This is a genomic window from Flavobacterium fluviatile (genome assembly GCF_010645065.1).
Classification (GTDB): domain Bacteria; phylum Bacteroidota; class Bacteroidia; order Flavobacteriales; family Flavobacteriaceae; genus Flavobacterium; species Flavobacterium fluviatile.
Window position 1 is genome coordinate 1 of the sequence record NZ_JAADZW010000010.1, and the last position, 57671, is coordinate 57671.

A 57671-nucleotide genomic window follows, 5' to 3' on the forward strand; every position below is an offset into this window, starting at 1 on the left:
CTCTTGTTCAATTTTGGTGTTTACCAAATCAAAATGTTCTACGATTAATTCAGGAAGGATAAGTTTTAAGAGTTCTATGTAATTTTCCAAAGAGTATTAATTTGATGGCTAAGTTAGGAAATCTTCAATTCCTCCCCAAGTTTTGTTCTTGACCCATTCTATGGTCTGTGCCAAAGCCGCGTTAGGGATGGAAGCGGCATCCTTTTGCGGCTGGCTTCTTCTCTTTTTACCCAAAACTTTCTTCCGCAAAAGATACAGCGGACAGCCCGGCCCTGAGGGAAACGCCATAAAAATAATTATGATACTATTGATGGTCTTATTAAACTTTTTCGCAAAAGATAGAGCCGACAGACCGAAACAGAGGAAGCGAAAAATATGTAATATGAGAAATTCCAAATCAAACAAATAATTAAAAAAAGAGATTTGAATGATTTAGATTAATTCAAAAAAAAGCGGATCATGTTTTAGATCCGCAGTTGTGATTGTATTTATACTTTTAAATTCTTAAGCGAAAATCTTCTTTTTTTAGTTGAATGCTTTTTCAAAATTTGAATCGGCATTCTTGGCTTTTTTGATAGGTAAAATGGAATCACATTTGTCTTTTTCAATTACCGGATTCCAGTCGCCTTCAAGAATACTTGTAGTTGTAGTGTTGGCTGCAAATATCTTTTCTTTAGCGTATTCTGCTGCTTCGGTTTTGTGTAACTGACGTGACCATGCAATACGTTTATCGGTATCAGAACCTGGTCCAAAACAATCATATTCTGCATAGAAAGAAGTTTTCCAGTTGTCATAGGCTTTATGTTCCGGATCTTTTGACCAAATTGACCAGCCTTCGGGAATAATGATTGATTCAAAGTATGAATTAATAAAAACCGTATTAGCCCCAGCTCCCCACGGTCTTCCAAGAGAAACTTTTGAAAGGGCTGTTTTAGGGTATTTCATTATAACACAATCTTTGAATACAAAACCATATTTGCTTTTTCCAGCTTCATGATTTCCGGCAGTAATAAAGGAGTCTTTTCGGCATTGTATAACACAATTTTCAAACAAAGCTATCCCTGCGCCAAAAATGAAGTCTGTCGTTCCATCAATAATACAATCTTTGATATAGGTTCTCTTATTTGCTTTAAGGTAAAAAGTATCCTGAAAACCGCTCATTTTGCAATTATGAAATATAGTTCTGTCACCATTCACCATTAAAGCTACTGCCTGACCCCCTTTTTTATACTCTTGTAATTCACTATTGATAGTATTCTCAAAAGTGATGTTCTCGGCAAAAAAATCATTTGCTTCTATCAGAACACTAAAAGATTTGCTTGTTCCTCCTGCAATTTCAGCATAATCATCATAAGTAAGAATTGTATTTTTATAAGATTTGCCTATTAAGGATACGTTTTTCTTTCCTGCTGCTAATTTTAATTTTTCTTTATACGTACCAGGTTTTATAAAAATGATAGTACGTTTAGAACTATTATCAGGTACAGCATTAAAAGCGTCCTGAACTTTGGTGTAGTTACCGCTTCCATCAGCAGCTACTACAATATCATAGGCAATTTTGTTTTTTTGAGCATGTAAAGACGTGGTGAAACAAAAAAGTAAGAAATAAAAGGTAAGTAAAGTTTTTTTCATGTTAGATTTGAATGATAAGTGTTAAAATAAAATTTCCAAGGTTCAAAATTTTGAACCTTGGAAATCTATAAAAATAATTGAATATTAACTAAGAAATGCTGTTTTTTACTTTATGCCCGAATGCTCCGAAATAAAGAATAATCACGAAGCATACTAACGGAATTATATAGCCAGCCTGAATATCATCATGTTTCATATCAATCAGGGTTCCCATTGCATAAGGAAGGATTGCTCCACCAACAATAGACATTACCAGCCATGAAGAACCCGTCTCTGTATTAGATTTTAAACCAACTAATCCTAAAGAGAAAATAGTTGGAAACATAATAGACATAAAGAATCCAATTCCGCCTAAAGCATAAATAACTACAATTCCTGATCCGTAAATGGCTACTAAGCAAAGTAAAATATTTGCAACACAATAGATAGAAAGCAAAACATAATCTTTGACAAATTTCAAAAAGAAAGTTCCGCTAAATCGTCCTGCCATAAACAAGAAACCATAAATGCCAAGATAGTATGCTGCCGTTTTTTCATCTAATCCCGCTTCCTTTTGTGCTATTCGAACAAAAAAACTAGTTACACAGACCTGTGCTCCTACATAAAAAAACTGCGCTACAACTGCCCAAGTTAAGTGGGAGAATTTCAAAACAGAGAAAAATCCAGGTTTAATTTCGTTTTCAGTTTGTTTAGATTTCATTGATGGCAAATGCATAAAGTAAAACATAATTGCTACTAAAACCAAGATGCTTCCTAAAACTATATAAGGTAATTTCACTGCCGAAGCCTCTTCTAATAAGTAAGCAGCTTTTGTCGCTTCTGGCATTGCAGCCATTTCTTCTGGAGTATGGTTGATTCCTGAAAGTATAAAAATACCTCCCAAAACAGGACCTAACATAGCAGCTAAACCATTAAAGGATGCCGCCAAATTTAATCTAAATGATGAAGACTCTGGAGGGCCTAAAATAGCAGCATAAGGATTAGCACTGGTTTCTAAAATCGTTAATCCACAACCAATAACAAATAAAGCAAAAAGAAAAAGTTCATAAGTTCTGGTATTTGCTGCTGGTACAAAAAGAAATGCTCCTGTAGCAAAAACTAATAAACCGGTAATGATACTATTTTTATATCCTATTTTTTTTATAATCATACCCGCAGGAATTGCCATTATAAAATAGGCGAAAAAGATGGCAGTGTCGATTAATGTTGATTGGCTGTTATTAAGCTGACAAGCTTTTTTTAAGTGTGGGATCAAAATGCCATCAAGCCCATGCGCCATTCCCCAAAGGAAAAATAAGCTGGTAATTAAAATGAAAGGTAAAAGATACTGATTTCCTTTTCCGCTTTCTGTTGGAACTTCGTGTTGGTCGCCCGTTTGGTTGGTTACTTGCATAGCTAGATTTTTATTTTTAGGATTATTTCTTTTTTACTAGTAATAGGTGGTCACATACCAAAACCACTTCTCCTCGCTGGTTGATGATTTCTACGTGCTCTGTCACTGTTCCCATATCCGGTTTTTTGGCTTCTCCTTTTTCTGAAATGGTAATTTCCGAATGAATCGTGTCACCAATGTGAACCGGTTTTACAAAACGCATTCTGTCATATCCTTTTGAAAAAGCTTCCGGATTTATTTCAGATGCCGTCAGACCGATGCCAATGCTAAAAACCATTGTTCCGTGGGCAATTCGTTGTCCAAATGGCTGTGTCTTGCACCATTCTTCATCCATGTGATGCGGGAAAAAATCACCCGTGTGTCCGGCATGAACTACAAAATCAGTTTCTGTTATAGTTCTGCCTAATGTAACTCTTTTATCATTAAGTTGGTAATCTTCGAAAAATGTGGATTTGAAATACATGTTTTTTTAGTTTTTTAGTCCTTAGTGATTAGTCCTTAGTGATTAGCTAATTACTATGGACTAGCGACTAATTACTTTATTTATATAATTTTTTTGGGCGTTTTAACACGCTTTCCGCTGTATCTTTTTTGGCAGAAAAAGCCAAAAAAGGATGCCGCTTCAATCGTTAACGCGGGCAATCGTTGTTATAAGTCATTGAAGTGGAATTCCTCCTTTTTGATTACTGACGTAACAGGCTTCAACAACTTTCATCGTGTCAAGTACATCCTGAACACTTGCTAATAATTTGTCGTCAGAACCTTCTTTAAAACGCATTAAGTTAGACATGGTTCCAATGAAAGCTTCCGGAAACCAGGAACCTTCCAGCTTGATTTCTTCCCATTCGTAGTTACCGTCTTTTTCTAAAGCAACTTCAAATTCGTCCGGCATACCGTCAGGATAATTCATCAATAAGCCCATTTTGGCTTTGATTGCTCCTTTTGTTCCTTCCCATTTGATGTAGCTTTCTTCATGTTTTGGACCAAAATGATGATCGTGATTGGTGTTAATAACCACTCGCATTGAATCGCCATAATCTAAAATAATTGAAGAACGGCAGGATGATAGTTTTTTCAAAGGATGATTAGTTGTTTTAGCATAAACTCCTGTTGGATTTCCCAAAAATGAACGAATGCAGTCAATATAATGCACGCTGTGAAAAAGTATTTCTAATCTTGGGTGTTCCTTAATCAGAGGGAACAATTCCCAAGGTGTGTTTACTGTTACTTTAAATTCTAAATCATACAAATCACCTATGATTCCCTGATTGATCATATAGCGTGCTGCACTAACAAAAGAGGCAAATCGCAACTGAAAATTAATGGCAGCAACCAATCTCTTTCTTTCGCAAACTGCTACGATTTCTGTGGCTTGTGCCAAATCATTCCCCATAGGCTTTTGAATCAGTACCGCAGCGCCATCTGGAAGTTGTTCCAATATTTCAATATACTGATCAGGTAAAACAGTGATGTCATAAACGGCATTCGATGGCGCATTTTTTACTGCCTCGGCTACATTTTCAAAAACATTTGGAATACCAAATTGTTCTGCCATATCCTGTGCCTTTGAGAGTGTTCTGTTGGTAATACCAAAAACACTCATACCTGCCATTTTATAAGCCGGAAGATGGGCATCTTTTACAATACCGCTCGCGCCAATAATGATAATCGGCTGCGTTGTTTCTGGTAATAAGGGTTTATATGGAATATTCATAATTATATAATTTGCAGAATAGCATTCTGTGTTTCTTCTAATAATTCTTGAGATGGAATATCACTTTCTAAGGCTTTTAAAACCATTTTGTCAATCAGTTCGGCCACTTTTGGCCAAACCGGAGTTTGTGGTAAGGTTAAAGCGTTCTCATGCAATGTTTCCAGTTTATGATAAAACGGAATGGTTTTATTGATTTCAACATCATTCCAGGTTGATTTTCTGCATCCGATTCCGCCTTCATTAGTTAGCAATTTATCGCTTTCAGGGTTTGTGGCAAATCGTAGAAAATCGTAAGCTAGTTTTTGGTGTTTACTTCCTGTGCCAATGGTATATAGCCAATACACATTCAATGAAGCCGTTTTATGGTTTTCATCATGTGGTAATTCCGTAATATCTACTTTTCCTTTTATTTTCGATTCTTCAATTACTTCACACATTGAGGCAAATCCAAACCAGTTGATTGACATTGCCGCTTCACCTTTGGCGAAAGCCATACCGGCTTCAACAGAACCAAAATCTTTGGATTGCGGATGAAGGGCTTTTTTATTGCTGGCTATATTTCTGTAAAAATCCAAAGCTTCAATCGCTGCCTTTTGGTTAATATCAATTTGATTTTGGGAGTTCAATAAAGAACCGCCTCTTGTCCACAACTGCAGGCAGAAATCAAAAACCATGTTGTGTCCGTCAGGATAATGGGCAAAAACAGATCCGTATAAATTTTGATCAGGTCGATTGAAAAATTCAGCAATCTGAGTGAATTGTTCCCAGGTTTTTGGAGAATGCAATTCGTAATCAAATTGTTTTTTGAAATTTTCTTTTTCAATTGGGTCTTCAAATAAATCTTTCCTGAAAATCAAACATTCCGGCCCATCATGGAAAGGAAGTCCATAAGTTCCGTTGTTAATTTGCTGTAAATGCAATAAAGACTTATGCCAGCCTTCAGGATAATTTTGAGGAGGATTCTCGGCAATTAATGACGTCAAATCAAGAACCGCTTTTTCATTCGCAGCATCAAAAATCCAGTCGGTATTGATGTGTGCAATATCCCAGCTTCCGTTTATTAAACCTTTATTGGTAATGGTTTCTTCATAAAGATCGTGCAGTTCCAGCGGAATCATTTCTGCTTCAATGGTAATGTTGTTTTTCAGGCAGAACAAATCCCACAGCTTTTGCAATGTACTTTCAAAAGGATCAAATTTCCGGACAGCGATTCTTAATTTTTCCATTAGGCTATAAATTCTTTAATGATTCGCTCGTTGTCCTGTCCTAATTTAGGAGAACCTTTACCTGATGTAAAAATTTCTCCGTCAATTCTAATAGGACATCGGGTTGTTTTATAATTGTAGCTGTCAGTCATTTCAACACGCTGTGTAAAATTTAAAACCTGAAATCCTTCTTCAGCAAAAAGCTGTTTATAGTTTAGGACTTTGGCACACCAGATATCCGCCGGTTCCAAAATATCCAGCCAATATTGGGTTTCCTGAGTTTGTAAATGTTCTGCTAAAATGTTTTTGATGTCATCCCTTAATTCGAATTTATTTTCAGGAAACTGAAGCAATTCATCACATTTTAAAAGGGACGCCAAAACCGGAATTGATCCCATTGCTAAAGCCAGATAGCCATTTTTGGTTTTGTAAATTCCGTAAGGCGCACCCAGATAAGCGTGGGCATTATTGGATTTTGTTCGCACAGGCAGTTCACCGCCGTCGTTGAAATAAGTGGTAATCGTTTCAAACTGAAAATCAAAAGCAGATTCCAGCATACTTACCTGAACTTTTGCTCCAATATTGTGAGTTGCTTTTCTATATAAAGCTGCTAAAATTCCTTGTGCCAAATGTGCTCCGGCCAGCATATCTACTATTGATAATCCCATTGGTACCGGACCATCTTCCTGATTTCCGCTCAGCCATGTTAAGGCTGTCATAGATTGTAATAATAAATCCTGTCCCGGTAAATTTTTTAATTCGGATTTTGTACCGTAGCCCGAAATTTCTGCATAGATGATATTGGGATTGATTTCTTTGACCTGATCATAACTCAATCCAACGCGTTCCATTACTCCGGGTCTGAAATTATGCATAACGACATCGGCTTTTGCCAGTAATTTTTTTAATTTTTCCAGTTCATTTGCTTGTTTAAAATCGATTGCAAATGATTCTTTGTTTCTGTTGATGGTATGAAATACGGATGATTCTCCATTCATAATCAAATCAGATGTATATAAGGTTCTGCAGATATCGCCTGTTCCCGGTTTCTCAATTTTTATCACACGCGCACCCAGATCTGCCAATCGCAAACTCCCTGAAGGGCCTGAAAGAAACTGGCTAAAATCTACTATTAAATAATCTTCTAAGGGTTTCATTCTGCTAGTTTAAAAATTGTTCGTGTATTGTTACATTATCTTCGCCAACTTTAGGCGCTGCTTTAGTACTGGTTAGAATTCTACCATCCAGCTGAATCGGGCTTCTTGTAGTAACCAAAGTTTCCCCTGCCGAATTTTGTACCGTTTGTTTCAACTCCAGTTCATTAACAAAAGGCTGGCTGTCCAATTCCTGGTAATTAAGTACTTTGCCACACCAGATTCCTTCTTTTTGAAGTAATTCAATCCAATAATCTGCTGTTTGAGTATTGAGTTTTTCAGTTAATATTGCTCTGATTTCATCCCTTTGAGAAAACCATTTGCGTTTATCGCTGTATTTTTGGAAATCGATTTCTAAAACACTTCCAATAAAAAGCAAATCTCCCATTGCTAAGGAAATGTAACCATCCTGAGTTTGATACACTCCATAGGGTGCGCTTAGAAAAGCATGGGCACTTCCTTTAACATCACTTCTTTTTGGCTGTTGTCCGCCATCATTTAAATAAGAAGTAATAGCTTCGAACTGCACATCCAATACCGATTCCAGTAAACTTACTTCAACTAAAACTCCTTTTCCGGTTTTGGCCCTTTTTAATAATGCTGCCAAGATTCCCTGAACGAAATGATTCCCACACATTAGATCGGCTACAGCCAGACCAAACGGAACAGGTCCCTGACTTTTTCTGCCACTAAGCCAGCTTAATCCGGAAAGAGACTGGAGCAACAAATCCTGGCCTGGTTTGTTTGCCCAGGGGCCTTTGTCTCCGTAACCTGTGATGGTTCCGTAAATTATTTTTGGATTGATATTCAAAACATCATCGAATGTCAAACCAATTTTATCCATTACGCCAGGTCTGAAATTATGAGTCATAATATCTGCCTTGGCGATTAGTTTTTTGACTAAAATTAAATCTTCAGGATTTTTAAGATCGGCCGCAAATGATTCTTTATTTCTGTTGATGGTATGAAAAAGCAGACTGCTGTCGTCAACAAAAAGGTCTTTGATGCTTAATTGCCGGCAGGCTTCACCTTTTACAGGACGCTCGATTTTAATTACTCTCGCTCCTAAATCGGCCAGTTTCAATCCGGCAGAAGGGCCTGCCAAAAACTGACAAAACTCCAATACAACTAATCCTTCTAATGGTCTCATGCAGTTATAAGTTTAAAGACTTGATGTAAAGTGCATTCATTGCAGATAAAGCAGCTTCTTCATCGCCTCCATTCATTAAATAATCACGTACGACATCGCCTGCATGATCCTGAAAATACATGTGTCCTGAATATCTTGGTCTTAAAAAGGCTCTTTCTAAAGCAGGCAATGTGTTTTTGAAATAATCATGAGTAATTCCGTTGATTCGGTCATTCTTCCATGCTTGTAAATGCCCAGGCTGTCCGCCGTTATCTGAAAAAATATTTTGTTGTACCTGAGAAGATCCTGTGAATTCAGCATATTTTATCGCTTCCGGAATATACTGGCTGAAAGAAGAAACAGCTAAACCGGTTCCGCCCAGAGAACTAATCATCGGTTTGTCATTCAATTTTACCAAATCATAAAAATGAAGCAAGTTTTTGCTGTAACCACTTCTTGAATAATTGGAATAACCGTAAGCAAAAGGGCAGTAGGCAATTTCATCCGAATTGACCATCGCTTCATATACCTGAATCGGATTTCGGTTAAAATTTGCAGGATCCATTAACTGAGCCAGTTCGCGATGCATCTGTAAAGCTTTTTTTCCTGTTTCTTCAGAAATTACTTTTTCCTGTGACTGGAAAGGCGCTTTACCTAAACTGCAACAAAAAGAATAAAAAGTCATTAGTGAATCTACCGGAATTCCTGCAAAGGCAATTAATCCTTTTTTTGCTAAAGCCAATAAATCATCATATGTCTGCGGAACTTTTAATCCCTGTTTTTCTAAAATATCTAACCTTGCTGCTGCTACCGGAGTGGCTGCATCTATTGGCAAAGCCCATAGTTTGTCGTGAAATACGTAACTCCCGTAAGATTTACCAACGGTGTTGATTTCCTGATCTTTTATATATTCGGCAGAAAGATAATCTGATAAAGGCAGAATTGTTTTGGTATCTGCGCCAAATCCTGTCCATGGATGGTCAATAACCAACAGATCAAATCTTTTTGCCAAGTCTTCAATCGAAGCATCTGCAAATTCCTGTAAACTTCTTTTTTCCCAACTGATTTCTATTTCCGGATTCAACTCTGTAAAACGCTGAGCTGTGGCAACCATTGGGAGTAAACCTCTGGTGTGATTCCACGTAATCCCTTTTAGTTTTTTCATTTTTTAATAATCTGATTTAATAAATGTGATTTTCACATTTACAAATATAGAAATTAGATTCAAATGCTATGATTATATATTTAATTTTTGGCAAATTGGGTAAGTGTTTTTTATATTTTATACAAATTACGCATAAAATGTGATATTGCTTTTGATTATATCTGTTTTTAAGCATTGATAATTAAAATAAATGCCTGGTATTAATATTAAGTTTTATATTTGTAAATGTAAAAATCACATTTATTTTTACGCTTATTTACATAAAATACAATTTTTTAAAGTAGCGATTATGCTTAAAACTTCTTTTCTTTCTAAAATTATTGTGTTGCTGATTTTGGTAACAACAATTTCAAATGCTCAAAACACAATTCCAACTAAGCTGAAATGGTCAGAAAGAATGGCTTTAACATTGATGCAGCGCCATTCGCAATCGTACATGCTTGATGATGCTAAAGTGGCTCATATTAGTTATGTTCATGGTTTGGTTACTTATGCTTTTCAGCAATTAGGCAAACAAAAAAATGATGAAAAATATACGGCTTATGCCAAACAATATGCTGATGAATTGATTGATGCCGATGGAAATATTAAAACGTATAAATTTGAATCCTTTAATATCGATAATATTCCAACGGGCCGAATTTTGTTTGATATCTATGAAAAGACTAAAGACAAACGATATATAATTGCTATGCAGACTTTGCGTAAACAATTAGAAGAGCAGCCTCGTACACCAAGCGGTGGTTTTTGGCACAAAAAAATATATCCTAACCAAATGTGGCTGGATGGTTTGTATATGGGTGAACCATTTTATGCAGAATATACGGTTACGTTTGAAAACGGAGCTAAGTTAGATGATGTTGCTCATGAATTTGAATTGATTCAGCAAAAAGCAACAGATGCAAAAACAGGATTGTTATACCATGCCTGGGATGAGAGTAAAGAAATGCCATGGGCAAACAAAGAAACCGGAGTTTCTCCTAATTTTTGGTCGCGGTCAATGGGCTGGTATGTGATGGGATTGGTAGATGTCCTGGATTATTTTCCTAAAGACCACCCAAAAAGAAAAGAACTGATTTTGTATTTAAACAATATTTCGAACGCCTTAGTGAAATTTCAGGATCCATCAGGTTTATGGTATCAGGTTACTGATATGGGAACCCGAGACGGGAATTACCTTGAAACTTCGGGTACGGCAATGTTCGCTTATGCTTTTGCAAAGGGAGCAAAAAAAGGTTATTTGCCTAAAAAATTCAAAAAAATTGCTGAAAAGGCCTTTGACGGTATTACTTCAAAATTTACCAAAGTGTATCCAAACGGCGAAATTGAAATTACGAATGCCTGCGCTGTAGCAGGTTTGGGAGGGAAGCCTTATCGTGATGGCTCTTTCGAATATTATATTAATGAAAGAAGAAAGGATAATGACCCTAAAGTAACCGGACCTTTTATACTGGCGGCTTTAGAATTAAATAAATAATGCTATAATTAAAAAATATGTTTTCATTACAAAATAAAAAAGCCGTCATAACCGGCGGAGGAAGCGGAATAGGAAGAGCTATTGCAACTCTGTTCGCAAAACAGGGAGCAGAAGTTCACATCATTGACTTAAGTATTGAAAGTGCTCGGGAGGCTGTAGCTGATATTCAGCAATTGGGCGGAAAAGTATTTTCATATGCGTGTAATGTAGTAGATCAACAAGAGGTTGTTGCTACGTTTGAAAAGATTGGAAATATCCATATTTTGATCAATAATGCCGGTATTGCTCATGTGGGCAAAGTAGATACAACTTTGGAAATCGATTTCCAAAGGGTAATGGATGTAAACGTAAAAGGAGTTTACAATTGTTTATATGCTGCAATTCCACAATTTAGATTATCTAAAGGAGGTGTTATTCTGAACATGGCTTCTATAGCATCATGGGTAGGAATTCAGGATCGTTTTGCTTATTCGACTGCTAAAGGAGCTGTAATGGCAATGACTTTATCGGTAGCGAGAGATTATATAGATGAAGGAATTCGATGCAATTCAATTTCACCGGCAAGAGTTCATACTCCATTTGTTGACGGATTTATAAATAAAAATTATCCGGGTAAAGAAACCGAAATTTTCGAAAAACTATCTAAGTCACAACCAATAGGCCGTATGGGACAACCCGAAGAAATTGCTGCACTGGCTCTCTACTTATGCAGTGATGAAGCAGGGTTTATTACCGGAAGTGATTATCCTATTGACGGAGGATTTATAAAATTAAATAATTAAAAAAGAGATACTAAGGTTCTGAGATACTAAGCTGCTAAGATTTTAGCCTTAGAACCTTAGAACCTCAAAATCTTAGAACCTTAAAAAATAAAAGAAAATGAAATTAATACGTTTTGGAGCAGCCGGACAAGAAAAACCGGGAGTTATAATTGGAGAAAAAAGATATGACGTTTCTTCTATTGTAACGGATTTTAATGAAGCTTTTTTCGAAGACAATGGTTTAGAGAAATTAAAAAAAGCTTTAGAAAGTAATCCTGTTTTACCAGAAGTTAGTGCAGATGTACGTTTGGGGTCTCCGGTGGCAAGACCTTCAAAAATAATCTGTATTGGATTGAATTATGTGGATCATTGTCATGAAACAGGTGCTCCGATTCCAACAGAGCCAATTATCTTTTTCAAGTCAACTACATCATTATGCGGACCAAATGATGACTTGGTTATTCCAAAAAACAGTGAAAAAACGGATTGGGAAATCGAGCTGGCATTTGTAGTGGGCAAAAAAGCAAGTTATGTGGAAGAAGCAGAAGCTTTGGATTATGTTGCCGGATACGCTTTATTGAATGATTACAGCGAAAGAGCTTTTCAAATCGAAATGGGCGGACAATGGGCAAAAGGTAAAGGCTGTGATACTTTCGCGCCTCTTGGGCCATTTTTGGCTACTCAGGATGAAATCGCTGATGTGAATAATTTACCAATGTGGTTAACTGTTAATGGGAAGAAATTCCAAAACAGTAATACTTCAAATTTGGTTTTCAAAATTCCATTTTTGGTGCATTACCTAAGTCAGTTTATGACTTTGCTTCCTGGCGATATCATTAGTACAGGAACGCCTCCGGGAGTAGGATTGGGAATCAAGCCGGATCCAATCTATATCAAACCGGGCGATGTTATTGAATTAGGAATGGACGGTTTAGGTTCAAGTAAACAAGTAGCTAAAGCTTATTCTAAATAAAATGAAATATATTGTTTGTGAAAAACCGCAGGAGTTTCTAATTAAAGAAAAATCAATGCCGGAACCAAAAGAAGGAGAAGTACTTTTGAAAATTAGAAGAATAGGTGTCTGCGGAACCGATATTCACGCTTTTGGAGGAACACAGCCTTATTTTGAATACCCAAGAATTCTTGGGCATGAACTGGCTGCCGAATATATAAAAGGAAATGCAAAAGGTTTCCAGCCGGGCGATAAAGTAACTTTTATACCTTATTTCAGCTGCGGCAACTGTGTAGCGTGTAGAAATGGTCTGACTAACTGTTGTGCCAATATTAAAGTTTTCGGAGTACATATTGACGGAGGAATGGCCGAGTATGTTACAATTCCGGAACAATATTTATTGCAGGGACAAGGTTTGGATTATGATGAACTGGCGCTGGTTGAACCTTTGGCAATTGCAGCGCACGGAGTAAGAAGAGCCGCTGTAAAAGCAACCGATACCGTTTTGGTAATGGGTGCAGGACCTATTGGATTAGGATTGATTCAGTTTGCTAAAATTGCCGGAGCCAAAGTGATTGTGATGGATATCAACGAATATCGTCTTAACTTTTGTAAAGAAGCACTTCAGGCAGATGAAGTTATTAATCCGCTGCATGATGATGTGGCAGCAAAATTGGCGGAACTGACCAATGGCGATATGGCGAACGTAGTAATCGATGCTACCGGAAACCAAAAAGTGATGAACAGTGCTTTTAATTACATTTCGCATGGCGGAAGATTTGTTTTGGTTGGACTTCAAAAAGGCGAATTGAGTTTCAGTCATCCTGATTTCCATAAAAGGGAATCTACTTTGATGAGCAGCCGAAACGCTACCATCGAAGATTTTGAATATGTGATGAAATGCCTGAAAGAAGGTAAAATCGATCCGAAAAAATATATCACACACAGAGCTGATTTTTCGGATATGATCGGCGAATTTGGAAAATGGATTGATCCAAAAAACAATACTATTAAAGCAATTATAGAATTAAATTAATTCTGAAAAACAGAATATTATGGACTTACATTTAAAAGGTAAAATTGTAGTCGTATCAGGCTCAGCCGGAAAAGAAGGAAGTATTGGGGAAACAATCATCAACAGATTGGCTGATGAAGGGGCAATTCCGGTTTTAGTTGACAGAAACAGCAGGGGTTTTGGCTATGCTGAAGCTTTGCAGAAAAAAGGAATCGATTCCTTGTTTGTTCAGACAGATGCTACAAATCCGGATGAAATGCAGAATGCTGTAAATAAAATTGCTGAAAAATACGGCAGAATAGATGTTGTGATCAATAACGTAGGTGTAAATGATGGTGCCGGATTGGATGCTACTTACGAGGAATTTATGGATTCTTTGAAACTGAATGTAGTAAGTTACTTTTTATTGGTGAAATTTGCTCTTCCGTACTTAAAAGAATCAAAAGGAAATATTTTGAATATTGGTTCAAAAGTAGCTTTGACAGGGCAAGGCGGAACCTCAGGTTATGCTGCTGCAAAAGGCGGTGTTCTTGGACTTACGAGAGAATGGGCGGTTGATTTGATTCAGTACGGAATTCGTTCGAATGCTATAATTATTGCCGAATGTTATACACCAGCCTACGAAGACTGGATTAAAACAGTACCGGATGGCGAAGCAGTTTTGAAAAAGATAAATAAGAGTATTCCGTTTGAGTCCAGAATGACTAAAACAGAAGAAATTGCAGATACGACGCTTTTTATTATTTCAGATCGTTCTTCGCATACTACAGGACAGTTTGTTTTTGTAGAAGGGGGTTATGTGCATTTGGATCGTGCTTTAATTAATGATGTAAATTAAGGGTATGAGCCGAATTGATTCTCATCAGCATTTTTGGATATTTGATCCGGTTAGGGATAGCTGGATTGATGATTCCATGCAAAATATTCAAAGGGATTTTTTACCCGAAGATTTGTATCTATTGCTTTCCCAAAATCAATTTTCGGGATGCGTAGCGGTTCAGGCAAGTCAGTCTGAAGCAGAAACCGATTTTTTATTGGATCTTGCTTCAATAAATGATTTTATAAAAGGAGTCGTAGGCTGGGTTGATTTGAGAAGTGAAAACATTTCAGACCGATTAAGTCATTTTTCTCAATTTGAAAAGCTAAAAGGTTTCAGACATGTGGTTCAGGGAGAACCGGATGATTTCATGTTTGGTGAAGCATTCCGTAACGGAATCAAAGCTTTAAAAGAATTTGACTTCACTTACGATATTCTGATTTTTCATCGTCAGCTGCCTGCTGCAATCGATTTGGTAAAAACGTTTCCTGAGCAAAATTTTGTGATTGATCATATTGCAAAACCTGATATTAAATCGAGCGACATTGCATCATGGAAAAAAGGAATTGAGGAAATTTCAAAATTCGAAAACGTATGGTGTAAAATATCCGGAATGGTGACAGAAGCCGATTGGAACAATTGGAAACCATCCGATTTAAAACCGTATCTGGATGTGATTTTTGAAAACTTTTCTGCAGATAAATTGATGTTTGGCTCTGACTGGCCGGTTTGTAATGTGGCTTCAGATTATAGTAATTTAGTCAAAACTTTAGAAGATTATCTGGCTGCTTTCTCAGTTGAAGATCAGAATAAATTTTGGTTTAAAAATGTCAAATCATTCTATAAACTGAATGATTAGAAAGAATAAATATTTGAATATATAAAAAAAGCGTGAATTTGAGATTTCACGCTTTTTTTATGATTTTATTTTTTTAAAACATCAGTTTCAGGAGTCCATTTTTTCTGCCATTCCGGATATTTTTTCAATACTTTTTCAGGGTTATACGTGTACCAGGCATAACCGCTTCTGCGTTCGCGGCTAACTTCTGCCAATGAATAAAGGTACACACTGTCCCTGTCGCAAAACAAAGGTCTTCCTGTTCCTAATTCGTAATAGCGAGTCCAGATTGGGGGTGCAGTGGGATCGTTTACAACACGACGGTCATCTTTCACTTTCTTGAATTTTGAATCAAATTCCGGAGCCTCGAAAGTCTCTACTCTGGTATTGTATATTTTAGAATCCTCAAACCATTTAACAGCGCCTTGTACCGCTCTGATAACCTGTTCGCTTGGATTTTCTATTTTCATCAAAAATAAAACCACGTCAACACTTTCGGCATTGCTCACACTAGGCGGTTCAAATTTTCTTGCCCATGCAGGTAACAAGGTGACTTCGTCATGTTGCTGACACCAGGCACTTAGTTTTCCGTGGTCAGAAATTTGTGTTTTTAAAATACAGTCAATTCCTTTTTCATAAGCAACACTTACTTTATTTCTCGTTTCAGCATCTACAAAAGCAAAATTAGAATCATTTTTGACTATTTTGTCAAGCAAATTCATAATTCCCATATAAGTACCATCGTTGAAAGTTATATGGCGGCTGTATCCTTTTTCTAAAGGAAAATATTGTGGCCAGCCTCCATTAGGATACTGTGCTTCTAAAATAAAATCGATTCCTTTCAGGCAGGCCGTTTTGTATTTTTCGATTTTAGTTAGTGTATAAACCTGCGCCAGATAATAGACATGAGTATATGTGGTACCGTTGTCAAAAGTGGTATGCAAAACCGATCTGGAACCTACGACGTCTTTTATCTGTTCCGGTGTTAAAATAGCACGCATGTCGTAATTTTTTGGCCACCCTCCGTTATCACGCTGAAAATAGATAATGTTGTCTGCTATTTTAGTGAATTCGGATTCATCATATTTCGGCTGATTTGGTATTGGATTTACGATATTGTTTTTATCGGCAATACCATACCAGTGATTCATGCTGTCGCTAAATGGTTTTGTGCTGATTACCACGGTCTTTTTGTCTTTTTCAGATTGAGCAGCTGAATAAAGAAACGAAAAAGAGGTAAGCAGGATTCCAAATAATAAACTCTTACTTTTGGACAGACCTTGTAGTGTTTTCATAGTTGTTTTTGATGTACTTCAGTTGTGTTTAGTTTTAAATTTAGACACAACTGAAGCCTAAAGGTTTAATCAGCTATAGTTTTACGGCTGATTTTGGAACGGTTTCTCCAATAACTGTTTTTTTGGCAAAATCAGAGTTTGCAGAAGGAACAAATTCTACATTCTCAGTAGCTTCTCCATTAATCGTAATGGCTTTAGATGAAGTAGAGTTGAATTCAATATCCTTAAACGACATGTTTTTGCCGTTGTAGATGTCAATTACATTTGGTTTGTCGATATCCAGTTTTGCATTGTGAATTTTGATTCCGTTCGCATCAACAATAGTAAATCCTTTTTCTGCTTTTGCAATCAGATTAGAGATTTCTATATTTTCAAGGTTCATTTCAGGCAATCCTTGTAAAAATACAGCTTGTTGTGCTCCTTTGATCGTTACATTTTTTATCGAAATGTTTTTGAACTGAGGTGTTTTTTCATCAACAGGCATTTTTTGATTCACAATTTTATCACCGCCTTCTTCCAAAGTTTCAGCAATGGATTTTCCACCATAATAAAGATTGAATGAAATCGCCTGAGACGGAATGTCAGTCATGAAAATATCAGAAATAAAAATATTTTCTACAACACCACCGCGTCCACGGTTACTTTTAAAACGCAAACCAACATCAGTACCCATAAAAGTACAATTAGAAACGTGCATGTTTTTTACACCACCTGACATTTCACTTCCTACAGTTACACCTCCGTGTCCGTGATAAACGATGTTATTTTTTACAATGATATTTTCACACGGAACACCACGGTCACGACCGTCTTTATCTTTTCCGGATTTAATACATATGGCATCGTCTCCCACATCAAAACTTGAATTTTCAACAATAACATTTTTACAGGATTCTACATCAAGACCGTCTCCGTTTTGTGAAAACCAGGGGTTACGAACCGTTATATTACGAACAATCAAATCTTCAATCATTAACGGATGAATATTCCATGCCGGTGAATTTTGAAATACAGGTCCGTCAAACAATACTCTTTTACTGTTTTGAATGCTAACCAGTACCGGACGAAGGAAATCATGGATGGCTTCAAATTCTTCCTTGGTTTTCAAATCAAGACGTACATTCTGATCTGCTCCTACAGAAGCTTTCATGAATGTTTCAGATGGATACCAGCTCGTTTTGCTTTCGTTAAGAACCCCTCCGGAGTTTACAAATTTCTTCCATTGGCTTTCTGTAAGTTTTGCTTTTTTAACTTGTCTCCACACCTCGCCAGAACCATCCCAGACACCATTTCCGGTAAAGGCAACATCTTCAAGATTTTTTCCGTAAAGTGGGGAAATACAACGCCACGTGTTCAAACCTTCAAAACTCGTTTCGATGATTGGATATAAACTTTTATCTGGAGAAAATTTTATTAAAGCTCCAGTTTGTGCATGCAATTCGATTTTGCTTTTTAGAATGATTGGGCCAGTTAACCATATTCCCGGCGGGATAATTAGTTTTCCACCCCCTTTTTTTGAAAGTGCAGTAATAGCATCTTCGAAGGCTTTTGTATTTAAAACATATCCTCCGTTTACAGCTCCAAAATCTTTAAGATTTACTGTGTTTTTTGGAATTTTTGGTTCATTGACCTTAGCCATTTTGAACTCAATGTTGTCGTAGGTACCATTGGATTTTGACTTTTGGGCTACCGCATTTACTGAAAAGCTGATGGTCAGAATAGCCATTAGTGTACGGAAAAATTGTGTTGGATTAGTCTTCATTCTTATTGAATTAGTTAAAGTTTAAACTTAATTATCAAAATAGTATGATATTTTTATCTTGATAATACTTTTTTTACAAATTAAAATAAGTTTTGTAAAAAAACGAAAATACAATAATGTAATCGATTGCACAAATTTATAAAAAATATTTACAATATATTTAATGAAACTCGTTGGGTGAAATAGAATAAAAATAGCTTCATTTAAGGATTAAATCTAATTTGATCTGCGAAAATCCTTTAAAATCTGCGTGAAAATACTTTTTGCGTATTAATTTTTTCACGCAGTTTTAAACAGATTAAAGCAGATTTTAGACAGATTTATATCTAAGCTGATGCGATAGAGTTGGAAAAAAATAATTTCACCCCAACGGGTTAATGAAGTAAAAAATGATTACGATTGCAGTTAAAATGATTACAGCTTTTTACGATACTATTGAGTCCACTGATACCAACATATTTCAGGATGATACAGGTAGGTACAGGACACCGGTATTTTTATATTCTTTTATATTGTACCCATTATTTGGTAAAAGTGTAAAAAATACATTTATTTGCAAGTCTGTTGTTAAGAATTAAACTTACAGTTTTACCTAAAAAAAAATAAAATGCGTTTAAATATTTTTACCAAAGTTCTCATCATCTTTTTGATAACAATCTGCACATTCTCCCTGAATGCAGCCGAAATCTGGGTTTCTCCACAAGGGAAAGACACTAATTCAGGAGCAAAGTCAAGTCCGCTGGCTACTGTTCAGATGGCAGTAAGGAAAGCAAGGGAACTGCGTCGTCTGAAAGATCCGTCCATCAAGGACGGAATCCGCATTATTGTAATGAACGGAACTTATTATTTAAACGAACCTTTATTCGTAAGACCAGAAGACTCCGGAACAGCAGACAGCCCGACGACTATTGAGGCTGATGTAAACGCTAAACCAATCTTAAGCGGGGGAATCGAAATCAAAAACTGGAAAAAATCTACACTTGCCATAAACGGCTTAAAAGCAGGAACAATCTGGGAAGCTGTTGCACCACAGCAGGCAGGTGAAATTCTAAATTATCGTCAGTTATGGGTGAATGGCAAAAAAGCGGTGAGAGCCAAAAGTACTGCAGGAAATAAAATGGACAGAATTCTTTCATGGGATAAAGATTCTGAAACCTGCTGGATTCCTTTCAAAGATAAGTCGGTAAAGTTTGAGCCGGGAATGGAGATGTACATCGTCCAGTGGTGGGCCATTGCGAATCTCCGAATCAAAAATATCGAAATCAAAAAAGACAGCGCGAGACTTTCTTTCGAACAGCCGGAAAGCCGAATCCAAAGCGAACACCCGTGGCCGGCTCCGTGGATTTCTAAAAACAACGGAAATTCTGCATTCTATTTAAACAATGGAATTTCAATGCTGAACGAACCTGGCGAATGGTTTTTGGACAGAAAAAAAGGTAAAATTTATTACATTCCAAGAAAAGGTGAAGAACTGAATTCGGTTAAAGTTACTGCGCCGGTTTTGGAAAATTTAGTAAAAATTGAAGGAACTTTAGATACTCCGGTACATCATTTTAATTTCAAAGGAATTTCGTTTCAGTTCAGCAACTGGCTTCGTCCGTCACAGCAGGGACACGTTCCGTTGCAGGCGGGAATGTATTTATTAGATGCCTACAAATTAAAAACTCCGGGAACTCCAAATCAGGCGAGTTTAGAAAATCAGGGCTGGGTAGGAAGACCGAGAGCAGCCGTTGAGGTAAATTACGCCAATAATACACTTTTTGAAAGTTGTTCTTTTGAGCATTTGTCATCGACAGGTTTGGATCTGCATAAAGGAACGAATCATAATATTGTTAAAGGAAACCTTTTCAAAGACATTGGCGGTAACGGAATCAATCTGGGTGTTTTCTCAGAAGAATCATTCGAAGCGCACCTGCCTTATACGGTAAAAGACGATCGTGTAGTTTGCTCAGACGAATTGATTACAGATAATTTAATTACCAACGTAGCTAACGAAGATTGGGGATGTCTGGGAATTGCTGCCGGTTTCATTAAAAACCTGACTATTGAACACAACGAAATTTCGGATGTGGCGTATAGCGGTATTTCAATGGGCTGGGGCTGGACTCATACTGAAAACGTGATGAAAAACAATAAAATTATCGCAAATAAAATTCATCATTATGCGAAACATTTACATGATGTAGCCGGAATTTACACACTTTCATCACAGCCTGAAAGCCGAATAGAAGAGAATTATATTGATAAGGTTTACAACAGTCCGTATGCACACGATCCGTTTTTATGGCTGTACCTGTATACCGATGAAGGAAGTCAGGGTTTTACCATTAAAAACAACTGGATTCCGATTCAGAAAATCTTAAAAAATAATAATGGTCCTGCTGGGAATATCTGGCAGGATAATTATGCATTCGTTGATTCAAAAATCAAAGAAAACGCAGGAATTCGTGCGCCATACAGCAGTTTCCTGGCTAAAGAAGTCGTGGTTGATGAAACCTGGGGCTTGCAGGAAATGCCAAAACCGGTTGCGATTGAAGTAATCGGAAAAGATCTGGATATCGAAAAGATCAAATCGACTATAAAAGGGTTCCGAATTGTAGGGGAAGAATTGTACCAATGGCAAAATCATCTGGTGATTTACGGATTGATGAACCAGCCGGAAAGAACGAAAAGAAAACTGGCACTGGCTTTTCCTAAACTGGAAATCAAAATTTATGAAAATCCTGTGTATGACTTCCAGAATTTTGAAAGATGCAAAGGTGTAAAGCCGGTTTCTGAGTGGGAAAATATTGTATTGACTGCAAATTTGGTTGAAGACGAAAAACTGCAGAAAGAATATGTGGATTACCACACAACCCAATTCGAAAAATGGCCGGAAATCGCCAAAGGTTTCTGCAACGCCGATTTTCAGCAGTTGCAGGTTTTCAAAAACGGAAGACAATTAATATTGGTCATCAGTATTCCAAAAGGAGAAAGCCTGGATAAACTGAATCCGAAAACGACAGAAAACAATCCGCGTGTCAACGACTGGAACAACTTAATGAAAAAATACCAGAAAGGAATCGAAGGAACAAAACCGGGAGAAGTTTGGATTTTCCTGAATAAAGTAGAAACGAAATAAAGAGATAGCCGCGACTCGAGCGATAGCGAACACGCGAAGCAATTCACGAATTATTTTTTTTCAAATCTCACTTTTTAATTTTTTCGAATAATTCGAATTAATATTCGCAAAGATTAAAGAATAATTCGTGAATTCGTGGCGAAAAAAAACTAACAATCTAAAATAACCACATTCATGTTAAAAATAGCGATCTTAGGACTTGGAGAAGGACGTAGCACGATGTCGGCCGCTTTGGAAAGTTCAAAATTAGAACTTGTAAAAGTGTGCGACAGAAACGAAGAAATCTGCAAACAAAGAGCAAAAGAATTCGATTTTCATTCGTATACCACAAACTATGATGATTTATTAAACGATGATGCCATTGATATCATCGCAATCTATACCCCAGACCATTTGCACGCTCAACACGTAAAGCAGGCTTTGCTGGCAGGAAAGCACGTTGTGTGTACAAAACCTTTTATCGATGATCTTTCGGATGCGAAGGAATTATTGGAGTTAAGCAAATCAGCCGGCAAAAAAGTTTTTATCGGACAAAGTTCAAGATTTTTCGAACCGGCCAAAAGACAAAGAGCAGATTATGAAGCAGGATTAATAGGAGATTTGATTACGATTGAAGCCCAGTATCATGCTGATCACAGATGGTTTTTGAAAAAAGAATGGTCTTTGCTGCAATCTTTCAAATGGCTGTACGGCGGTTTAAGTCATCCGGTAGATTTTATCCGTTGGTATCTGCCAAACATCGAAGAAGTAATGGGCTACGGAATGATCAGCAGTAACGGACAATCTGCTGGTTTAAAAAATGAAGATACCATGCATTTTATTTTTAAAGCAACTGATGGCAGAATCGCCCGAGTTAGTGGAGTTTATACTTCGCCAACTCAGCCGGCACAGCGAGATAGCGGAATGAGTACCATTTTAAGAGCGACTGAAGGAGCCAGCCAGGCTGATTATCACGAATTACGTTATGCTGTTACAGATAAAACTGGTGAAGAAAAAGTAATCACTTGGGGCGATTCAACATTAAAATATTATTTCCGTTTTGAAGGACAAAGCCATCACGGAGGAGAATATCAAAACTATTTAGAATATTTTGCAGATAGTATCGAGCAAGGTTTTACCGCTTATCCGGATATGGAAGAAGGTATTGGAACCGTAGCATTATTACAAGCTATGGATAAAAGTTTACAAACAGGAATGCCAGTCAAAATTGCTGATGTTCTTAATGAATTCGGACTATGAATAACTCCATCTACGAAAAATTAACTACGCTCGATTTTGTAATTGTGGCAGCCTATTTGGTTATTTTATTAATTATAGGCTATGTGGTTAGTGTGAAGCAAAGCAAGAAGAATGAAACGCTTTTTATGGCTGGAAATTCTTTAAACTGGTACAATATTGGTTTTAACATGTGGGGAACAAATGTTGGCCCGTCTTCTCTATTGGCTTTTGCGAGTATTGGTTACGCGACCGGAATTGTAGCTGGAAATTTCGAGTGGTATGCATTTGTTTTCCTATTGCTTTTGGCGATTGTTTTTGCGCCGAGATATATTGCGAGCAAAGTCAGCACGATGCCCGAATATATGGGAAAACGTTATGGCGACAGTACACAAACTATTTTAGCATGGTATGCCATGGTTAAAATTCTGGTAAGCTGGTTATCGTTAGGATTATTCAGCGGTGGCATTTTGGTACGTCAGATTTTAGGAATTCCGATGTGGCAAAGTGTAACGGTTTTAGTGATTTTCTCAGGGATTTTTACTTATGCCGGCGGATTGAAAGCTATTGCCAAAGTGAATGTTTTTCAGATGATTTTACTCATTGTAGTATCATTGACACTTTCGTATTTAGGTTTGCAAAAAGTGGGAGGTATCGAAGCTTTAATAGCCAAAACACCTTCTAACTTTTGGAATTTAGTACGTCCGGTTGATGATGCTTCCTATCCTTGGCCTGCTATTTTATTGGGATATCCAGTGGCGGCTGTAGCATTCTTTTGTACGGATCAATCGATGGTGCAAAGTGTTTTAGGAGCCAAAAATTTAGAACAGGGACAATTGGGTGTGAATTTTATTGGTTGGTTAAAAGTTTTGGCTTTACCATTGTTTATTTTGCCCGGAATTTTATGTTATGTTTTGTATCCTGAATTAGGCGAGAATTCGGATTTGGCTTATATGACCATGGTGACGAATTTATTTCCAAGCGGAATGAACGGATTGGTAATTTGTGTCATGATTGCCGTTTTAGTAGCGACTATTGGTTCCTCATTAAATGCGTTAAGTACCGTTTATACTAATGATATTTATGTAAAAAAAATCAATCCTTCGGCGACAATTAAAGAACAAATTAAAATTGGTCGCTTGACAATTGCGGCAGGTTGTGTGTTGTCTATTTTAATTGCTATAGCGATTGATAATATAAAAGGACAAAATTTATTCAATATTTTTCAGGCGGTTTTAGGATTTTTGGCACCATCATTATCAGTTGTTTTCTTATTGAGTGTGTTCTGGAAACGCACTACCAAAAAAGCCGTAAACGCAACACTTTCATGGGGATCAGCATTTAGTTTATTCGTAGGAGTTCTGTATTTATGGATTTTCCCTGCGGATGCGTATCCGGTTTGGCCACACTTTTTATTGATTTCGTTTTACATATTTGCTGTGCTTTTAATTGCGGCAGTACTAATTTCATTGGCTGATAAAAATCCTGAAGTTAATTTTTCAGATGAAAGGGATATTCCTAAAACAAGTAAAAAGGTGAAACTTCTGTTTGGTTTGTTGGGATTGACGATTTTGGTTTTGTATTTGGTTTTTAATGGGAATTAGATTTTAAAACATTGATTTAAAGAGGCTGTCCAAAAAGGTCAGCCTTTTTTCATGCGGCAAATTTTAAAACAACTTTAACGCAATTAAATTTTACACAATTAAATTTTGTAATACTTTTGTATGTGAAATAAATGTAAAGTATAATTTAAAAGAAATCATAATGGCATTATTAGATGATTTAAACTGGAGACATGCGGTAAAGGCATATGATGCAACCAAAAAAGTAGCTCAGGGAGATTTAGAAAAAATATTAGAATCGGCACGATTGGCGCCAACTTCTTCAGGATTACAACCTTTTCGCGTTATTGTAGTCGAAAATCAGGAATTAAAAGAAAAAATGGTACAAGGTGCTTTAAATCCTGAAGTAATGCGTGATTGCTCACATGTTTTGGTTTTTGCCGCTTGGGACAGTTATACTCCGGAAAAAATTGATAAAGTTTATGATTTGCATACCGATGTACGCGAATTACCAAGAGGTCGTTTTAGTAGTTATACTGATAAAATTAAAGAAATATACGGCGCTCAAACACCCGAGCAACATTTTGCCCACACGGCCAGACAATCTTATATAGCTCTTGGTTTAGCAATGGCTCAGGCTGCCGAATTAAAAATTGATTCTACACCAGCAGAAGGTTTCAGTAATGAGGCAGTTGATGAAATTTTAAATTTAAAGGAATTAGGTCTTAAAAGTGTTACCTTATTGTATTTAGGTTACCGTGATGAAGCTAACGATTGGTTATCAAATATGAAAAAAGTGAGAATTCCGATGGAGGAATTTATCATAAAAAAGTAATAATTTAACCCGTTGGGCGAAATTAAAATAAGTGTCAGGCTGAGTCCATTCGGCTTCGCTCAGGATAAACTTAGTCGAAGCGCTTTTGAGCTCTCAAGCCTTCGACTCCGCTCAGGATGACATCAATTCTTTACGTTATAAATGATGTTTTATTTATTATTTTATACTTTTAATTCATTTTAAAGCAATTTCACCCAACGGGTTAATTTACAAAAAAAAGATATTCTTGAATTGATGGAAAAACCAGATGTTTTACAATTAAACCAACAACTTTGTTTTCCACTTTATGTGGTTGCTAAAGAAATTACGGGTTTGTACCGACCATTTTTGGATGAGTTGGATGTTACCTATTCGCAATATTTGGTGATGATGGTACTTTGGGAACAGGATGGTTTGACCGTAAATAAAATAGGTGAAAAACTATATCTCGACAGCGGAACCTTAACGCCTTTATTGAAACGATTAGAAAGTAAAGGATTTATTATCAGGCAACGAAAAAAAGAAGATGAGCGTGTTGTTGAAATTTTTTTGGATGAAGCCGGAAAAAAATTGAAAACCAAAGCCTGTGAAATTCCACGAAAAATTCAGGATAAATTAAATTTAACTTCTGCGGATATGGTTGAACTTAAAGATTCAATTCAAAAAATATTAAGTAAAATTTTATCTTAAATTCGATTAAAGCATAATCAAGGAAAAGCTGATTCAAATCTGAATCGGCTTTTTTTATCATATTGAAAATTATTTTTGATTAAAGTTTTAATAATCACCCTGTTTGTGCGAACTTAATGATATTGAGCTTTGCCGACCAGAGTAGAAACGTTTTTTTATACCTTAAATTTTAGAAAAGAGATTTTGTTTTAAAAATAAGTATATTCTTATATTTTTAAAATAAAGAGTATGTTTGCGGTATAAGGAGAAAATATTTAGTTCGGTTTATATCAGAACTTTTAATTATATTTGCAAAATCATTTACTATGAGAATCATTGGGAAGAAGATAATTTTAAAGATTAAAAAGAAAAATATAGGCAATAAAAAGCTATGTATTGAAATTGATAAATTAATCGCAGATTTAGAAAAGTTTAATCCTGAAGAAGAAAATATTAAAGACATACGAAATGATGCAGACTGTGTTCATAGTGACGGATTTTATTTTTTTAATATTCACATTCACAGAACACTGATATTAATTGAGTTTGATGAGGACGGTGAAGCTACAATTGTTTGGGCAGGCACGCATCAGGAATATGAATCAACATTTAGAAATACCAAATCGACTATTGAAAAATGGTTGAGAAAAAACGGCTATATAGAATGAAAACACATTTTGACATAGAGCAACTAATAGAAAAGGGTGTAATCACAAATGAATTGGATTATGAAAGAGCACTCATTGCCGACAGGAAATTGAGACTTCTGGCAAAGGAAGATTTCAACTTTAAAAAACTAAGAACTAAACTGCGTAACATAATTGAAAAATATGAAAATGCAGAATGGAGCGATGTTAATCAAATTGATGATGCCAAACTTTTAGAAAGTGACAAAGCAGAACAGATTGCGGAATTAGAAAGAGTATTTCTGGAAAACAGAAAACATGCCATCAGAAAAAAACTCAAAGAACTCGACTTAACTCAGGAAAATCTGGGTTCCATTTTAGGTCATAAAAGCAAGACGCACATGTCTGAGCTAATGAATGGTATTAAACCTTTTACTTTACGAGATTTAATTATTATAAATAGATTATTAAAAATAGAAATAGCCGTATTGATTCCGGTATTCCTTTCAAAACAAGATCAGATTAAGGTGAAGGAAGCGGTGATGAAATTGGGGAAACCTAAAGTAAAACTGGCAAAGTGATGATTTGGTTTTATTATAAAACTTCAACGATATGAAATATATTATAAAAAACCAAAAAGCCGCAAATCATAAGACTTGCGACTTTTAGAGTTAGTAATTCAGGTTATTTTTTTTATATAATTTCTAAACCACTTTCGCAATCTGAGTATTCACACGAATATTATTAGGAGCATCTAATCCTGGTTTTTCATAAGTGGTGAAATCCAAATTAACGCCCGGTCTAAAAATCAGGCAGTGTGTGGAACCTCCAAAATGAAACATACCCAGCTCGTCGCCTTTTTTTACAACGTCGCCGGCTTGTACTTTTATTTCGCAGCTGGAAACCTCTGCCATACCTACAGGCATTACACACATCAGACCAATAGCCGGATTATCTGCTTCAATAAATATAAGGGCTCTGGTCGCAACTGCAGTTAAAAAGGGCTGCGAATTGTTGGGCGCACTTGAATCGGCTCCCTCAGGATTGTAGAAACCCTGGTATAAATTTTCTAAATAATAAGAACCGTTTACAATAGCCGTTTTTATGATTCTGCCGTTTACGGGACTGTGCCAGCGGTGGTAACTCAGGGCACTCAAAAAGGCCTGATAAACTGTTCCACCCTCAAATTGAGGGGCTAAGGCATCAAAATTCATCATGTTTTCTAACGAATAAGGCTGTCCTTTTAACCAAAACTGATCCGACAAGGCCACATTCGTAGCCACTTGCAAAGGTGCCGACTCACAGGCGTTTACAATAATCGAATCATCATCGGGTGCAGTAACAGGACGCACATCCGGCCAAAATAATCTCGTGAAAAAATCATCCCAGCTTTTGAATCCATAATACACATCTGAAGGATCCGACTGAAAAACATCAGAAAATGTAGCGTTGACAGGAATCGGATTCGGTTCTAAACCTAAAGCCCCTTTGGCAACCTCCATCATTTCAGATTGTGCCAGTTCGCTCAGCCATGCAATTACGTTTTCAGAAGGGCCATTTTCGATCAAAACATAACGGGAATCTTCTGTAACCAAAAATTTAGACCAGTAATTCAATATTTTTTTCAGCTGCTGATTGACCAGTGCGTTTGAAAAAACATCATATCCAAAATTGGTTGCCATGGGCCAAGCCAAAAGGGCATTAATTGGAAAACCAATCATACCTGCAGGCGTTTGATTTCCGGGAGCACCGGTTTGGTAAGCTTCGGGAGCGGTTTGCATGATTGCGTTGAGTAAAACAAGGAAATCCTCAAAATTGACAGGTTCCGGTTCCCATTGCAAAGGTGTGTTTTGTTTTAAAAAATGCGCTTCGGCAAACATACCCTGCACATTGGCATACAAAACAGGATCTGAATAGACCATATTTTGAAATTCGGCAATTTCAGGAATGAGCGGTGTTGGATTTTTTTTGACAAACTCTTTGAGTTTTAGTGACCAGTTTTCTATAATTTGTGGGTCTTGCGGTAACCAGCTTCCCAATAATTGTTTTGCTTTGTTGAATGTAGTTGCTTCCATAATTTTTTTGGGTTAAATTAATAACTAAGATATTTTAGAAAATAATTCAAAAAATGTATTTGGGTACAGAAGCGGTTTTTTTTGTTATGAAAGAACTTTTAGTTTCAATTTCTAATTCAAAAAGCAGTAGCAAAATTAATAGACAAAAACATCGGGTAAACCGTTTTTATTGTTTCTGAATCAATCAGCCTGTTTTTATGTCATTCTGATAATAGCAAAAATGACATGACGACTGTTGTTTTCATTAAAATGGAAACATTATCTATTGACGCAGAATTTCTTATTTAAACCTGAAATATTGATTGACATCCCAAATTTATTGGTATAAGGTATTTAATCTAAAGGCAGAAATTCCTCTTACGTGACCATCTCCCAATAAATTTTGAGGGAGGCAGAACTGGGGTACTCTTTTAATACCGAAATTTAATTTTCCTTAAATTTTAAAAAATTATCTCTATTCATTTTATGATGATAATTTCTTTAGTGGATAAAAATTCATATATAAATATTTCAGATATAATGGGCAAGACAACATTAGAAATAAGTTAACTTTTGTCTGGTTGGAAATCATGGTTTTGTGTTGTGTTTTTAATTAGGAGTTAATAGAAAAATAATGTATGAGGTTTTTTGTAGCTTTTTTTTTGCTATATTTAATTTTTGTATCTGTAAATTAGATGATTATGGAAATAAAACGCCTCAAATTAAGAACATCATATCGGAATAATAAAAATATTACCGATGAGTTTATCCTTAAATTTCTACTGTGATAAAAACAATTCCCTTGTGAAAGGATCTAATGTCTTTTTTAGTACATAATGAAATAGAAAAGTTTGATAATAAAAAAAAAATATATTGAATAGCTATTTTTTGTTTTAAAAAAGACAGATTATGTTAAGTTTTTTTGAGAAAAAAATAACCATTAAAATATTTCCTTGTAACCCAAAAAATGATATAAAATGAAAAAACCAATTTCTTTGAGCGCAATTGTTTTGGCAGTTGCAGTTTTGGCAAGTTGTGGTAAGAGTAACAAAAAAGACTCTAATGAAGGTGCGGAAACTCTAGCGGATACCACTTCTACAGGTACTATAGTAACCGTTAAAAACTTTGTAGTAGCAGAAACCGATCATTATTTTACCAATTTAATGAAAGAAGTTCCTGTAAATACCTACAATCATCACCGCGAATATTCTAATATAGAAACGCAAGTTGTTATTCGAGAAAACCAGGATTGTTTATACAGTCATGCAGTGGTAGATTGTTCAGAAGGTGCTACGATTATCAATCCAAAATGGGACAAATATTCGGTTGTGCAAGTTTTTGATGAAAATCAATATACTTTTGCAGTTTTATATCCGGGAGACAGCATTCATGTTACACCTGATATGTTAACCAGAGGCAATTATGTGTGGTTAAATACCCGTACCGAAGTGAGACCAGAAAACAATGCAGGATATGCCGATGCGCACAAACATCAAGATGCTTATATTATAAAAGCAAAATCAAACAAACCTTATCAATCAAAAGGATTTGACAAAACATCTTTAGACCGGGTGAGAGATTCCTTATTGATGCAAGGACCAAAAGTGCGTTCTTGGAGGGCATTTGGAACACCAAAAGTTGTAGCTCCCGAAGATTTTGTGATCGCTGCGGCAGGAGGTTGGGCAGGTTTACCAAAAGAGCATGCTTTGTATTGGCCTAGAATTGTTCCGCAAGGAGAGGCTAAAAAAAGTAGTGTGTGTTCTAAAATAACCCTTCCAAAAGCACCATTGCAATATGATAAAGGCGGATTTTTGTCGGTAACCGTTTACGATGCGAGAGGATGGATTGCGACTAAGAAATATGCTTTGAGAGATCACAATGCAGTTAAAAATGCAGATGGTTCAATTACCTTTTATTTCAATTGTCCAAAAGAAAAAAACAATATGGACACAGTTGACAATTGGTCAATGGTTATCCGTCTGTATGTTCCGGAAACTCCAGAAAAAGGAATTGCATATCTGGAAAATCTAGAGAAAAACAATGTCCAAATTGAAGTTGTGAAGTAAAGATTTTAAACTTATAAAAATAAAAAAATATGAATAAATTAGTAGTTTAGCATCTTTCAGCTTCTTATGTCACTATGCCAAATTTTAAGATCGTTTAGCCAATCTTACTATAGATTTATAGTGATTATATTTGTAAATTTTAGGGGATTTAAAAATCTAAAAAGTTCTATGAATTGCTAATAAAAAAATGCTGTCAAATAGCAACTGACAGCATTTTAAGTTTAATCATATGAAATACTTTTTATTAGTTATAAAAGTCATTTTGTATACTTGGTGTATTGAATGTGTTGCCCAATCAAAACAGCAGGCTTACAGTTAAAATGTCCAAAAAAAGAGCGATAAGACCCTGTATCGGGTTGCGAAGTGTTTTTGTGCAGGAGGTATTATTACCTGTTGCCGACAGAAAAGCGCATCCTTTATCCATTTAGCCCGTTACGCCTTTCCGGATTGCGAAGAATCCAAATGAATTACTTATATCATTGCTCCTTTTCAATGGGTGCCCATAACGAACAATGTGGGTAAGTTCCAGCTCACCAATAATACTTCAATCAGGCAATCCTATTTGTCCAGGCGGTTTAGGAAATATTCATGTTATTTTTTTTTATTGCGAAAAAACGAAAATAAGTTGAGGAGCTGGTTCCACAGATTTTAGGGAGTAATGTGTAACTTTGGAATCCAACTTTTTTTTTATGATAATTTGCGTAGTCTGCGGTTTTAAACCATGCAGATTTTCAGCCTGACAACCCAAACCTACGAACTTCAAATGTTCATATTGGTTTAGTTTTTCTTCTGATCTTTGAAAGAGGTTTTGAAATCAGTTTTTTTGTTTCCACCAAAAATCAAACGGTATTTACTTATATAAACTTAGTAAAAAAGGTTGGAACAGCATAGTACAGGTTGTGAAATGTAAAAATAACACTTATCTTTAGCCCCAAAATACCTTTTCATGAGAAATCGATTTCCAAGTTTCAAAAAATTATTTGTTTTTGTAGTTTTATTTTCTTCCGTTACTTTGTTTGCTCAGGAAACTAAACCTGCCACATGGATTTGGTATCCGGGCGATTTCGAAATTTGGTTAAGCAATAAAATGCAGGTAAGACGAACTGAACGCGAAGCAGTTTTTCCCCCGCTTTGGCAATATTACAGTCCGTATGCTCTGGTAACTTTTCAAACAGAAGTCGATATTCCAAAGCCAGACGAGGTAAAAATCTTCTCAGAAGGGCCTTTTCAATTACTTTTAGATGGTGTTCAGATTTACGGACAGCCAAAATCAATAACGATCCCTGCCGGGAAACACAAAATTTCTTTTAAAGTGTATAATCAGGAAGTGTTGCCGGCTATTTATATTGATGGTAAGTATGTGAAATCTGATGCATCCTGGAAAGTGACCAATGAAGATAAACTCTGGATTGATGAAAATGGAAAAGCACAGCAATCCGGTACGCCGTGGGTACCTGTTGGTTCGTGGAATTTTGATTCGCCAGAGCGTAAACCTTCCGAATTCAAACTAACAACCAAACCTTTGAGTTCCAAAAAAACTGAGAAAACAGCAACTGGTGAGTTGGTTGATTTTGGAAAAGAAACTTTTGGATATATCAAAATTCACGGTTTAAAAGGAAAAGGAAAACTAGCATTGTATTATGGTGAATCTCGTGAAGAAGCTTTAGATTCCGCCAGATGCGAAACTTTAGATCATTTATCTTTTGACGGAAAACAATCAGAAACTTATACGCACGATGGATCGAAAGCCTTCCGTTATGTTCAGGTGCAGGCAGATGCAGGGATAAAATATGATTCGATTTCGATGCTTTATGAATATCTGCCATTAGATTATCGTGGTGCATTCAAATCTTCGGACAAACAATTGAATCAAATTTGGGATGTGTCGGCTTACACGATGCACTTAACGACTCGTGAATTTTTTATCGACGGAATAAAACGCGACCGCTGGGTTTGGTCAGGCGACGCTTATCAAAGTTATTTAATGAATTATTATTTATTCTTTGATTCGGCTTCTGTTGAAAGAACGCTTTTAGCCCTTCGCGGAAAAGATCCCGTAACGGCTCACGTAAACATTATAATGGATTATTCGCTTTATTGGTTTGTAGGTGTTTACGATTACTATTTACACACAGGCGATACGAAATTCATCAAAACTTTTTATCCCCGAATGAAATCACTTATGGATTTCTGTTTGGAAAGAAGAAACAAAAACGGATTCCTGGAACCATTAGAAGGTGATTGGGTTTTTATTGACTGGGCAAACGGATTGCCAAAAACCGGTGAGGTTAGTTTTGAGCAGATGCTTTTGGCAAGAAGTTTAGAAGCTATGGCAGTCAGTGCTGAAATTGCAGGTAAAAATGAAGACCAAAAAGAATATAAAAAATTAGCGTCTGATTTAAAGACTAAATTATTCGATGTGTTTTGGGATAAAAAAGAAAACGTAATGAAACACCAGCGTATCGATGGTAAAATACAGGATATTGTAACCAGATACGCTAATATGTTTGGTATTTTCTTCAATTATTTTGACGAAGAACAAAAACAAAGTATAAAAAATAAGGTGCTGCTTAATAAAGACGTTTTACAAATCACTACACCCTACATGCGTTTTTACGAACTGGAGGCCTTGTGTGCTATAGGCGAACAAGATTATGTGCTGAAAGAAATGAAAGACTATTGGGGCGGAATGTTAAAAGAAGGCGCTACTTCTTTCTGGGAAGAATATAACCCAAATAAAAAAGGAAAGGAAAATTTAGAGATGTATGGGCGTCCTTATGGAAAAAGCCTTTGTCATGCCTGGGGTTCCAGCCCAATTTATTTGCTGGGAAAATATTATTTGGGTGTAAAACCAACTGCTCCGGGTTATGCTGAATACGAAATCAAACCGAATTTAGGAGGACAGCAATGGATGGAAGGAAAAGTGCCAACCCCAAACGGAGAAGTTTCTGTGTATTGCAGTACCAAAGAAATTAAAGTAAAAGCTTCAGAAGGAGAAGGAAAATTAATTTTCGAAAGTGCAGGCAAACCAAAAGCCAGTTCTGGAACAATTAGTCAATTAGCAAAAAATAAATATCAGCTGATTGTAAAACCGAATGTAGAATATAAAGTGAGTTATAAGGCGATTTAAAGTTCTTAGTGATTAGCACCTAGTGATTAGTAATTAGTCCTTAGTTTGTAAACGTTTTGTTTGTCATTCCGACGGAGGAGGAATCTCCGCGACAATGTTCCGCAAAGATTGTTTTTAAATACTTTGTCGAGTTTCTTACGAAGATTCCTCCTTACGTCGGAATGACAAGATTGTAGAAATTCAGTTGCTCAAAAAAAATAAAAAACCAATGTTTTCAAAAAGTAAAAAATACAATTTCAAATTAAAAACTGCTTTCCTAATGCTGTTTGCTATATGCATTCAAGTCACAGCACAGAACGCATGGAAACCCTCTTCATTTGAAATCATAAAATCAAATTACAAGACTTTCAAAACCAGTCAGTACGCACACGTTTTTTCAGGGAGCAAACATAATATTGTTCGTTTAGCTCCGGAATTACAAGCATTGACAGGTGTCGAACTTCCTTTAGATAAATATAAAAACGGAACCAATGCTCCATTACAATTAAAGTTTAAAGAACCTGTAACTGTTTTGATTGGGGTTTTTCAGGATAAAAATGCAGATTATCGTCAGCTTGAAAATTTCAAAGATGCTAAATTGGTTTTAGAAAAGGGAGTTACGATTACAGGATTACCTCCAGTAAACGTTTATGCACTTTCTTTTTCAAAAGGAAGTCAAACTATAAATCCACAAGGAAAAGGTTTGTTTGCGATTTTAGGAGTTGCAAAAGCTTCTGAAAATCTTAAATCAAGAGATGCCAAATTACCAGATGGAAAACTTTGGAATCCAACATTTATCGTAGAAGGATTCTCCGATGAAAAACCGCTTTTCGAAATTATCGGAGGAGAAAACAAACCCGTTATCGATGAAGGAATGTCCGGAACTGAAGGAATTCAGGGAGGTTTTGAAGGCGGACGTGTTGTAAAAGTTGGCGATAACTATCATATGTTTCCAACAGAAAGAGCAGGAGAAAAAGGTGTTGATTACTATTATGATCGTGTAAAAACCAGAATCGGACATTGGATCAGTAAAGATGCGATTCATTGGAAACGTGAATCCACTATTTATCAGGCCAGTGGTGTTTACGCCGTAACAGAAGATGACAACCCAATGAACGATCGTCGTGCTGCTATCTGGTCATATATGCCGGTTTTTAATGAAAAAGCGAACAAATGGTATGGCTATTATTTGGCTTACACGGTTAGCAAAGAAATAGAACCCAATCATTCTTTTGGAAGAATTTGGCGTTGTGAGTCAACGGTAGAAGGAATCGACGGAATTGGAGGACCTTACAAAGATATGGGCATCATTATGGAACCGGGATTGGATTCTCAGCCGTGGGAAGGGCGTCAGGGTGTAGCTTCGTTTTTTCCGTATCAGGTGGGCGATAAATTCTTCGGATTTTACAGCGGTGCGTATCCGTTTAATTCCTGGGCAGATTATCCAAAAAAATCAGGAAAAGGATGGTTTGTAGCTTTAGCAGAATCTAAAAGTTTAGAAGGACCCTGGTTTCGAATGAATAAAGGTTTGGAACCCATTAAAACCATGCATCCGCTTTTTGTTGAAAATCCAATCGTGAGCCAATTACCAAACGGATTGTACATCGCAATTTTCGATGGAGGCCCGGATGGCTGGGGACATCATTTACCAAATATGATGGCGTATTCATTATCAGCAGACGGTGTAAATTGGGCGGAAGCTCATTATTTGCCAATCGAAACAAAAGTTGATAAATGGTGGGATATTATGAGGACTCCATTATGTCTAATCCCGGAAGGAAATGATGTTTACACCATTGTCTATAATGCAATCGATTTGAAGAGAAGATTTCACCCAACTGGAATGGTAAAAGTAAAATTGAACAAAGATGTGATGGAATCGAAGTTAAAAGAATTGAAGAAGTAATTGAGCAAATAGAACGCAGATTAAACGGATTTACTTCGTAAAGACGCTGATTTGCACAGATTTTATTTTAGTTAAAGAAATAAATTAAAGGTTCCCGCAGATTTTGCAGATCAAGCAGATAAAAAAATCAGCTAAATCAGCAAAATCTGCGAGAGAAAAAAAGAAAATCCGTAATAATCCGCGTCATCTGCGTACCAAAAATATACACAAAGCAAAATGAAAATGAAGTATCTAATCCTAACCATTTTATCACTTGCCATAACCAGCTGTGCAACCAAATACAAGAAAAGAGAAATTACCGACAGCGAAATGCAGGAGATTTACGAAGAAATCAAAACGCCTTATAAATACGGTTTGGTGATGGTGCCAACAGACAATTCTTATAAAATGGACTGTCCCTCTGTATTTAGAAAAGACGGTAAATGGTACATGACCTATTTAATTTATGATGGGAGAGGTTATGAAACCTGGTTAGCAGAAAGCGATAATTTGCTAGACTGGAAACATTTAGGGAAATTAATGTCTTTTTCTAAAGATGAAAAAGAATGGGATGTGAACCAAAAAGCGGGTTACATTGCTTTGCAGGATTACACTTGGGGCGGTTCGTATGAATGGAAAAAATACGATGACAAATACTGGATGAGTTATTTTGGTGGAAACACGACAGGTTACGAAGCCGGAGTCTTGTCCATCGGAATGGCTTATACCAAAGAATCTCCAACTAAAGCCCACGAATTTGAACGTTTGCCAAAACCGGTTTTAACTCCAAAAGATACCGATGTAAGTTTTTGGGACAACAGTACGATGTATAAAAACTCGATTATCGAAGACAAAGAACGCATTACAGGAAGCAAATTTATCATGTATTACAACGCCCGAGGCGATAGTCTGAACCCCGCAAAAGGTGCTGAACGCATCGGGATGGCCGTTTCTAATGATATGAAAACCTGGAAACGTTACGGTAAAAAAGCATTGTTGAACCATCACAGAGGAATCACAGGAGATGCTTATATTCAGCGAATTAATGATACTTGGGTAATGTTTTATTTTGGCGCTTTTTGGAGAGACTGGAATCAAGGTGCTTTCAACCGTTTTGCCGTTTCGAATGATTTAGTAAACTGGAAAGAGTGGAAAGGCGACAATTTAATTGAATCATCAGAACCTTACGATAATATGTTTGCGCACAAATCTTTTGTGGTAAAGCATGAAGGAATTGTATATCATTTTTATTGTGCCGTAAACAAAGCCGAGCAAAGAGGAATTGCCGTAGCGACTTCTAAAGATTTAGGAAAAAGCAAAGTAAATTTTGTTGCTCCACCGGAGAAAAAAGCGAAGAAGTAATTGGATAGAGCTAACAGGTTTTTAAAATCTGTTAGCTCTTGTACACATAAAAGAATAAAGACACAGTTTGTCATTCCGGAGGAATCTCACGCAACGTGAGTAACTAACTTGGGATTCCTACGGAATGACAAAAAACACTAAAAATAATATAATGTTCAAGTCAATTCAAATAAATCACTTTTCTAAGTTTCGATTTTGGACTCCTAAAATAGTATTTACATTTTGTGTTTTACTATTTACAACTTATGGAGTAAACGCTCAACTAGTCACAGGAGAACCTGCCGGAGTACCAAGAATTGTTCAAAAATATTCTGACGTTCCGTGGGAAAATCCTTTGGTAACAAGTATCAACAGGGCACCTGCCAGAGCAACAGGTTATTCGTATGCAACAGTTGCCGATGCTTTAGAAGGAAACAGAAGTAAAAGCAGAATCAAACTTTTGAACGGCAACTGGGATTTTAAATTTGCTAAAAACCTGCAGGAAGCACCACAGGATTTTTATAAAAGTGAAGTAAAAGGCTGGGATAAAATCGAAGTGCCTTCAAACTGGGAAATGAAAGGTTACGGAATGGCGATTTACAAAAGCGCCGTATATTCTTTCCGACCGGTAAATCCACCATTTGTACCGCAGGATGACAATCCGATTGGATCCTATCAAAGAAAATTTACCGTTCCCGAAAATTGGAACGGAATGACGGTAACGCTTCATTTTGGAGGCGTTAGTTCGGCTTTTCAGGTTTGGATTAACGGCGACTTTGTTGGGTACGGACAAGACAGTTTTAATTCCTCAGAGTTCAATATCACACCTTATTTGAAGAAAGGTGAAAATGTACTTTCGGTGCGTGTGTTCCGCTACAGCGATGGATCGTATTTAGAAGATCAGGATCATTGGCGATTGAGCGGAATCCAGCGTGAAGTTTATATTATGGCTGAGCCAAAATTATGCATTAAGGATTTCTTTTATCAAACCAAATTAGACAAAAAATACGAAGATGCCGTTTTTCAATTGCGTCCGCGCTTAGAGAATCAGACAGGCGATACGATCAAAAACCACACTTTTGAAGTGCAGTTGTACGATGCTCACAACAAGCCTTTATTCGAAAAACCTTTATCCCGAAAAGCGATTGATATCATCAGCGAAGTTTCGCCACGTCTGGATAAAGTGCGTTTTGGATTCTTTCAGGAAACCATCAAAAATCCATTGAAATGGAGTGCCGAAAAACCAAATTTATACACTTTGATCATGACGTTAAAAAATCCTGACGGAACGATCAGCGAAGTCAAAACCACTAAAGTAGGTTTCCGTTCGATTGAATTTTCAAAAGAAAACGGCAAAATGCTGATTAACGGAAAAGAGACTTATGTGTATGGAGTCAATCATCACGGGCATCATCCCGTTCGTGGCGAAGCGGTGAATCATCAGGATCTGGAAGAAGATGTGAAAATAATGAAGAAATACAACTTCAATTTTGTGCGTACAGCTCATTTTCCGGATGATCCTTATTTCTACGAATTATGCGATAAATACGGATTGATGGTGATGGATGAAGCCAATTTGGAGACACACGGTTTAGGCGGATTTTTAAGTAACGATCTGCAATGGACGCACGCTTATCTGGAACGTATGACCCGAATGGTAGAACGCGACAAAAACCATCCGAGTATAGTGATGTGGAGTTTGGGTAACGAAGCCGGAAAAGGACCAAATCACGCGGCTATGGCGGGTTGGACACACGATTATGATATTACGCGCCCGGTGCATTATGAGCCGGCTCAGGGAAATCCAAGATTGGATGGCTATATTGATCCTCTGGATCCGCTTTATCCAAAAACAGTAGATCATTCGCATCGTTATGAAAACCCGCAAGACGAACCTTATGTAGATATGGTGAGCCGTTTTTATCCGGGTGTTTTCACTCCTAAATTTTTGGTGGATCAAAAGAAAGATACACGTCCTATTTTGTTTGTAGAATATGCGCATTCGATGGGGAATTCCACCGGGAATCTCAAAGAATTATGGGATGAATTTCGTAATACGCCTCGCATAATTGGAGGTTGTATCTGGGATTTGAAAGATCAGGGAATGCTTCGAAAAGATGCCAAAACCGGTAGAGAATATTTTGGTTACGGTGGTGATTTTGGAGAGAAAAAACACGACGGCAATTTCAATATTAACGGATTGGTAGCTGCCGATGGACGACCAAAAGCTGCGATGTATGAAAACAAATGGATTTACCAGCCTGCTGTTTCGACTTTAGAAAATAATTCAGTTCTCAAAATTCATAATCGTTCGGTAGTTCAAAATTTAAGTGATTTTATTCCGGTAATCAAAGTATTGGAAAATGGAATTGTAATTAAAACCGAAGTTCTAAAACCGATCGATATTCCTGCCGGAAGCGATTATTCTTTGAATGTAAAAAAATACCTTCCGAAGTTTAAAAATGGAGACGAGTATTTCTTGAATATCGAATTCCAATTAGCCAAAGACGAATTTTGGGCTTCAAAAGGATGGGCGGTTTCGCAGGATCAGTTTTTGTTGCAAAAAAGAAATAACATCGAATTGAATTCAAAAGGAACTGCAAAATTGGCTGAATCGGAAGCTAATTATAAAGTTTCGGGAACCGATTTTGAAATCATCATCGACAAGAAAAACGGCGCTTTGTCTTCGTATTTGTACAAAAAAGAGCAACATGTTTTGGCTCCGTTATTGCCTAATTTCACTCGTCCGTTAACGGATAATGACAAAAAAGGCTGGAAACCGAATAAGTTGTTGAAACAATGGTATAATGCTGTACCGAAGTTGCAAAAAATTACTACGGAAACTAATGGCAACCAAATCAAAATCAGCAGTGATTATGAAGTGGTGAAAGACAGTGCTTCGGTTAGTGTGGATTATTGGATTCAGTCTAACGGAACGATTCAGGTAGATTATCAATTAAAAGTAGAAAAACCGTTGCCAAATATTCCAAAAGTGGGTATGCAAATGGGCGTTCAAAAACAATTCAGCCAAATTTCGTGGTACGGAAAAGGGGAATTAGAAAATTATTGGGACAGAAGTTTCGGGTTCACTGTTGGGCGTTATTCGTTGCCAATCGATAAATTCATCGAGCCGTATTTGAAACCGCAAGAAAACGGAAACAGAATGGAAGTACGCTGGATGGCATTGTCAACTCCAAATCAAAATAAAGGATTACTGATTGCGCACAAAGACCAATTTTTGCAGACAAGTGCCTGGCCATTTACACAGGAAAATATGAATAATGCCAAACGCACTTATGAATTAGAAGATCCGGGTTACATCACTTTAAATATCGATTTGTTGCAAATGGGAGTGGGAGGAAATGACAGCTGGTCACCGGTAGCCGCGCCTTTAGAGCAATACCAAATCAAAGCCAAAAATTATAAGTATAGTTTCTATTTGATTCCGTTTAGTGAAAGCAAAAATGGATTGGAAGAAAATTTGAAGAAACTTAAATAGTAATAGAATAAAAAAAAAATCTGCCGAATCTGCTAAATCTGCGAGAGAGAATTTTTTCCCGCAGATTTAGCAGATCAAGCAGATTAAAAATGAATAATAATGTTTAAAAAAATAAACTTCTTTTTCATCATACTTTTTGTGGGAATAATTTCCGCACAAGAAGTTAGTGTGAAAGAAAACTTTCAACCCACACTCGAATCCTCAAAATCCTGGGTGTATTGGTATTGGATGAAATCGGCCTACTCCAAAGCGGGAATTACCGCCGATTTAGAAGCCATGAAGCAGGCAGGATTGGCAGGTGCTTATTTGATGACGATTAAAGGTCCGGCAGATCCGCCGTTGATTTCGCCACCCGTATTGCAATTGTCTCCCGAGTTTTGGGATATGATCAAATGGGCTTTTATCGAAGCCGATCGATTGGGATTAAAACTGGCTTTTCACGCGGCCGATGGTTTTGCCGTGGCTGGAGGACCTTGGATTACGCCTGAAATGTCGATGCAAAAAGTGGTTTGGTCTTCCAAAGAAATAATCGGAGGGAAAGCAGTTTCTTTACATTTACCTACTCCAGAGCATTATAAAGACTACTATAAAGACATTGCTACTTTTGCGATTCCGATTAAAGGTTTCGAACAAAATTCGAATGTTTTATTGCCTAAAGTAACGACTTCCAATAACGAAGAAGCTTCTTTTTTAGCCGATTCTAAGAAAGATGGAAATCTTAAAATCAGTGAAAAAGGCTGGATTTTATATGAATTTAGTAAGCCTTTTTTATGCCGAACGATTACAGTTGAAACCAAAGGTTTGGATTTTCAGGCACAGCGAATGATTATCGAAACCAGTAATGACGGAAAAAATTTCACTTTTCATCAGCGATTGCAACCACCGCGTCAAGGCTGGCAAAATACCGATTATGGAACCACTTTTAGTTTAAAACCGATTACAGCAAAATACTTCCGTTTTGTGTTGGATTTAAAAGGTACCGAACCTGGAGCAGAAGATTTGGATTTTGCCAAATGGAAACAATCGAGTTTAAAATTGAGCAAAATCACGCTTTCGAGTCTGGCTACGATTGGAAATTATGAAGGTAAATCTGGAGCTATTTGGCGTTTGAGTCCGTTTACAACTAAGGCTGAAATTCCCGATGCGGATGTAGCTTCCAAAAAGGCAATCGTCAATATTTCAAAATTTGTTGATGCCGACGGAAAATTAACTTGGAAAGCGCCTAAAGGAAACTGGAAAATACTGCGAATGGGGCATACTTCTACCGGACACGAAAACGCAACTGGCGGAGCCGGAAAAGGTTTGGAAGTGGATAAATTCAATCCCGAACACATACGTTTTCAACTCGATCATTGGTTTGGAGAAGCTGAAAGAACAGCGGGACCGGAGGTGGCTTCGAAAGTGTTGAAAATTTTACATTTAGACAGTTGGGAATGTGGAAGTCAGAATTGGTCGGATGTTTTTAGAAGTGAATTTCAAAAAAGAAGGAATTACGATATTGTTGATTATTTACCCGTAATGGCCGGAATTCCGATTGAAAATGTACAGTTTTCAGAAAACGTTTTGTACGATGTTCGGAAAACCATTTCCGAATTGGTTGCGGAGAATTTCTACGGAACGGTTGCCGATATAGCCAAAAAAGCAAATGTAAAATTCAGTTCTGAAAATGTAGCGCCTACGATAATGAGTGATGCTTTGTTGCATTTTAAATATGTGGATTATCCGGGAGGAGAATATTGGCTAAAAAGTCCAACGCACGACAAACCTTTTGATATGGTTGATGCTATTTCTGGTGGTAATATTTACGGAAAAAATATCATACAGGCAGAGGCATTTACGGCTTTGCGAATGGATTGGGACGAACATCCGGGAAATTTAAAAACAGTTGCTGACCGCAATTATGCTTTGGGAATCAACCGTTTGTTTTACCACGTTTTTGTGCATAATCCGTGGACGGACAGAAAACCGGGAATGACTTTAGATGATATCGGAACTTTTTTCCAAAGAGATCAAACCTGGTGGAAACCCGGAAGAGCATTTTTTGATTATTGCCAACGCGTACAATTGCAATTGCAAAAAGGAAATCCCGTGGTTGATTTGGCGGTTTTCATTGGTGAAGATTTGCCTTCGCGTTCGTTTGTTCCGGATAGATTAGTGCCTTTTATTCCGAATGTTTTTGGGGCAGCACGATTGGAAAGCGAGAAAATCCGTTTGGAAAATGAAGGACAGCCGAGCACAAATATGCCGAAAGAAGTCACTTATTCCAAAAATGTAACCGATTTATCGCAATGGATTAATCCGCTAAATGGCTACCAATATGATTCATTTAATGCTGATGTTTTGTTGAATAAAGCCAAAATAGTAAACGGAAAAGTCACTTTTGAAAACGGAATTCAGTACGGTGCTTTGTTGTTTCCGGGCGTTCATAAATTAGCACCAAACAAAGTGATGACTTTGGCAACAGCCGAAAAAATACTGGAATTGATTCAGAACGGTGCAACGGTTTTGGTGGGTGAAAAACCCGAAATAATGCTTGGTAATAAATCAGGAGAATTGAAGGCAAAATGGCAAAAAGTTATTGATGCAATTTGGATTACTTCAAACGAATCAAAATGGAAAATTGGTCAAGGAACGGTTATAAAATTACCGTATTTAGGAAATGATTTTACCGAAATTGGAATCCAGCCTGATGTGCTTTTTCCGGATTTGAGCAGAAAAGAAGTAGAGACTTTTGCGTGGACACACCGAAAATCAGAAACCGAAGATTTGTATTTTATTTCGAATCAAAAAGAAGAAAACCGAACGGTGAAAATTTCGTTTAGAATCACAAATAAAATGCCTTTTTGGTACAATCCCGTGACGGATGAAAGCACCGTTTTAACGGATTTTGTAATCGAAAAGGGAAGAACTGTAATTCCGATTCAGTTAGATGCTAACGAATCCGGTTTTGTGATTTTTAAAGAAGATATAAATTCGAAAATAGGGCAAAAAACTAAAAATTGGAACGAATTTGAAATCGTTCAAACTTTAGATGAAAACTGGAATTTGCAATTTGACGAAACTTTCAAAGGTCCGAAAGAAATTCAGAAAATCACAAAATTATTCGATTGGTCAACTTCAGAAAATGAAGCTATCAAGTATTATTCGGGAACTGCGGTTTACACGTCAGCATTCAAATGGAAAGGGAAAAAAGGCGAAAGAGTTTGGATTGATTTAGGAGAAATTGCCAACATCGCCGAAGTTAAAATTAATGGTATAGATTGTGGTACGATTTGGACATTTCCGTATCAAACACAAATAACATCTGCTTTAAAAAAAGGAAATAATACCATCGAAATTAAAGTGACAAACACCTGGGCAAATCGTTTGATGGGCGACCAAAAATTACCCGAAAAAGAGCGACTTACCTGGACTTTGGCGCGCTATCGATTGGAGGGAAAACCCTTGTTGAAAGCAGGATTGTTAGGGCCAGTTACAATTTTGAAAGAGAAATAAATAAAATGAATAGCGTCCAACTTTAGCTGGATGAAAATTAAGGAATAGAGATGAGGCTTTAGCCAAATGGTTAGTTTTTTTGGCTAAAGCCCAAGATCAAGGAAAATTTTATAATCTCCAGCTGAAGCTGGAGGCAATTGAAAAATAATGAAAATGAAAAAATCAATTATTGTATTATTAACAATTTTCGCAAGCCTTCAAATCAATGCAAAAGTCAAACTTCCGGCATTGTTCACAGACAACATGATGCTGCAGCAAAAATCAAACGCACCAATTTGGGGCTGGGCAGACAAGAATGCAAACGTCACGATCAAAACATCATGGAATTCTATAGTTTACAAAACAAAAGCCGATGCTTCCGGAAAGTGGAAAACCGAATTGAAAACGCCAGCTTTTGGTGGTCCTTATTCGATCGAAGTTGTAGAAGGTAAGGACAAAGTAGTTATCAAAAACGTGTTGATTGGTGAAGTTTGGCTATGTTCCGGGCAATCGAATATGGAAATGCCGTTGAAAGGTTTTCAGGGACAGCCAGTAAAAAATGGAAACGAAACTATTGTTCGTTCAAGCAATAACAATATCCGTTTGATTACCGTTCCGAGAGCGACCGTTCTAGAACCTAAAGAAGATTTTGAAGGCAAATGGGAAGTAGCTTCGCCAAAATCAACATCTAATTTTAGTGCTACGGCCTGGTATTTTGGTTCGCTGTTAAACGATGTTTTACAAGTTCCTGTGGGAATGATTGTGGTTTCGTATGGCGGTTCAAGCATGGAAGCCTGGATGAATCAGGAAATGCTAAAGGAATTTGCAAGTGCTAAAATTCCAACTAAAAAAGAAGATTTAGCTAAAGATCCAAATCGTGTGGCTACGACATTATTTAACGGAATGTTGTCGCCAGTAATTGGTTACGGCATCAAAGGCTGTATTTGGTACCAGGGCGAATCGAATTACGAAAGAGCTTCGGAATATTCGGCCTTGTCTCAAAAAATGGTGAGCAGTTGGAGAACGTTGTGGAAACAAGGTGATTTTCCATTTTATTACTGCCAAATTGCACCTTTTAATTACAAACAATTTCACCCGAACGATTATGTCGAAAAATACAATTCGGCTTATTTGAGAGAGGCGCAGTTGAAGGCTTCAACAGCGATTCCGAACGCTGGAATGGCAGTTTTGATGGATGTGGGCGAAGAAAATAACATTCATCCAATGGACAAAGAAAAAGGCGGAAACCGGTTGGCTTTTTGGGCATTGGCGAAAACTTACGGTTTGGAAGGCTTTGAATATGAAAGTCCGAAATACAAGTCGATGGAAATTAAAGATGGTTCGGTTACCGTTTCTTTTGATAATGTAGAAAACGGAATCATGACTTTTGAAAAAGAAGTAACCGGTTTTGAAATTGCGGGAGAAGACAAAGTTTTTTATCCGGCTAAAACGGTTGTTAGAAGAAAATCAGTGGTACTGAATTCAGATAAGGTAGCGAAACCAATTGCGGTACGCTATTTGTGGAAAGACTTTGCCAAAGCAGAATTGTTTAGCGGTGGCGGATTACCGGTTTCTTCGTTTAGAACGGATGAGTGGTAATACACGTGAGCTCCTGCAAGGTTTTCAAAACCTTGTAGGTGTGATTGAATTATGATTTTAATGTTTTTTTTATTTCGATGAAGGAGAAATCACACATAATAGACAAAGATTTGATTTAAAGAATTTTAATAATAATTCTCGCAGATTTGGCAGATTTTAGAGATAAAATTGAATCTGCAAAATCTGCGGAATCAGCGAGAGGAAATTAAAAAATAAATACCTACAAGGTTTTGAAAACCTTGCAGGAGAGCATAACAAATGAAAAATAATATACTATTTATACTTTTCTTCACCACGCTTTTCCTTAAAGCGCAAATTCCTGTACTTGATACTTACAACCAAATCTGGACTACGCAAAGTAACAATTCATCGGAATCCATGCCTTTGGGAGGCGGTGATATTGGTATGAATGTCTGGGTTGAGAATGGTGATTTGTATTTCTATTTTTCGAAAAGCGGAACTTTTGACGAACACAATACCTTACTGAAATTAGGCAGGGTAAAAATCACTTTAGCACCAAATCCGTTTGAGGGAAAGGATGGTTTTCGTCAGGAATTAAAACTAAAAGACGGTTATGTTTTGGTTGAACAAAATGATACAAAAATCAAACTTTGGGTGGATGTTTTTAAACCGATAATCCATGTTGATTTAGAGAGCAAAAATCCGTTGAAAATGACGGCTTCTTATGAAAGCTGGCGTCATCAGAACCGTATTTCAAAAGGAAAAGAAAACAATGCGAATTCGTATAAATGGGCTCCTCAGGGGGATATTGTCAATTTTAAAGATTCGATTGCTTTTGAAAATAACGGTCTTAAATTCTATCACAGAAACCGTGAACAAACCGTTTTTGATGTTGCGGTAAAACAGCAGAAAATGGAATCGGTGAAAGACCATATGATGAACACGATTGCCAATTTAACTTTCGGCGGATTCATGAAAGGTGATAACTTAAAGCCTGATGGGACATATCTTGGAAAATATCAGGATACAGATTTTAAAGGTTTTAATTTAACGAGTATAAAGCCTTCCAGAAAACAGTCTGTAGAAATTTATCTAAACACTAGCCAGTCTGATTTTTCAGCGTGGAATAATGGATTACAAAGACTAATTACGTCAAATAAAAACACAGCAAAACAAGCCGAAAAAAACACGATAAAATGGTGGAATAATTTCTGGAACCGCAGTTTTATTTTTACACAAAAAAATCAATCGATTGAGAAAGATTCGGTTTATCAAATCGGACAGAATTATCAATTATTTAGATACATGCTCGGATGTAATGCATTCGGAAAATATCCAACCAAATTCAATGGCGGACTTTTTACATTTGATCCCGTTCACACGAACAAAGACCTGAATTTTACTCCCGATTTCAGAAATTGGGGAGGAGGAACAATGACGGCTCAAAATCAAAGATTGGTTTATTTTCCGATGGTAAAAAGTGGTGATTTTGATATGATGAAATCGCAACTGGATTATTATTTGAGTTTGCAAAAAAATGCCGAATTGCGTTCGAAAGTGTATTGGAATCACAACGGAGCTTCTTTTACAGAGCAATTAGAAAATTTCGGATTACCAAATCCGGCAGAATACGAATGGAAACGTCCCGCAGATTACGACCCGGGAATGGAGTACAATGCCTGGCTGGAATATGAATGGGACACGGTTTTGGAATTCTGTAAAATGATGTTACAGCAGAAAGAATATGCTAATGAGGATATTCAAAAATACAATCCGTTTATCATAAGCTGTCTGCGTTTTTTTGATGAACATTATCAATATTTAGCAAAACAAAGAGGGCGAAAAGCTTTAGACGGAAACGGAAAATTAATTCTTTTTCCTGGTTCGGGTGCGGAAACGTATAAAATGTCGAATAATGCGAATAGTACGATTTCGGCTTTGACCGTAATTACAGAAAATCTTTTAAACCTTTCCGAAAATCAACTGTCAAAAGAAGATACCGAATATTTAAAAGCGTTTCAAACCAGAATTCCGCCTTTGAATTTCAGGACTGTTGAAGGTCATCAAATACTGGCTCCTGCTAAAACCTGGGAACGAATCAATAATACCGAAGTGCCCCAATTGTATCCGGTGTATCCCTGGGGAATTTACGGTGTTGGAAAACCTGACCTGGAAACGGCTTTGAATACATGGAAATACGATCCGGATGCTTTAAAATTCAGAAGCCATGTGGGCTGGAAACAAGACAATATATTTTCTGCACGATTAGGTTTAACCGAAGAAGCAGCAAAATACAATACGTTGAAAATGGCCAATTCAGAACGACGTTTTCCGGCATTCTGGGGACCGGGCTTTGACTGGGTTCCCGACCATAACTGGGGCGGATCCGGAATGATTGGTATGCAGGAAATGCTTTTGCAGGAAGCTGACGGAAAAATTTATCTTTTTCCTGCCTGGCCAATAGACTGGAATGTACATTTTAAACTGCACGCATCCCAAAATACAATTATAGAAGCTGAGGTTCAAAACGGAATTACGAAAATCATAAAAGTAGTTCCTCCTGAAAGAGAAAAAGACATTATAAATCTGTTAGGGATTTCAATTGAAGAAAAGAAAAAATTAAACTAACTAGTACCAATTAAAATGATTAAAAAATTAGTAAGCACTGCTGTTTTGGCAATGCTTTTGTCAGCAAATGTGCAGGCACAGAATAAGCAAATTGTTAAAGTCGATTTTGATTTTTTTCAGCGAAAACTGGAAGAAGTTCATGCGCCCGGATATGATTCATGGGTGGTAAATGAAAATAAAGAAGACCAAAAGACTTTTAATGGTGTAACGATTAAGTTAAAAGGAAATTTCACTTCAAAATGGTATAAAGTCGGAATGAGCGCTCCGTTTTACAATAAATTAGGAGCAGACGGATTAGTTACAGCTGAAAATCTGGAAATGAGAATCAGCGGATTAAAGCCGGGAAAACATACGCTTTTAACCTTTCATAATGCTTTTGACGTTATTACCGGAAAAACTTTTTCGCCAATAAAAATCTTTGTAAACGGAAAATTAGCAGAAACAATCAATGCCAGCCAAAGAGCTAATTCAAAAGCAGAGGCATCAATGGCTTACATTACTTTTAATGCAGTAAAATCGAAAGAAGTTGTTATTCGTTTTGAAATTGATCCGGCAGCCAATCCGGATGTTGTAAAGCAGATTGTGATTAATGGTTTTGAACTGGATACGCCCAACTTAATGAATCAGGCACGTTCTCCAAAACCGGAAAATGCAGACGAACACGTTGTGACAACTGACAAAAAGGTTTTACTGGAATGGGATGCTTCAAAAAATGCGGTGGCGCATAAATTGTTTTTTGGAGAAGATAAAAATGCTGTTGCCAATGCCACCGAATCTTCAAAAGAATTCAAAGGGAAACTAACGGACAGAACATTTTCAGTTTCTGATTTATACAGCGGTTCAACGTATTATTGGCGTGTTGATGAAATAGATGCTAAAGGAAATATTACTTTAGGAAACGTCTGGTCATTCAAACCGGCTCAACTCGCTTTCCCCGGGGCAGAAGGTTACGGACGTTATGCAGTTGGAGGACGTGGCGGAAAAGTAGTTGAAGTAACAAATTTAAACGATGACGGTCCTGGAAGTTTACGTGACGCCATTAATCAGCAAATCGGACCGAGAACTATTGTATTTAATGTTTCCGGTAACATTCAGTTGAAATCAAGGTTAGTAGTCAATCAGCCTTACATCACTATTGCAGGACAGACCGCTCCGGGAGAAGGAATTACGATTAGCCGTGCACCAATTGGTTTGACCGGAGATGATGGCGTTATCCGCTTTTTAAAAGTGAGAATCGGGGGCGGAACTACTTATGACGGAATGGGATTAACGGGTGCAAATTTCAGTATTATTGATCACTGTTCAATCAGCTGGACCATTGATGAATCATTCAGTTCACGCGGAGCGCACCATATTTCATTACAGAGAACTTTAATTTCAGAAGCTTTAAATGTAGCAGGACACGATAAATATGAAGCCGGAAAAATGCACGGTTACGCAGCGACGATTGGAGGTGATATCGGAAGTTTTCATCACAATTTATTAGCACATAACTATGGAAGAAACTGGAGTATTGGAGGTGGTTTAAGCGGAGACGGATTTTATACTGGCAGAGTAGATATTAGAAACAATGTCGTTTATAACTGGGGAAAAAGAACTACTGATGGTGGAGCGAATGAAGTGAATTTTGTGAATAATTACTATAAACCAGGGGCTTCAACAGGAATTTTCGTAGCACTTAATGCACAGCATGAAGGAGTTGGAAAAGGAATGCAGCGTTATTTCTTTGACGGAAATGTAATGCCGGGTTATTTCGATGAGAAATCTCAGGAGAAAGGAAGAAAAGCAACTATTAGCAACAACGAGAAAGTAGAATACGAAACTTTCGTTGACAAGCCTTTCTTCGATTCTTATGTAAATACACAATCTGCAAATGGAGCGTATAAAAATGTACTTTCAGATGTTGGTGCCAATCAGCCTTTTTTTGATAAACACGATAAACGCATTATCGAGGAAACTTTAAAAGGTACTTTTACCTATAAAGGGAGCAAAAGCGGTTTAGGCGGAATGATAGATAACGAATCAGATGCGGGTGGATGGCCTGAGTTTGCTTCAGAAACCCGACCTGCAGACTGGGATACCGATCATGATGGATTGCCGGACTGGTGGGAAAAAGCTTTTGGATTAAATGAAAATTCAAAAGCAGGGGATTTTTCAGATGCGAATGCTGATTTAGACGAAGACGGATTTACACAATTGGATAATTATTTAAACTGGATGGCACAGCCGCATTTCTTTGTAAAATCTGGAGACAAAACAGTTTTAAATGCTTCGGATTACTTTAAAGGATATGAAGCAAGTCCGGTATTTACCTTTTCAGACCTTACAAACGGAAGAGTAATCTTAAAAGGAAAAGAAGTTCAGTTTACGCCTATTGAACCAAGATTAGCATCTTTTGTGTTGACAGTCAAAGATGCAGACGGAGATACAATGAGCAGAACGATTAATTTCTTTGTGAAATAGGAGAAGGTTTCACGCAGATTTGATTTAAGAAATCAGCTTAGATTTCAATTTAAAAGCAAAAAAATAATCCGCAAAATCTGCTAAATCTGCGAGAAAAAAATTAACCTCTCGCAGATTTAACAGATTTAGCAGATAAAAAAAATATCAAATGAAAAAGAACATCATCATATCGTCTTTATTTCTTTCAACCGTAATCTTTGCCCAAAACAAAGGTTTAGTTGCCAATTCTGAAAGTCCTTATTCTAAATTGCAGAGTGTCGGTTTACAAGATGTAAAATGGACCAATGGATTCTGGAAAGAACAATTTGATGTAGAAACCAAAAATACGTTGCCCTACATGTGGGACTTGTATCACAACGATGAGGTTTCACATGCTTACAAAAACTTCGAAATTGCGGCAGGAATAAGCAAAGGAACTTTCAAAGGGCCTTCTTTTCATGACGGGGATTTTTATAAGATTTTTGAAGGAATGGCGGCGACTTATGCCGTGACTAAAGATAAAAAGCTAGACGCCGAAATGGACAAAGCTATTGCGCTTTTCGCGAAAGCACAGCGCAAAGACGGTTATCTGCATACACCGGTTTTGATCGATGAACGCTGGGGGACTTTAGGCCCTGAAGAAGTAAAAAAACAACTGGGTTTCGAAAAATACAATATGGGACATTTGATGACGGCAGCCTGTATTCATTATCGAGCCACAGGAAAAACGAATTTTCTGAATATTGCAAAAGGTGTTGCTGATTTCTTATACGATTTCTACAAAAAAGCATCACCTGAGTTGGCAAGAAATGCAATTTGCCCATCACATTATATGGGAATTGTTGAAATGTACCGAACCACAAAAAATCCAAAATACCTGGAGTTAGCAAATAATCTAATTGATATCAGAGGAACTACTGAGGACGGAACCGACGATAATCAGGACAGGATTCCGTTCAGACAGCAAACCACTGCTATGGGGCACGCTGTTAGAGCGAACTATTTGTATGCTGGTGTAGCCGATTTATATGCGGAAACAGGAGAGAAAAAATTACTGGATAATTTAGAGTCAATCTGGGATGATGTAACGTATCGAAAAATGTACATCACAGGTGCCTGCGGTTCTTTGTATGACGGGGTTTCCCCAGACGGGACTTCCTACAATCCAACTGATGTTCAGAAAATTCATCAGGCATACGGAAGACCTTTTCAACTGCCAAATGCTACAGCTCATACTGAAACCTGTGCCAATATTGGAAATGTATTATGGAACTGGAGAATGCTTCAGATTACAGGTGATGCCAAATATGCAGATATTGTAGAATTGGCATTATATAATAGTGTTTTGTCCGGAATCAGTCTGGAGGGAAAGGAATTCTTTTATAATAATCCGCTCAATGTTTCTAAAGATTTACCTTTTAAACAACGTTGGAGCAAAGAACGTGAAGGCTATATCGCTTTGTCAAACTGTTGTGCGCCAAACGTAACCAGAACCATTGCAGAGGTGAGCAATTATGCTTATAACTTTTCGAAAGAAGGTTTGTATGTGAATTTATACGGAAGCAATAACCTGAGTTCAACGACACTTTCAGCAGAAAAAATTGAAATCGAACAACAGACCAATTATCCCTGGGACGGAAAAGTTACGCTCAAAATCGTAAAAGCCCCTAAAGATATTTACGCTTTTTTATTGAGAATTCCGGGCTGGAGTCAGGGCACAACCATTTCTGTTAATGGTAAAAATATCAGTGAGACTGTAGTTTCAGGCTCGTATCAAAAATTAGCACAGAAATGGAAAAAAGGAGATGTCATCGAATTGAATATCCCAATGCCGGTGGAGTTGATGCAGGCGAATCCATTAGTTGAAGAAGTAAAAAATCAGGTTGCTGTAAAAAGAGGTCCGATTGTTTACTGCTTAGAATCGGATCAGCTTCCTGCGAATACAAGTATCAATGAAGTGGTTTTGGATGTCAATTCTAAATTCACAACAGATTTTATCAAAATTCACGACAGACAATTGTTAAGCATAACGGCCAGTTCGTCAATAAACAATGATACTTCGTGGGATAAAAAGCTGTACAAACCGCTTTCAGCAAAAGATAACAAAGAGTATACTGTCAAATTAATTCCTTATTTTGCGTGGGGAAATAATGGCAAAGGCGAAATGTCTGTTTGGTTGTCGCATTAAGAATATTTAAATTTACCCTCATAAAACATATAAGTCATATAAGTTTAGTTTCAAACTTATATGACTTATATGTTTAAAAAATTAAAAACTATGAAATACATTGTAACCTTATTTTTAGCATTAATTTATACTGTATCATCAGCACAAACAACTGACAACCGCTTCGAATTAACCGTTGCCCAGGATGGTTCAGGAGATTTTAAAACCATTCAGGAAGCTATCAATAAAGTAAGAGATCATGCCGAAAAGCGAGTTGTAATCACAATTAAACCAGGAGTTTATAATGAAAAGGTTGTAATTCCGGCTTTCAAAAGAAATATCACTTTAAAAGGTTCAGACAGAGAAAAAACGATTATTTCATACAATGATTATTCCGGAAAGCCTTTCAGGGGGATTGATGTTACAGGAGATACAAAATTCAGCACCTATACTTCTTATACTTTGCTCGCTCAGGGAAATGATTGTTCTGTCGAAAATCTGACCATAGAAAATGCAGCCGGTAAAGTAGGTCAGGCGGTGGCTTTTCATACCGAAGGCGACAGGGTTTCTGTAAAAAATTGTTCGATATTAGGAAATCAGGATACGTTGTATCTGGCTAAAGGCGGCACGCGAAATTATTTCGAAAACTGCTATATCAATGGTACAACTGATTTTATTTTTGGCGCAGCTACAGCTTATTTTTACAATTGTACCATCGAAAGCTTAAGCAATTCTTATGTAACGGCAGCTTCTACAACCCAGGAAGATAAATACGGATTTGTATTCGTGGATTGCAAACTTACCGCAAAAGACAATACAGTAGATAAGGTTTTTCTGGGACGTCCGTGGAGACCTTATGCGAAAACAGTATTTATTAATGCAGAATTGGGTTCACATATAGTTCCTGAAGGCTGGAATCCGTGGAAAGGGGATAAGAATTTCCCTGAAAAAGAAAAAACGGTTTATTATGCTGAATTAGGAAGTAAAGGAGAAGGAGCAAAAGATTTATCAAAAAGAGCTTCCTGGTCGTATCAATTAAAAAAATCGGATCTTAAAAAGTATAGTTTAGGGAAAGTCCTTAACGGCTGGAATCCTAAATTGTAAATAAGTTGAAGTTGCTTTATGAATTTTTGAAGCATCTTCTCCAGATCTTTTGCGCAGAAAAAAGTATTTCTCATTTTCAGTCTGTTACATGGCATTAGGATTGAAAATATTCTGTAATTTAATAACCTAATTTTAGTCATGTCAGTACGGGATTATAAAAGATCCCATTGTATTCTGGCTTAAAAACGGACTAAATCGGTTGTAGTATTAATAAGAATTTACCTCTTCAAATATATTTTTTTTATTTTTTTTTATTTTTTTTTATTTGTTAATTTTATTGTTTTATGTAAGAATTTTATTTAAAAGAAATCGATTTCCTACAGTCTTTTAATGATAATAAAAACAATGTATTTACTTTTTTTGTGATCAATTTTCTTAAATCTCTTTATTTTAAGGCATTTTTTCTTACTTATTTTATTTGTATCTTGTTATATTCAAAATTTCATGCCTTTTATTACCGTAAGTCTATTTTACCTTACAATTTTTTAGAGATATTGTTTTTTTATTGGTTTTTTTTTGATGATAATTTTCAAGCAGGATACTACAGGACAGTTGTAGTTTTCAATCATTATATTTTTGGAATCAGGTAATAAATGTATTTTTAACGTTTAAAATTTCTGCAGTTATTTAATCGCCCCGTAAATTGCAGCTTTTCTTAAAAATTCAAATGCATTTTTTTATATACTAAAACTAACCTAACTATTAATCTAACTAAATCAAAAATTTATGAAACAAGCACTTTTAAAAAGATGTAGTTTTATTTTGTTTGCGCTAATGAGTATGGTCACCTATGCCCAAACTTCAGGCGGTCAAATTAAAGTCACAGGAACGGTTACAGATAATTTAGGCGGTCTAATGCCTGGTGTAAACGTGACAGAAAAATCATCAAAGAATACAGTAACAACAGATTACAACGGTAAGTATGAAATTAGTGTGAAGCCAGGAGCAACATTGGTATTTTCTTTTATAGGAATGAGAAAGATTGAGGTGCCTTTATCTGGACGTACAACAGTAGATGCCAAACTACAAGAGGATTCAAATCAGTTGGAAAATATTGTAGTTGTAGGTTATACAAGCCAAAAGAAAAGCCATCTTACAGGTGCAGTAGAGACTATTAAGATGAGTGAAATAACAGACTTACCTGTTGGGGATTTAGGAACTGCTATACAAGGAAGAGTCTTAGGAGTAGGAGTTTCTGGTGGTTCGACAAGACCCGGAGTGAAATCTAATCTAACAATAAGACAACCTTATTCTTTGGCCAAAGATGGCGGGAATTTAAGTCCATTATATGTTATCGATGGTGTTTTGCAAATTGGTGCAGATGGTCTAAATGATAGTACAATTTTTGATAACTTAGATTCTTCTGAGGTAGAAAGTATTTCGTTTCTTAAAGATGCTGCAGCAGCTATTTATGGAGCTCGTTCAGCTCAGGGGGTAGTCTTGGTAACTACTAAAAGAGGTACAAAAGGAGATCCTAAACTTTCTTATAGTGGTTCTTATGGTTCAAATGATAAAACTTACCAATCAAAAATGTTGAATGCATATGAATTTGCACAATATGTGAATATTATGAATGGACCTAATGGTTATAATCAAACGGGCAGAGAATATATATTTTCAAACGATGAATTAGAATATTTCAAAACTTTGAAAAATACATATTTAGATGATGAATGGAAGCCATCTTTTAACATGCGCCATAATTTAAACGTTAGTGGAGGTTCTGAGAAAGCTACATATTTTGCTGGTGCTTCCTACTTTCAACAAAACGGAAATTTAAGTACTTTAGATTATAAGAAATGGAATTTTAGAGCAGGGGCAGATGTGAAATTATCATCAAACTTGAAGGCTGGATTACAATTGTCAGGCTTTTATTCAGATCAGGAAAAAACATTTAACAAAATTGGAGGGGAGAAGGAAGAAAATGATTATAACGAGTTATTAACTCATATTCCATACATCCCAAATTATGTTAATGGTCTGCCAATTGAATTACCTGGAAATAATGATGGAAATCAACGTTATCATTATCCCGAAATTCAACGCTTGAATAATCTTATAGAGAATACTGCAAATACAATGACTGTAAATTTGTATACAGAGTATAAAGTTCCTTTTATAAAAGGTTTGATGGCAAGAGGATCTTATGCACGCAACATGGGTAATATTAGGGGAACACAGGTAGGTACCAGTTATACTTTGTACCAGTTTAAAGGTCTGGGAGATAACGAGCATATTTTTAATGATAATATTACCGATGCTCCGCTAAAAGCTACGAAATATAATAATGGAGACATATTATTATTTGACAATACAACTACATTATCTGAACAGTTAAATTTAACCGTTTCATATGATCGTACTTTTGGAAAACACAGTATTAGTGGAGTATTTGGAATTGAAAAATCTGAAGCTACTTTAAATAAGGAACGCGTTTCGAAATCGAATGTTTTAGATGGTACTAATGGTCAGTTTACTACTGCTAATGGTGCTATTGATGGCCAAACTAATAAAAATGAAAGTGGCTCATTAGGATATGTTGGAAGGATAAATTATGCTTATGGTGATAAATACCTAGCGGAGTTTTTATTTAGGAGTGATGCATCAACCAAATTTGCTCCAGAATACTATTGGGGTAATTTTTACTCAGGATCTATCGGTTGGGTAGTTTCTAAGGAGGACTTTTTTGAATCTTCTACAATTGATTTTCTTAAATTTAGATACTCTATTGGTTTGTTAGGTAAAGATGATACAAAAGCTTGGTTGTGGAAACAAAGATATAGTTATCAAGGTAGTAAAGGAGCCGTTTTTGGTGGAAATACAGATATGACACATGGATGGAAAATGGAAGCATCTCCAAATCCAGATGCGACTTGGAGTGATGAAGTAAAAACCAATTTTGGTGTTGATATGAAATTTTTGAACAACAGACTAGCTCTTACTGCAGAATCGTATTATAATATTGGAACGAATTTGCTAATGAATGTAACAGGGAATGTGCCATTTACAATTGGAGGAACAGTAGCTGCTCAAAATTATGGAAAAATGGACACTTTTGGAGTTGAATTAGCAGTAGGCTGGAATGATAAAATAGGACAGGATATCAGCTATGGAATTGATATGCGTTTTGGATGGGCTGACAATAAAGCAATCAAAGGAAATTATAACAATGAAGATATCTTAAAACCATGGAATAAAAAGCCAGGAGAATCGACTGATAATGGAGTGTGGGGTTATGATTATATAGGAATGTTTAAGAATCAGGAAGATATAGATAAATATGTTGCTCAATACAAAATTACGGCTGTTAAAAACATAAGCGGAAGCACAACATATACACCTTCACAGCTTAGACCTGGTATGTTATATTACAGAGATGTAAGAGGGGCCTATTTAGGAAACGGGCAATTTGCAGCTCCTGATGGTATTATTGACGTAAATGACCAAGTGAGATTGGCAAGAAAATCAGATAGTCACTATGGAATAGGAAGTACTTTACGATTTGCATACAAATCATTTAGTTTCAATACGGTGATAAATGCATCTTTTGGAGGATATTCAAGTATTGGCGGTGATGCTAGAAAAGCTTTTAAATCTAAGATTCCTCAAATTGTAGACAATACAGTGTCTATTTGGAATAATATTTATGATCCAACCTTAAATCCGAATGGTAACATGCCAAATCCTGCTTATGTTGAAATTAACTCTGTAGATTCAGATTTTTGGGAAGTTAATTCATTTAGAATAGCTTGTAGAAATATTACGCTTAGTTATGCATTGCCACAAGGAGCTTTGAATGCGATGAAACTAAGCAGCTGTAAACTGAATTTTGTTGCGCTTAATCCTTTTAACCTTTATAATCCATACAGTTTCCAGGAACCAAATGGTAGTTATTTAGACTATCCAACTTTGCGTACATTATCTCTGGGATTAAATGTAGGATTCTAATTTAATGATTATTAAAAATTAAGATTATGAAAATAAAATATATAAAAGCTATAGGTTTGTTTACTCTTTTAACAACCT

Annotated in this window: 37 protein-coding genes (1 of these 37 running past the window's edge); 26 read left to right on the forward strand and 11 right to left on the reverse strand. The window is 36.6% G+C overall.

Annotated features, from left to right (window positions below):
• Positions 1 to 525: 525 nt before the first annotated feature.
• From GXM17_RS11800 to GXM17_RS11835, 8 genes are all read right to left on the reverse strand, one after another.
• A complete protein-coding gene (locus GXM17_RS11800) occupies positions 526 to 1632 on the reverse strand; it encodes a pectinesterase family protein (protein WP_163399536.1) in 1107 nt (368 codons plus the stop codon).
• Positions 1633 to 1720: 88 nt separating this feature from the next.
• A complete protein-coding gene (gene fucP / locus GXM17_RS11805; protein ID WP_163399537.1) occupies positions 1721 to 3025 on the reverse strand; it encodes an L-fucose:H+ symporter permease in 1305 nt (434 codons plus the stop codon).
• Positions 3026 to 3047: 22 nt separating this feature from the next.
• Positions 3048 to 3488, reverse strand: a complete 441-nt coding sequence (locus GXM17_RS11810; RefSeq protein WP_007809657.1) for a MaoC/PaaZ C-terminal domain-containing protein — start codon at positions 3486 to 3488, stop codon at positions 3048 to 3050.
• A gap of 192 nt (positions 3489 to 3680) precedes the next feature.
• Positions 3681 to 4739 carry a Gfo/Idh/MocA family protein gene (locus GXM17_RS11815; RefSeq protein ID WP_163399538.1) on the reverse strand — a complete coding sequence of 353 codons (1059 nt, stop codon included), beginning with the start codon at positions 4737 to 4739 and terminating at the stop codon, positions 3681 to 3683.
• Between the two features lie 2 nt (positions 4740 to 4741).
• Positions 4742 to 5965, reverse strand: coding sequence for an extracellular solute-binding protein (locus GXM17_RS11820; RefSeq protein WP_163399539.1), 1224 nt, complete (start codon positions 5963 to 5965; stop codon positions 4742 to 4744).
• Complete coding sequence (locus GXM17_RS11825; protein ID WP_163399540.1) at positions 5965 to 7101, reverse strand: CaiB/BaiF CoA transferase family protein; 1137 nt, start codon at positions 7099 to 7101, stop codon at positions 5965 to 5967. Before GXM17_RS11825 ends, GXM17_RS11820 begins: the two co-directional genes overlap by 1 nt.
• Before the next feature lie 4 nt (positions 7102 to 7105).
• Entirely contained in the window at positions 7106 to 8248 is a 1143-nt protein-coding gene (locus tag GXM17_RS11830) for a CaiB/BaiF CoA transferase family protein (RefSeq protein ID WP_163399541.1), read from the reverse strand.
• Between the two features lie 4 nt (positions 8249 to 8252).
• Positions 8253 to 9392 carry an ABC transporter substrate-binding protein gene (locus GXM17_RS11835; protein ID WP_163399542.1) on the reverse strand — a complete coding sequence of 380 codons (1140 nt, stop codon included), beginning with the start codon at positions 9390 to 9392 and terminating at the stop codon, positions 8253 to 8255.
• Positions 9393 to 9681: 289 nt separating this feature from the next.
• Here GXM17_RS11835 and GXM17_RS11840 point away from each other — a divergent pair, with 289 nt between their 5' ends.
• The 6 genes from GXM17_RS11840 (at position 9682) to GXM17_RS11865 (ending at position 15273) form a co-directional block, all read left to right on the forward strand.
• The gene (locus tag GXM17_RS11840) at positions 9682 to 10869 is read left to right on the forward strand and encodes a glycoside hydrolase family 88/105 protein (protein WP_163399543.1); all 1188 of its coding nucleotides are present in this window, start codon (positions 9682 to 9684) and stop codon (positions 10867 to 10869) included.
• 17 nt (positions 10870 to 10886) lie between these two features.
• Positions 10887 to 11651 carry an SDR family NAD(P)-dependent oxidoreductase gene (locus GXM17_RS11845; RefSeq protein ID WP_163399544.1) on the forward strand — a complete coding sequence of 255 codons (765 nt, stop codon included), beginning with the start codon at positions 10887 to 10889 and terminating at the stop codon, positions 11649 to 11651.
• Between the two features lie 97 nt (positions 11652 to 11748).
• On the forward strand, positions 11749 to 12603 hold the full coding sequence (locus tag GXM17_RS11850) for a fumarylacetoacetate hydrolase family protein (RefSeq protein ID WP_163399545.1): 855 nt from the start codon (positions 11749 to 11751) through the stop codon (positions 12601 to 12603).
• Between the two features lies 1 nt (position 12604).
• A complete protein-coding gene (locus GXM17_RS11855; protein ID WP_163399546.1) occupies positions 12605 to 13618 on the forward strand; it encodes a zinc-binding alcohol dehydrogenase family protein in 1014 nt (337 codons plus the stop codon).
• A gap of 19 nt (positions 13619 to 13637) precedes the next feature.
• Positions 13638 to 14435, forward strand: a complete 798-nt coding sequence (locus GXM17_RS11860; RefSeq protein WP_163399547.1) for an SDR family oxidoreductase — start codon at positions 13638 to 13640, stop codon at positions 14433 to 14435.
• Between the two features lie 4 nt (positions 14436 to 14439).
• Positions 14440 to 15273: an amidohydrolase family protein gene (locus tag GXM17_RS11865; protein ID WP_163399548.1), complete on the forward strand. Its 834-nt coding sequence runs from the start codon at positions 14440 to 14442 to the stop codon at positions 15271 to 15273.
• 65 nt (positions 15274 to 15338) lie between these two features.
• Here GXM17_RS11865 and pelA read toward each other — a convergent pair whose 3' ends face one another.
• Positions 15339 to 16547 (reverse strand): pectate lyase, encoded by a 1209-nt coding sequence (gene pelA / locus GXM17_RS11870; RefSeq protein WP_163399549.1) that lies wholly within the window; start codon positions 16545 to 16547, stop codon positions 15339 to 15341.
• Positions 16548 to 16620: 73 nt separating this feature from the next.
• Complete coding sequence (locus GXM17_RS11875; RefSeq protein WP_163399550.1) at positions 16621 to 18309, reverse strand: glycoside hydrolase family 28 protein; 1689 nt, start codon at positions 18307 to 18309, stop codon at positions 16621 to 16623.
• A 607-nt stretch (positions 18310 to 18916) separates the two neighbouring features.
• On the opposite strand from GXM17_RS11875, the gene GXM17_RS11880 reads away from it, so the two are divergent.
• The 7 genes from GXM17_RS11880 to GXM17_RS11910 all read left to right on the forward strand — a co-directional run bounded on the left by GXM17_RS11880 (position 18917) and on the right by GXM17_RS11910 (position 26897).
• Complete coding sequence (locus tag GXM17_RS11880) at positions 18917 to 21430, forward strand: L-rhamnose mutarotase (protein WP_163399551.1); 2514 nt, start codon at positions 18917 to 18919, stop codon at positions 21428 to 21430.
• Between the two features lie 174 nt (positions 21431 to 21604).
• Positions 21605 to 22669, forward strand: coding sequence for a Gfo/Idh/MocA family protein (locus GXM17_RS11885; protein ID WP_163399552.1), 1065 nt, complete (start codon positions 21605 to 21607; stop codon positions 22667 to 22669).
• The gene (locus GXM17_RS11890; RefSeq protein ID WP_163399553.1) at positions 22666 to 24249 is read left to right on the forward strand and encodes a sodium:solute symporter; all 1584 of its coding nucleotides are present in this window, start codon (positions 22666 to 22668) and stop codon (positions 24247 to 24249) included. The genes GXM17_RS11885 and GXM17_RS11890 overlap by 4 nt, the downstream gene beginning before the upstream one ends.
• 160 nt (positions 24250 to 24409) lie before the next feature.
• The gene (locus tag GXM17_RS11895) at positions 24410 to 25042 is read left to right on the forward strand and encodes an NAD(P)H-dependent oxidoreductase (RefSeq protein ID WP_163399554.1); all 633 of its coding nucleotides are present in this window, start codon (positions 24410 to 24412) and stop codon (positions 25040 to 25042) included.
• A gap of 234 nt (positions 25043 to 25276) precedes the next feature.
• Positions 25277 to 25711 (forward strand): MarR family winged helix-turn-helix transcriptional regulator, encoded by a 435-nt coding sequence (locus GXM17_RS11900; RefSeq protein ID WP_163399555.1) that lies wholly within the window; start codon positions 25277 to 25279, stop codon positions 25709 to 25711.
• 305 nt (positions 25712 to 26016) lie between these two features.
• On the forward strand, positions 26017 to 26358 hold the full coding sequence (locus GXM17_RS11905; protein ID WP_163399556.1) for a type II toxin-antitoxin system HigB family toxin: 342 nt from the start codon (positions 26017 to 26019) through the stop codon (positions 26356 to 26358).
• Entirely contained in the window at positions 26355 to 26897 is a 543-nt protein-coding gene (locus GXM17_RS11910; RefSeq protein ID WP_163399557.1) for a transcriptional regulator, read from the forward strand. The genes GXM17_RS11905 and GXM17_RS11910 overlap by 4 nt, the downstream gene beginning before the upstream one ends.
• A gap of 123 nt (positions 26898 to 27020) precedes the next feature.
• On the opposite strand, the gene GXM17_RS11915 is transcribed toward GXM17_RS11910, so the two are convergent.
• Entirely contained in the window at positions 27021 to 28391 is a 1371-nt protein-coding gene (locus GXM17_RS11915; RefSeq protein WP_163399558.1) for a phosphatidylserine decarboxylase family protein, read from the reverse strand.
• 956 nt (positions 28392 to 29347) lie between these two features.
• Here GXM17_RS11915 and GXM17_RS11920 point away from each other — a divergent pair.
• The 13 genes from GXM17_RS11920 to GXM17_RS11980 form a co-directional block, all read left to right on the forward strand.
• On the forward strand, positions 29348 to 30436 hold the full coding sequence (locus GXM17_RS11920) for a DUF1254 domain-containing protein (protein ID WP_163399559.1): 1089 nt from the start codon (positions 29348 to 29350) through the stop codon (positions 30434 to 30436).
• A gap of 946 nt (positions 30437 to 31382) precedes the next feature.
• Positions 31383 to 33566, forward strand: a complete 2184-nt coding sequence (locus GXM17_RS11925) for an alpha-L-rhamnosidase-related protein (RefSeq protein ID WP_163399560.1) — start codon at positions 31383 to 31385, stop codon at positions 33564 to 33566.
• Positions 33567 to 33774: 208 nt separating this feature from the next.
• Positions 33775 to 35451, forward strand: a complete 1677-nt coding sequence (locus GXM17_RS11930) for a glycoside hydrolase family protein (RefSeq protein ID WP_163399561.1) — start codon at positions 33775 to 33777, stop codon at positions 35449 to 35451.
• Positions 35452 to 35673: 222 nt separating this feature from the next.
• Positions 35674 to 36792 (forward strand): glycoside hydrolase family protein, encoded by a 1119-nt coding sequence (locus GXM17_RS11935; protein ID WP_244307389.1) that lies wholly within the window; start codon positions 35674 to 35676, stop codon positions 36790 to 36792.
• Between the two features lie 151 nt (positions 36793 to 36943).
• Positions 36944 to 40270 (forward strand): glycoside hydrolase family 2 TIM barrel-domain containing protein, encoded by a 3327-nt coding sequence (locus GXM17_RS11940; RefSeq protein WP_163399563.1) that lies wholly within the window; start codon positions 36944 to 36946, stop codon positions 40268 to 40270.
• Positions 40271 to 40369: 99 nt separating this feature from the next.
• Entirely contained in the window at positions 40370 to 43765 is a 3396-nt protein-coding gene (locus tag GXM17_RS11945) for a glycosyl hydrolase (protein ID WP_163399564.1), read from the forward strand.
• Between the two features lie 153 nt (positions 43766 to 43918).
• Entirely contained in the window at positions 43919 to 45343 is a 1425-nt protein-coding gene (locus GXM17_RS11950; RefSeq protein WP_163399565.1) for a sialate O-acetylesterase, read from the forward strand.
• A gap of 258 nt (positions 45344 to 45601) precedes the next feature.
• Positions 45602 to 47932 (forward strand): DUF5703 domain-containing protein, encoded by a 2331-nt coding sequence (locus GXM17_RS11955; RefSeq protein WP_163399566.1) that lies wholly within the window; start codon positions 45602 to 45604, stop codon positions 47930 to 47932.
• 15 nt (positions 47933 to 47947) lie between these two features.
• Positions 47948 to 50395, forward strand: a complete 2448-nt coding sequence (locus tag GXM17_RS11960; RefSeq protein ID WP_163399567.1) for a pectate lyase family protein — start codon at positions 47948 to 47950, stop codon at positions 50393 to 50395.
• 148 nt (positions 50396 to 50543) lie between these two features.
• Positions 50544 to 52562: an aceric acid hydrolase gene (locus tag GXM17_RS11965; RefSeq protein ID WP_163399568.1), complete on the forward strand. Its 2019-nt coding sequence runs from the start codon at positions 50544 to 50546 to the stop codon at positions 52560 to 52562.
• A 90-nt stretch (positions 52563 to 52652) separates the two neighbouring features.
• A complete protein-coding gene (locus GXM17_RS11970) occupies positions 52653 to 53645 on the forward strand; it encodes a pectinesterase family protein (RefSeq protein ID WP_163399569.1) in 993 nt (330 codons plus the stop codon).
• 726 nt (positions 53646 to 54371) lie between these two features.
• Positions 54372 to 57593, forward strand: a complete 3222-nt coding sequence (locus GXM17_RS11975; protein ID WP_163399570.1) for a SusC/RagA family TonB-linked outer membrane protein — start codon at positions 54372 to 54374, stop codon at positions 57591 to 57593.
• A gap of 26 nt (positions 57594 to 57619) precedes the next feature.
• Positions 57620 to 57671: the beginning of a RagB/SusD family nutrient uptake outer membrane protein gene (locus tag GXM17_RS11980; protein WP_163399571.1), read on the forward strand. Its footprint extends 1985 nt past the window's final position; the window shows 52 of its 2037 coding nt (coding positions 1-52); it begins with the start codon at positions 57620 to 57622; the stop codon falls past the right edge of the window.

Excerpts from the sequence above, each read along its gene's own strand:
- GXM17_RS11800 (WP_163399536.1), bottom strand. The coding sequence starts at position 1,632 with ATGAAAAAAACTTTACTTACCTTTTATTTCTTACTTTTTTGTTTCACC.
- fucP (WP_163399537.1), bottom strand. The coding sequence starts at position 3,025 with ATGCAAGTAACCAACCAAACGGGCGACCAACACGAAGTTCCAACAGAA.
- GXM17_RS11810 (WP_007809657.1), bottom strand. The coding sequence starts at position 3,488 with ATGTATTTCAAATCCACATTTTTCGAAGATTACCAACTTAATGATAAA.
- GXM17_RS11815 (WP_163399538.1), bottom strand. The coding sequence starts at position 4,739 with ATGAATATTCCATATAAACCCTTATTACCAGAAACAACGCAGCCGATT.
- GXM17_RS11820 (WP_163399539.1), bottom strand. The coding sequence starts at position 5,965 with ATGGAAAAATTAAGAATCGCTGTCCGGAAATTTGATCCTTTTGAAAGT.
- GXM17_RS11825 (WP_163399540.1), bottom strand. The coding sequence starts at position 7,101 with ATGAAACCCTTAGAAGATTATTTAATAGTAGATTTTAGCCAGTTTCTT.
- GXM17_RS11830 (WP_163399541.1), bottom strand. The coding sequence starts at position 8,248 with ATGAGACCATTAGAAGGATTAGTTGTATTGGAGTTTTGTCAGTTTTTG.
- GXM17_RS11835 (WP_163399542.1), bottom strand. The coding sequence starts at position 9,392 with ATGAAAAAACTAAAAGGGATTACGTGGAATCACACCAGAGGTTTACTC.
- GXM17_RS11840 (WP_163399543.1), top strand. The coding sequence starts at position 9,682 with ATGCTTAAAACTTCTTTTCTTTCTAAAATTATTGTGTTGCTGATTTTG.
- GXM17_RS11845 (WP_163399544.1), top strand. The coding sequence starts at position 10,887 with ATGTTTTCATTACAAAATAAAAAAGCCGTCATAACCGGCGGAGGAAGC.
- GXM17_RS11850 (WP_163399545.1), top strand. The coding sequence starts at position 11,749 with ATGAAATTAATACGTTTTGGAGCAGCCGGACAAGAAAAACCGGGAGTT.
- GXM17_RS11855 (WP_163399546.1), top strand. The coding sequence starts at position 12,605 with ATGAAATATATTGTTTGTGAAAAACCGCAGGAGTTTCTAATTAAAGAA.
- GXM17_RS11860 (WP_163399547.1), top strand. The coding sequence starts at position 13,638 with ATGGACTTACATTTAAAAGGTAAAATTGTAGTCGTATCAGGCTCAGCC.
- GXM17_RS11865 (WP_163399548.1), top strand. The coding sequence starts at position 14,440 with ATGAGCCGAATTGATTCTCATCAGCATTTTTGGATATTTGATCCGGTT.
- pelA (WP_163399549.1), bottom strand. The coding sequence starts at position 16,547 with ATGAAAACACTACAAGGTCTGTCCAAAAGTAAGAGTTTATTATTTGGA.
- GXM17_RS11875 (WP_163399550.1), bottom strand. The coding sequence starts at position 18,309 with ATGAAGACTAATCCAACACAATTTTTCCGTACACTAATGGCTATTCTG.
- GXM17_RS11880 (WP_163399551.1), top strand. The coding sequence starts at position 18,917 with ATGCGTTTAAATATTTTTACCAAAGTTCTCATCATCTTTTTGATAACA.
- GXM17_RS11885 (WP_163399552.1), top strand. The coding sequence starts at position 21,605 with ATGTTAAAAATAGCGATCTTAGGACTTGGAGAAGGACGTAGCACGATG.
- GXM17_RS11890 (WP_163399553.1), top strand. The coding sequence starts at position 22,666 with ATGAATAACTCCATCTACGAAAAATTAACTACGCTCGATTTTGTAATT.
- GXM17_RS11895 (WP_163399554.1), top strand. The coding sequence starts at position 24,410 with ATGGCATTATTAGATGATTTAAACTGGAGACATGCGGTAAAGGCATAT.
- GXM17_RS11900 (WP_163399555.1), top strand. The coding sequence starts at position 25,277 with ATGGAAAAACCAGATGTTTTACAATTAAACCAACAACTTTGTTTTCCA.
- GXM17_RS11905 (WP_163399556.1), top strand. The coding sequence starts at position 26,017 with ATGAGAATCATTGGGAAGAAGATAATTTTAAAGATTAAAAAGAAAAAT.
- GXM17_RS11910 (WP_163399557.1), top strand. The coding sequence starts at position 26,355 with ATGAAAACACATTTTGACATAGAGCAACTAATAGAAAAGGGTGTAATC.
- GXM17_RS11915 (WP_163399558.1), bottom strand. The coding sequence starts at position 28,391 with ATGGAAGCAACTACATTCAACAAAGCAAAACAATTATTGGGAAGCTGG.
- GXM17_RS11920 (WP_163399559.1), top strand. The coding sequence starts at position 29,348 with ATGAAAAAACCAATTTCTTTGAGCGCAATTGTTTTGGCAGTTGCAGTT.
- GXM17_RS11925 (WP_163399560.1), top strand. The coding sequence starts at position 31,383 with ATGAGAAATCGATTTCCAAGTTTCAAAAAATTATTTGTTTTTGTAGTT.
- GXM17_RS11930 (WP_163399561.1), top strand. The coding sequence starts at position 33,775 with ATGTTTTCAAAAAGTAAAAAATACAATTTCAAATTAAAAACTGCTTTC.
- GXM17_RS11935 (WP_244307389.1), top strand. The coding sequence starts at position 35,674 with ATGAAGTATCTAATCCTAACCATTTTATCACTTGCCATAACCAGCTGT.
- GXM17_RS11940 (WP_163399563.1), top strand. The coding sequence starts at position 36,944 with ATGTTCAAGTCAATTCAAATAAATCACTTTTCTAAGTTTCGATTTTGG.
- GXM17_RS11945 (WP_163399564.1), top strand. The coding sequence starts at position 40,370 with ATGTTTAAAAAAATAAACTTCTTTTTCATCATACTTTTTGTGGGAATA.
- GXM17_RS11950 (WP_163399565.1), top strand. The coding sequence starts at position 43,919 with ATGAAAAAATCAATTATTGTATTATTAACAATTTTCGCAAGCCTTCAA.
- GXM17_RS11955 (WP_163399566.1), top strand. The coding sequence starts at position 45,602 with ATGAAAAATAATATACTATTTATACTTTTCTTCACCACGCTTTTCCTT.
- GXM17_RS11960 (WP_163399567.1), top strand. The coding sequence starts at position 47,948 with ATGATTAAAAAATTAGTAAGCACTGCTGTTTTGGCAATGCTTTTGTCA.
- GXM17_RS11965 (WP_163399568.1), top strand. The coding sequence starts at position 50,544 with ATGAAAAAGAACATCATCATATCGTCTTTATTTCTTTCAACCGTAATC.
- GXM17_RS11970 (WP_163399569.1), top strand. The coding sequence starts at position 52,653 with ATGAAATACATTGTAACCTTATTTTTAGCATTAATTTATACTGTATCA.
- GXM17_RS11975 (WP_163399570.1), top strand. The coding sequence starts at position 54,372 with ATGAAACAAGCACTTTTAAAAAGATGTAGTTTTATTTTGTTTGCGCTA.